Below are 56405 nucleotides of genomic sequence, written 5' to 3' on the forward strand. Positions count from 1 at the left end.
AACGGAACGCCCATCTCCTGACAGGTTTTTTCTAATAGTTTTAACTCCGCTTCTTGATAACGTTTATCCATGTAAGGAATGCCAATTTCTGGGCAAGTCATCCCGCAACGAATTAAAAATCGGGCTAAGGAAACCTCTAATAAATTATCCCCCATGAAAAACACCGATTTCCCGCGAATAATTTGCAGATAATCTTCCATACTCGCCCAAATTTGTGCTTCCCGTTCCTCTAAACCCTTGGGTTCAATATTAAAAACAGAGCAGATTTTTTCAATCCAAGCCCGGGTTCCATCGGGGCCAATAGGGAACGGTGCACCAATTAATTTACACTTACGACGACGCATTAATGTTGTAGCGGTTCGAGATAAAAACGGATTAACTCCAGCCACATAATACCCTTCTTCTAATACAGGTAATTCTGTATAGCGTTTTGCGGGTAACCAACCCGAAACTTTAATTCCCTGTTTCTTCAATTCTAAGGTTAAATTAGTAACAACCGGATCAGGTAAAGACCCAAATAAAACTAACGGCGGATGATTAGCATATTCCGATTCTTCTTGAGCAACATCTTCTTTTTGTTTGCCGAAATTCAGTAATTTTTGAATCGCATTTCGTTCATTTTTGTCCGTTTCGGCTACGGGTGCTTTATCAGGACAACGGACTGCCATTGCTGCTAATACGGTATCTTCCCCTTGAGTAAAAGCATAATCTAACCCGTTAGCTCGTGCAACCACAATCGGAATTCCCAGTTCTGCTTCTAATTTTGGCGCTAATCCTTCCAAATCGGTTTTAATAATTTCAGTGGTACAAGTGCCGATCCAAATAATCACGCTGGGGTTGCGATCGCGTTTAATTTGTAAACACAACCGCTTTAATTCATCATAATCATTGAGTTTAGCGGAAATATCCCCTTCTTCTAATTCTGCCATAGCATAACGGGGTTCAGCAAAAATCATCACCCCCATAGCATTTTGCAGAAAATAGCCGCAGGTTTTTGTACCAATTACTAAAAAGAAACTATCTTCAATTTTTTGGTATAACCAAGCGACACAACTAATCGGACAAAAGGTGTGATAATTTCCAGTTTCACACTCAAAAGTTAAACCTTCCGGTTGTGGTTGAGCAACGGTCATAATTTTCTCCTCTTAATCGGATGTTAGTTAATCAAAATTTGACAAGACTATCCATGACTTAAAATCTTGCGGATTCAAAGTCTAACCTCGATTAAGGATTAGGGAAACTAAGCCGGGAAATTATTTAAAATCCGACAGGGAAATTTCATCATCATCATCTGAAGAACCGGTTAACCCTTCGATATCAATATCGTCCATGTCTCCAGTGGTTAAATCACCCATATCGTCGAGATTAAAATCCCCTAAATCATCGGATGAAAAATCATCATCCCCTAATCCTAAATCGTCTAAATTATCTCCGGTATCGAGATCCAGGCCATCGGAAGAGCTATCTCCCAACCCGAAATCACCGAGATCATCACCCAGACCGGAATCTGTATCTCCTAATCCAAACTCATCTAGGTCATCGGAACCCAGGTCGTCAGCTTCTAAGCTGATTTCCCCATCCAGGTCATCCGCCGCCAGAACTTCCGACTCTAAACCCAGATCGTCCATACCATCAGAACCGAGATCATCGGAAGATTCCAAACCGAAATCGATATCCTCGCTGACGTCTGTATCGCCGCCCAGTTCAGTGTGAATGTTGTCGTCCCAAACATCAGACTCGGTATCGATGTCTAATTCAGCCGATCCCGTTTCCGACTCTAAACCCATATCCAAATCATCAGATTCAAGTTCATCGGACTCTAAACCCATATCCAAATCATCAGATTCAAGTTCATCGGACTCCAAACTCATATCCAGGTCATCAGATCCAAGTTCATCGGACTCCAAACTCATATCCAAATCATCAGATTCAAGTTCATCGGACTCTAAGCCCATATCCAGGTCATCAGATTCAAGTTCATCGGACTCTAAGCCCATATCCAGGTCATCAGATCCAAGTTCATCGGACTCTAAGCCCATATCCAGGTCATCTGCACTAAAAGCTTCTGATTCATCATCTAACTCTAGATCAAAGCCCTCATCGGCTACGTCAGCGGCCTCTGTGTCGATATCTAAACCTAGATCTTCATCGACATCAGGATCAAAATCCTCCATGCCGATCTCATCGATGGTGACTTCATCCTCATCCTCGGCTTCGAGCGTAAATTCATCGGAGTCATCCTGGGAGTCGGCAATCACCGCAGCCCCTCCGACAACAGCCGCAGCACTGGCAACCGCTACAGCAGCACCCGCAACATTGAGTTGTTGTACCGGAGTCACTTCCTCCTCTAAATCCAAGGCTGATGGAGGTGCCGGAGGATGGTAACCAGGGACAGATTGAACTGGAGACTTAGAGTAACCAGGGGCAGTTTGAACGGGAGTCTGGGGTTGATAAGCTGGAACTGCTGCCGTTGCAGGTTGTTCCGGTGTAGACCTAATACCCAACGCTAAATCCGGGTCAAAATTCAGTCCCAAAACATCAATCAGTTTTTCGGGGTCTGGATTTAGCTTTGAGAAGGGTAACATCAGTTGGGCCGCCTCTGGGTCAAGGGCATTGATCGTTCCCAAAATGAGGGATGAGGCAGGTCTTCGACCCCCATCAGGGGTCGGTATTGAATTCAAATCCATTTGCAGTACCAGCCATTCCCGATTGGCTTGGTAATATTGCAACCACTTATCTTTAAGTGCAGTGGAAAAGTCTTTGAAGAAAGCCATAACCTCTATATCCTCATCCTGAGATAGCTAGACATATTAAACCATCATCAGGTCTAGCTCATCTTCGTGACTTTGAGCAAGGGGTTTGTTCGGATTTAGGTAAAAATCTGATAACAGGGAGAATAATTCCCGATCTGGTGTGTCTTGGGGGACGACTCCTTCGGGTTGGGACAGGAGTTGATCAGCAATATTCAGATAATAATCACAAACGTAGTGGAGGGATGGATCGGTTTCGGCCATCTCAAACAGGGTTTTCCCTTTAACACGGGACACCCGAATATCCTCGATTAAGGGTAACACTTCTAAAACGGGCATGGGAACGGCTTCAATATATTTTTCAATCAGATCCCGTTTGGATGTCCGGTTACCAATTAACCCGGCTAACCGTAGGGGGTGAGTCCGGGCTTTTTCGCGTACCGAGGCGGCGATGCGGTTAGCGGCAAATAGGGCATCAAAGCCGTTATCAGTGACAATGACGCAATAGTCGGCATAGTTGAGAGGGGCAGCAAAACCACCACAAACCACGTCCCCTAAGACGTCAAACAGGATGATATCGTATTCGTCAAAGGCGTTGAGTTCTTTCAGGAGTTTAACGGTTTCCCCTACCACATAACCGCCACATCCTGCACCTGCTGGAGGGCCACCTGCTTCGACGCAATCGACACCCGCATAGCCTTTGTAAATCACGTCTTCCGGCCAAATATCTTCGTAATGAAAGTCTTTTTCCTGCAAGGTATCAATAATTGTGGGAATTAAAAATCCCGTGAGGGTAAAGGTGCTGTCGTGTTTGGGGTCGCAGCCAATTTGCAGGACTTTTTTACCCCGTTTGGCTAAAGCGGCAGAGATATTACAGCTTGTGGTTGATTTACCGATTCCGCCTTTACCGTAGACTGCTAATTTCACGCTTGTTTCTCCTTAATCGGTTTTTATTAAAAACTGTTGATTGTTGACTGTTGACGGGCGGGTTTACCCAGGTTTTGCTTTATTAGCAAAGATCCGGTGGAACCCGCCCCTACTGCTAGAACAGTGCTTTTCTGGGTTTGATACAGCCATTATTGCCATAACTGCTTCAGAAAATAAAGGGGTGAGTTTAATAAATTAGGCTATAAATTCGAGCTTTATTGTGGATTAAGGATTAATTTTAATTTAATCATCTCAGAATCATTTTCAAGCTTTTATTTATTATTATACTATTTTTTATATAAACTTTTTTATAAAAATAGTTACAATAAGCAAAAAAATGAAAAGAGGAGTGGATGCAAATGTCCAAAAGTGACCCGGATGATCACCCCTGAGCCTAGATAGTTAGGAGTGTTGACCCAGGGTTTCCCTGGGTAAAATTTTGATGAATATTAAATCTTTAGGGTGTAATTGAGGAATTTTTTCAAAAAATTACTAAGCAATTTTACTGATTATTCTCAGGAAAAATTATCAAAAACCCCAGGCTCAAAATAAACGCAGTTAAATGTTAATTTTTGTAAAATTCTCAGAGCCACAGTGGATTAAAAACCCGGTTTCTCCAAGAAACCGGGTTTTTGGGGTCTATCCCTATTAAAATCAAGACTTATATTGCTTATAACTATGAAGATTTTACAAGACTATACGATTGTTACCCGTCCTGATGATAATGGAACATTTGTGGCTTATGTTCCAGCAATTTCGGGTTGTCATGCTTGGGGAAAAAGTTCAGAAGCAGCTTTATCTGAATTAGTTTATGCTTTTGAAATGATTCAGGAAGAATATCAAGACAGAGGAGAAACATTACCAACTGATAACTGTTTACTGATAACTGTTTACTGATAACTGATTAAGGGGTATAAATAACACTAAAATAAATTCCATCATCTTGAATATTATTGCCCCGATCATCAATACCAATCAGGGGAAGACCATAATCCAGACGCAGATTTAATCCTGAAACAGGTTGCCAAATTACGCCTAATCCTGCACCTGCTAAAAAGGTTTTACCAATAATCCGGTTAGGGTTGCGGTCATGATTCCAAACCCCACCAAAATCAATAAAGGGAGCTAGTTGAAATACAGGTTCAGAGTCTTGATTACGATCGAGAGTAATTCGATCTTCAAGGGAAATCCGAAAACCATTATCTCCAGCCCGCACGTTTTGACGATATCCTCTGAGGGATAGTGCGCCTCCAATGACAAATTGTTGAGCCGGAAATAACGGATCAGCCGATAATTGAATATCCCCTTGTGCAATCAGCAGGTTATCTTCGCCAAGACGTTGTACCCGTTGGACTTGACCTAACCAACTGAAAAAAGCAGCGTTGGGTGTACCAACATCTGTAGCGCCGAGGATATCTAAACCCAGGTTAAATTGCGATCGCAAAGCCCAAGCCCCTTCTGTATCCCGAATTACATAATCCTGTCCAAATTTTAAAACACTGGTGCGAGTATACCCTTTACTATCTGGCCCGGATGCAAAGGGTTCTCCGTTATCATCTAAAAGGGTTTGACTGTCTTGAAACGCAAAACCAAAAGACAACGCTAATTCAGCGATAGGGTTACGGATAATCGGTTGACGATAGCTAATTTCATAGCGTTGAGATTTCCCCTCAATATTCAACGCATCAAAGGGATCTTGAGTAATGCGATTTCGGTAAGGTTGGAGTCGCAGTTGTATTGTTCCGTTCATGGGGTTGATGGGAATACTATACAACGCATCAATAATATCCGACTCCCCATTAGCAATTAAGCGAGTGGTATTGTAGGACAGTCCTAGAAAGTCTCCTCGACCCGTGAGGTTAAGATGACGGACACTAATCCCCATGCGTTCTGAACCGATACTGGGGGGGGAATAGTTATCAATATTCAGACTTACCCCAAAAGGCGGCGCTTCCACTACGCGCACAATTAAAATACTTTGGCCTTCTTGGGTTCCAGCCCTTAAACTGGCTTCTACACTTTCAAATAAGGGGTTAATTCTTAAGAGTCGCAATTGATCTTCTAAAGCGGCGGTACTGAGGGGTTTTTCAGCGCCTAAACGAATGCGACTGGTGATATAAGACGGATGGAGGCGTTTTATCCCTTCAACTTCAATATTTTCTAAGGTTCCTTCTATGACCTGAATCTCGACAATGCCATTATTGATCGTTTGTTCAGGAACAATTGCCCTAGAGGTAATATAACCCCTTTCTAAATAAATGGCTGTAATTTGATCGGCGAGTTCCCGCAGTTGGGTCAGGGTGACGGAACGATTTTCCAGAGGGGTCACTAAGGTTTGAATTTCCTCTGATGTCAGAATTGTACTCCCTGTGACGTTAATCGTTTGAACGGGAATAGGGGTTTCATCCGTTGGCGGAGTTGGGGGTTCCGGGGTTGGAGTGGGTGTTAATTCAGGGGTTGGCGGAGGTTCGGGTTTCGGGGGGATCGGGGGTCGAGGTAAAAATCGATCTCTGTTAGGATCAGGTTGGGGAACTTGCGGGGGGATATTAATTTGGGCTAAATTAGGACAATTTTGAAGATCACAAAACTCCCCAGAAGCGGGAGAGAAAAGAGAATTATCGTTCTGTATTGAGATATCCCCAAAGGTCAAGGTTTGTAGCGGCGCAATTGGAGGAATATAGGCGAGTTCAGAGGGAGTAATTGTTGAATGGGGAAGAAATACTGTTGAGGGGACAACGTTAGTCTCGTGTTCAGTTGTTAGAGGTTCGGGGGTTTCCTCAGAAAAGGAGGTTAACCTTGAAGATTCTTGAGAAAGACCTTGACGAGGAAATAAAGATAAAACCAGTAATAGGGTACTGGTCACAATCATTCCACACTGATGAAATTTTCTAAGATTTTTACTCCTACCCATAGAATGCCTATTTTTTTTCAGTTATCAGTAAACAGTTATCAGTAAATAGTTATCAGTAAATAGTAATCGATAAACTGTCTCTTGAGGTGATTACTGATAACTGGTAAGGGCGGGGTGACCCCGCCCCTACGACGGATTACTGATTGGTTTGAATTTTCAGGATGGGAGCCTCAAGAATAGCTTGAGCTTTGTTTTTTTGATTCTGAGTTATTGTTTGATTCGGATCAAACCCAATAGATTTTAAGAGTTCATTCCACTGATTTTTGATAGTGGAATCTGTGGATTTTTCCAATCGTAAAGCCGCTAAAGTTGCCATTGTTTCATACCAAAGTCCCTCTTGGGCGTATACTTTTAGTTTTTCTAATGGATCTTGAGTTTGTTCTAATTGACGTTTTTGATCTGCACTTAAAGCAATGGGATTAATCCATCCACTAACGAGAATATCATTAGAAGAATCACCGTTACTGCATTTAATTGTTAGATACCAGCGATAATTTTTATTTTCTTCTAAGGTAATAAATTTAGAGTTCGGAGACCATTGAATTCCCACAATTCCAGGGCGATCAATACTCAAAGGAAATGTGGTTTTGTAGAGGGTTTTATCGGTTTCATCTGTAATTTCAAATTCTAATATCTTTTGATCGAGTGTCCCTGGAATATAAAGAAAAAATGCGGGTTGACCTGATGCTGTGCGCCCCATTGTAGACTCTGGAATTAACGCGGTAATCGGACTGGGACAATTTGTCCCGCGAGTTCCACCCCCTTCCCGACGCCCCGGTATACCCCGTTGAGGAGGGGTAAAGGCATTCCAGTCTGTAAAGGGTGAATTACCCGTTGGAGAGGGTTGTTCAGGTTGCTGAACCCTGTCTCCAGACCCAGGAGTGACCGCTCCTTGTCCCTCTCTTCCATCGGGAGGTGAGGACACTGAATGGGCTGCGGGTACAATCAAACTATTAGTAACAACGATTTGCAACAATAACGTTAGTCCAAGCGTTGCACGGTGGAGGAAAAACATTGGCCTAGCCATAATTAATGACGCTCACCGATCAGCAGAGTAGCATTTCTTGACAGAACTATTGTATCCAATGTTCCTGCGAAATTTGTCAAAATCTGTGCTTAATCTTAAATGTTTGAGTCGAAATCGGATTTTAGGAAAATTTCGGCTTTGTCAGCGCTCCTAAATCTGAAGTTTGATATCATTCACTGACTGAATATCCTGATTTCATCCCAATGGCAATTTCTATGAATCTTAACTCACCGACTTTGGGAAAAAATACCAAGTTTAAACCCCGAACAATTCGACCGATGGGAGTTTCTGCTTTACATGGCTTAACTGGGGTAGGAGACTCCCTATTTGCTATTGATACCTTACGCGGATTTTTACTTCAAATTGACCCGAAAACGGATAATGCAACGGTTGTTAATCCTGATTTAACTTTAGCGTTTAGAGATGTTACAGGTTTAGCTCTTTGGGGGGATACACTCTGGTTTACTCGCGGGAATGAAGTTTATTATTGTCCCCATGTAATTCAAGGGAATTCTATTGTTAATCTTGAGCCTCAATTGTTTATTCAATTACCCTATCATGCCACCGGAATTGCGGTTTGGGAATCCACACTTTATTTCGCTTGCGATCGCATCGGATCTATTCTCGTTTATAGTCAAAATACAAAACAGGAAATTACCCGGTTTTATGCTCCCGGAATTGGGGTAGAAAACCTGACGATTAGAAATGAAGAATTATGGGTTTGCGATCGCGAAGAACAAACGGTTTATTGTTTAGAAAGAGGAACAGGGGAAACAAGATTTAGTGTTTTAACACCGTTTGAATCTCCCAGTGGGTTAGCGTTTTATACCGATTCTGAAACAGGGGAAGAAGTTCTCTATGTGGCTTATGCTGGAGATGAACTGTATATCCGAGATAATCCCAGTTCCCCTGATCAATTTGAATTAGCTAGACGCGATCGCACGTTTATTCATCCCCTCTATTTTCATTATAATCAACAGGAAAACTACGCCACATCTAATGGCTATTTGATCGAGATGTCCTATGTGGAGGAGTTGGAACCTTTAGAAGCGGTTCATATCGAAAATTTAGAATGGCGAATTGCTTTACCTTCTAATACCAAACGCCAAAAAGTTTTAGAAGTTTCTCATATTGGAATTCCGTTTCGGGAAGAAATAGAAGAGGGGGAAAAAGTTGCGGTTTTTAACTTTAATCCTTTGACTTCGACGGAACGTTTAATTTTTGGTTGGAAAGCCTTGGTGGAAGTTCGGAGTATTAAATATCAAATTAATACCCGTCAGGTGGAAAATTTACCGAAATTGTCGTCCGATGTACTCCAAAAATATTTAGTTGATGATGATCATTTAGCGATGAATACTACGATTGTTCAGGAAGCAGCAAAAGCCGCTATTCGCAATGAAACGAATTTTCTCCGCCAACTTTTAAGTATTCGCAATTATGTTTATGATCAGTTATCCTATAGTCTAACCTCTAAGATTGAAAATCCTGATGTAGTTTTGAAGCGAGGAATTGGTTCCTGTGGGGAATATGTCGGGGTTTTATTAGCATTAGCACGATTAAATGGGATTGCTTGTCGTACTATTGGACGTTATAAATGTCCTCAATTTGCTGACCGTCGAGGAGTACCTTTAGAACCCGAATATAATCACGTTTGGTTAGAATTTTATATCCCCGGTTTCGGTTGGGTTCCAATGGAATCTAACCCCGATGATATTCAAGAAGGAGGGCCCTATCCCCTGCGATTTTTTATGGGATTAGCTTGGTATCATATTGAAATTGGTAAAGGTATCCGCTTTCAACGCTTAACAAATCAAGGTGTTGATGTTGACCGCGAAAAAGTCTCTTTGGGAACCTTAGCGATTAATCATGTTCGGTTTACCATTTTAGATGAGTTACCTGCGGTTTAAACGGTAGAAATCCAGGTTCTGGGTTGTTGGATGGGTGACAATCGATGAATTGATGTCATCTATCCTCCATTTTCAATTAAAATAGATAAAAACAGTTTTTTGAATTGACATGATGGAAGTTTTACAAGAGTTGACAATCGTTGATATTTTGGTATTGGTTGCTTTCTCAATGCTGCTAATTTTTACCGGGGGTGTAATTTATTTAACCGTCGCAGAATGGCGCGATCGCAGACGTAGAGAAGACGAAAAACGTCTACGGTAATAATGGGTAATGGGTAAAATTTGTAGGGGCGGGTTCACCGATCAATTATGTCACCTACCGATAATCTGAATAAACCCGCCCCCACCGATCAATTATGTCACCCACCGATCATCTGAATAAACCCGCCCCCACCCAAAGAATAATCCCAAATAACTATCACTGAATAACCATTAAATTGAATTAATTGTTAATTTTTCGGTGGGGTTGGGGCGGGTTTTTATAATTTGTTGATAGGTGTCAAATATTCAGGCGAACCCGCCCCTACAGGCCAGGTACAATAGATAGGGTAAAATGATGTTCAATCGGGCGTGATCGCTCTTTTCCGTGAAAGTTGTAATCAATCTAAAATGCTACCGAGAGATATAATCATGACACCAACTATCAAAGAACCAATGGGAAAAATTACCACAACGTTGACAATCACAAATCGGCTAGACCAAGGTAAGGCGGAAGATAATCTAATTCCTGCCGATCGAGTCCGTTCTATTACAATAAAAGATGTGCTGGTAGATACGGAAGCAACTACTTTATGCTTGCCGCAGGATGCGATCGCTCAACTCGGTTTAAAACTTCTGAAAACCGTACCTGTAGCAACGGCAACTGGTATCGGTACGGCACGCATTTTTGAAGATGCAAAAATTTCATTAATGGGAAGAGACGCGACTTTTGAGTGCATAGAATTGCCCGCAGGAGCAGATCCGTTATTGGGCGTTATCCCCTTAGAAGCTTTGGGTATTGAATTAGATTTGCAGAAACAAACTCTCGTGCTTTTGCCGCTGAGTCCTACAGCCAGTTATTTAAGAATTTGAATTTTATTTTAATGTCTGATCGACTTTTATTATTCAGAGATAGTATTTGGATCGATCGGCACAATTCCTTCGTTGGCATAGCGAGTAAAATCCTTAACATTTAGCGTCAAAATGTGTGCTGCACCGTTTGCTTTCATAATAGCCACAAGACGGGCATCATGTACTTGAACTCCCGAAACTCTGTATGTGACAACTAACCTACGCCATTCGGAGTAAGTTAGATTTGTGTCGGGAAACAATGGAAAAAGACGCTCGATCCGCCGTAAAAGAAGATCTGCATCAGCAGGAGTCAATCCAATGCCATTTTTCTCGATCGGGCGAGTAACAACATTCCAAAACTCAACGCAGTTTTGTGATGCTAGTTGCAGTTTATATCCATCTTGTCGCAATTGTTTTACGGCAGTTCGGATTACAGGATATAAAGGATGAGAGCGATCTGCAAACCGCAGCAAAATATTCGTATCCACAAGGCATAACATTGCTTTGACACACCTCGCCCTATAAGTGCGAGGATTCTTTAGAAGGAGATAACCCGATGGTCATTGCTCGAACCACAACTCCCAAAACCATTCTTAGGCGTGTTCTAGTGTTGTGCGACAGGCGATGCCAATTGCCTCTACTCTCTCGCCCCGAAGGGTCTGAGCCTACTTTTAAGTCGTTTTTCACTCACTCGCTTAATCGTTTCTGCTTGTGGGGGCTAGAACTAGAGTGTCAACACCGGTTCAACCATTTCGGTTAAACGCCCTTTAACTAGAGCGTCCCACCACTGGGAATCTCACCCGTCAATTAAGGTCATCGTGGCTTTAATTATTCTAATCCCAGTTCAAATTAATGTAAAGCCTAACTAGAAGTTAGGGGTTTCTACCCAAATTTTTCGATGAATGATCCTCATAGATACCAGCACGACTGACCGCAAAATCCGATAGCGTAGGGACATTTACTCCCCTGTTTTTAATGAACTCATCAGCCAATTCATCTAAAAGTATTTCAAACTCGCGATCGCCGATCTCTGCATCAGAATCACTTACTGTTGATAACAGGCTCGGCGCTGACTGCCAGTTTAGGAAATCAACAAAGGTAAGAACAACTTCTAGTTGCGGTTTACCTAAATAACGCAGCTTACTTACAATGCTTTCAATTACAGCTTCCATACATTTATAGCTGAACTTTAATAGTGATTAATTTCATACAATTATAGCATAAATATTAAATATGGCTATATAGTTGGTGCTAACCCAGCCCCTGTCAGTGGGTGTTAAATATCTGGGCAAACCCAACCTGCAAGGTATGGGCAACTTTAGATTGACCCTCTTTTCCCCTGCATTGTGTCATCAAATTAATGAAATAAATCAATCTTAAAATACAGAATTGCTAAATAAGAAATTAACCAAATTAATAAACTCCATTTAATCGTAGGATCTTGGATTAAAATGCGAGTGGGTTCTTCTCCTTCTGCTAAAACTGTGACTAACCATTTATAGTGCATTACTGCATAATAAACAATCGGAACTGTAATCACTAAAGAGGGATTTTTACCGGATGTAATTGTAAATAAAGCATAGCACATAATCGTTATTGTTGCTGTGCTATTGAGCAGAGAATCTAAATAGGGTAAGGTATATTGAGAGAGAACGGGACGTTGTTGGTTTTTTCTGCCTCGTTGATAAAATAAGTGCAAATAAGAGCGTTCTAAATCGGGTAATTTTGAACCCTCTTGTGTTGATAGTTCAGACTCAAAGTTTTCTTGATAATTTTGAAGATGTAAGAGCGATAAGAGTTCAGAACGTCGTTTAGAAAAACCTAAAAATAGAGTCAGAAAAAAGGTACATAAAACAATCCAAGCTGTCGGTATATCTCCTAACGCATAAATTCCCGCTAACAGCCTTAAAACAAAGCCAAAGGCGATACAACTCACATCAAATAAGGGTAAATTTTTGAGCTTGAGAGAATAAGCAATATTGTTAATCGTGTAGAGTAAAACGCAAATTAATGTAGATATTCCTAACGAATAAGCCCCTAAAAATGAAACCGTTGCTAAACAGAATGCGATCGCTAATCCTATTTTAATCGAAACTTGACCACTGGCAATAGGACGATATTTTTTTTTCGGATGGAGGCGATCGCATTCTCGATCTTGAATATCATTAAAAATATAAATTGCTGATGCGATCGCTGAGAAAAAGATTACTGTTAATGCTGATAACAAAATCGCCTGGGGTTGTAATAGTCTTCCCCCAAATAAAAGTCCGGCTAGACAGAATAAGTTTTTTGTCCATTGGTGGGGACGTAGGAGTTTAATAATCACGGTTAACGGCTTTGCACTGAGCTTGCTTTGCACTGAGCTTGTCGAAGTGTCGAAGTGTCGAAGTGTTGACTGTTGATGGTATTCTTCCCTTTCCTCCGGCTACAAATTTAACGAGACATAATCATAATTCCAGCCACAATCAAGCTTAATCCTATCATTTGATTTAACCCAAAACGTTCTCCTAAAAATAGGTTTCCCATCAATGCAACCAAGCTAAAACCAATCGCTGCAAAGATGGGATAAGCTATTGATACAGGTAAGTGATCTAGGGCTTTAGCAAAGACAATCAGATTAATTCCATAGACTAAAATTGCGGCAATAAACCAAGGAGATAAGAGTAGAGTTAATAAACTGGGATCGGGGGCTTCTAAGCGGGATTTTTTGAGTAATAAATTGCCGATTCCGGTGTTAATGGCGGCGATTAAAACTAAACTCCATGACATCCAGTTAACTGAGTTGATATTGTTCACGGTTTGTTATTAGAATAGGAGATTGAATTATTTTTAATCATCCTTAAAATGTTAGATGGTGCGTGCGCTGGGCTTACGCACCCTACAATTAAGTTAGGAGAGTTGTTTTAAGACCCAGAGTAGTTTTTCTTTGACGGGGCGACGATGGGCAGATCCCGCTTTTTCCGCTTGCAGTTGATTATAGTTCTTTTTAAACCAATCATAACTTTCTCGGAACATTTCATCATTAGAATATTTGGGTTTCCAGCCTAATTTTAGCAGAGGATCTACATCAAAATAAAATTCTTTGTGATAGGTTAAATAATGCCAAGGAGCTAAGGGACTTAACCCCATCCAGTCTAACAGTTGTAAGGTTCCAATAGTTAATCCAGTGGGTAAACTTTTAACCTGAGAATCTGTTCCTGCATATTCGATTAAATGTTCTAATCCTTCTCGTAATGTTCCAAAGCGATCGCTTCCTACATGATAGATTCCCGGTTGACCTAAATCCAATGCTAAAAGATAGGCATCCATCAAATCATGAGCATGAACAAACTGAAATTTAACGTCACCACTTCCAATGACATAAACGTTTTTTCCTTCTTGAATCCATTCAAATAATATCTGAAAAATTCCTAATCTTCCTTCTCCTAAAATCGTCCGAGGACGAATAACAATTAAGGGTAAACCCGCTTGATCACAGATGTCTCTAACTGCTAATTCTCCGGCTAATTTTGCCCGTCCATAAATTTCAACGGCTTTAGTGGGGGTATCGTTAGTAATCGGACATTCAGCATCACCAAATAAGGCGCTAGAACTCATGTGAATAAAGCTTTTAACCCCGGCTTTAACCGCTTCTTCGGCGGCGATTTTACTCCCTTCTACGTTGACTTCCCAGAATTGATTACCGGATTTTGTTAGGGGAACTAAAGCTACATTATGATGGACAATATCAATTCCTTTCATAGCGTTTGCTACGCCATTGCGATCGCAAATATCACAATTAATAAATTCAATCTCTGGGGGACGGGTCGGATCTTCCCAAATATCTAAAATTTTAACATCTTCCCCTCGTTCAGATAATCGACGGGCAATTAAATTGCCTAAAAAACCTGATCCTCCTGTGATTAAATGTTTCATAATGAAGTTATTGTTGATTTTTAAAAGAATTTTTACTGCAATTAAATCTGATTAAATTATAAACTAAAGCTCCCCATTCGTAAAGTAGATGAGCAGGTAAATAATGATAATATACAAGACGGAGTGGCATTGTTCGATTTGCTAGTTCAGGATGAGAAGTAATCACCTGTTGAACGTTATAGCCACAGAGTTTAAACATTAACTGACTCCGCAGTGCATGGGGTTGATTACAATATAAAATCACTTCTCCTAACGGCCATTGTCCCTGTTGTTCTAGCCATTTTCTTAATAATCTAGCATTATCAAAAGTATCGAGATAGGGACGATCTTTAACGTTTTCAGGAACAAAAACCTGGAGTTCAGGACGATAATGTAGGAGATATTTTGCAGCATACTGTTCTTCTGATTTAGGACAATCAAAGGAATTACCTGGAGAAATATACACTTTTTCAGTTTCAGCAACCTGCTTTAAAACTTGTTTTAAAACTTCTTCAAAATAATTAGATAAAAAATAATCTTGAGCGAAGTCTTCTCGAAAAACTAATCCTTCTGTTACGACAATATGACTGACCATTCTTAATCTAATCCTCCATAATTCTTAAAGATCCATTTTAAACTTCTTCGCATTCCTTCTTCTAAAGAAATCGTGGGATGATAGCCTAATTCCCGTTGAGCTTTAACAACAGAACAAGCTATAGTTTTATTCATTTCTGAGAGAACATGAATCTTTTGGTGATAAAATCCTAATGTTTGTAAACTTCCATCAATAACTAAAGCAACTTCACTCGCTAACCCTGGTAATTTTAAGCGTTTATGAACACAAGATTGTTGAAATTCTTGTTCTAATAACTGTTCAATTGTATCAATAATTTCATTCATCGAGTAGGGACGTTCATCGGCTATCCAATAGGTTTCTCCGTTGGCTTTTTCTGTCATTGCTGCTAATAGTAATCCTTGACAAAGATTATCGACATAAGCCATAGATCTTAAATTAGTTCCATCGCCAACAATTGGCCCCTTTCCATCTCGAATCATTTTAAAAAATAGGGTTTGACGTTGGGGTTGATGGGGGCCATAAAACCAAGGAGGACGAATAATAACGGTTTCAATTTTTCCCTGTTGCTGATAGTTTTTTACAGCTAATTCCATGAACATTTTTGAGCGTCCATAGTTCATATAGGGATGATAGGGAGAGGTTTCATCAAATAAATGATCGGGATGGGGGTTACAACCACAGGGAGAATTAGAGGATACAATAATAGCTCGTTTTATTTTACTAGAAATCGCAGCATTTAATAGATTTTTAGTTCCTTCTACATTAATTTGATAAAATTCTTGAACTCGTTGAGGATGAATAATTCCTGCGGTATGAAATAAAATAGCATTTTCGGCATTTTCACAAAAGCGATCGCAATCTTGAGGATTTCGCAGATCTCCCACCATTACCTCAATATTGTTCGACAAATCTTTAAGACTGGAGAAGTCTTGACCGGGTAAAACTAGACAACGAATATTGAGGTTTTTACTCGGTTTAGATAAGAATTCCACTTCTGGAAATCCCTCAATTAATGCTTTCACCAATCGAATTCCCAACCAGCCCAGGGAACCTGTAACCAAAACCTGTTCGAGAGTGCTCATGTACTCCTCAGTTAACCTTATCCCAATAACTTTAAAACATTACGGATTAGCAAAAGTATTAATTTCTCCTCCCCCAATATAACGACCCGGAACACGATTAGGAACAGAAAAATTGGGTTGGTTTTGACCGATTTGACTCGGTTGTAGATTGGGATTGAAATTACTGGGGGTCATGTAGGTATTGGGTTGAAGGGGTTGAACCGTGCCGTAATTGCCTGTGTTAGGAGTGACCGAATAGGAGGGAATAGTATTATTTATCAAAGGAGGATTTAGGTTAGAATATCCGGGGTTAGAAACAGTTCCGGGTGTTACCGTTGGCACAGTCGGAACCACAGGAGGCAGGGTAACGTTGGTCTGATAGGGATTCTGAACGGGAAGGGGAACTGTACCGCCAGCAGGATTAGGATTGCTTCTGGGAACACTCCAACTGGGCTGGGTTGTTTGTCCTGTAATGGTGGAAGTTCCTGTAAACGGTGTTAGACCTACTGTTCCTGAGTTGGGATTTGTGAGTGTATTAGGAGAAAGGTTTGAGAGAGTTAAACCTTGGATTTCTGAGTTTGTAGTGGTTTGAGTTGCAGTCGTTGCGGATACTGCGCGATCGCTATTTCCTGCCTCTTGTCGTTGCAGAGAGTTCTGCATGGCTTGTTGTAAGGCAGTGGTCGCTGTTGGAGAATTTGCAGTTTCCGCCGAGGGTGACTCTAAGCCATTTAAACCTAAGTTGGGGTTAGAATTGGTAGGGGTTGGAGTATTACCAGAAACAGAATTAAGACGATTAGAAGAGGTGGAAGACTTTTCTTGTACAGGCGGTTGAGTTTCTAATCGTGTTCCTGAAAGTAAACTCTCTAATATTGGATTTGACCCAGAGGCGGGTTCAGAATTTTTAGCGGCATTTTGAGCTTGTTTGAGTAAATCGGTTTCAACAGTAATGGTTGTATTTAAAGGCGCAATGAATGAATTATTACTATTTAACTCGTCTAGTAATATTTTAGAACTATCAATATCCGCAGCAATCGATTTTTCTTCGGGGGTAAGTTGAGTCCCGGAACTATTATTATTAATCGTTGACTCTTGATCCAAGCTAAACCATTCGGGGTGCTCGGAAAACTGCCAAAAGAAAATTCCTACCACCGTCAGAACGCTAATGGAACCCCAAATTCGAGGTTGAAGGAGAAACTGCAATTCTTCACCTACAGCACGAATAGATTCAGGAAGTCGCTTATGAATAGACATCGCTTACAGGCAGCTTGTGACTGCGTTGAAAGGAACAGGAGCAAGAAAGAGCAGGGGGAGCAGGGACACGGTTGTTTTAAAGTCGGGTCAGAAAGAGTAAAGTTATGGTGATGGCAGCCTGATCAGGTTAAGAGCGATAGCGTAGCTGCTGCCTTACGGCATCGCAAATTTTCTATAAAACCCTATTAAATAGTTTAATAAAATATCTCCAAAAAGTCAAGGATTTTAGAGCCTGTCTGGGAAATTTGAATTTCAAATCATCTGACTCCCCCGTTTAATTTGTTCCCGTTCTATGGCTTCAAATAAAGCTCTAAAATTGCCTTCTCCAAAACCTTGAGCTTGTCGAAGTTGACCTTGAATAGCGCAAGTTTTTCGTTCAATAAATTCAAAGAAAAAGGTGGGTTTTTCAAAAATGGGTTGGGTAAAAATTTGTAAGAGCATGGCTTCTGGGGTTAAAGCTTCCCAATCTACTAAGATTTGGTGGGTTTTTAATTGTTCCCAATCGATGAATAAGGATTGATGATGCCAACGGTTTTGTAATTCCAGATAATATTCATCGGGAACGCTTAAAAAAGATAATCCTCTTTGTCTTAATTCTTTAACCTGTTGCACTAAATTTGAGGTTTTCAGGGCTAAATGTTGAATTCCTGAGCCTTGATTTAGATCTAAAAATTCTTGAATTTGGGAATTAGCCGATGTGGGTTCATTAATCGGAAACTGAACTTGACCTTGGGGATGAATCAGAACTTGACTTTGTAATCCAGAGCGTTCAGTTTGAATATCAAAACTTTGTTTAGGTTGAAATCCAAATTGATTTTGATACCCAGAAATTGCTGTTTTTAAATCCCCGGATTTTACATTTAAAACAACGTGATCAATGGCAAGTAACGTTGGGGAAGATAGGGGAAGAAGATCAGGAAAACCGGGAAGCAGTTTTCCGGTGAGAGATCCCGTTTGTTCAACTAAGGTATGACGTAACCCTTGCCATCCTTCCAGGGTTAACCATTTTAAAGTTTCTCCGTGATCGTGATAGAATTGTAAGGGAGAAATTACCCGAACCCCTTGTTTAAGAAGCTGTTCAACCCTTAATTCTAAATCTTGAACTTGAAAAGCGACATCCACCACACCGGGCGGATGAAGCTGCAAAAATTGAGTAACAGGACTCTCAACCGTTAGAGGCGAAGAGAATAGGAAATAAACTGAACCTTGATAGACGATTTCCGTTTGGGTGTGAGTAAGATTCTGACTCCCAATTCCTTGAAATCCTAGACTATGAATAAACCAATCCCGTGTTCGTTTGGCATCTTGAACATAGAAATGGATATGATCAAACTCCATAATTCATCGTTCAATAAGCAACAATATCATTAAGTTTAGAAGAATAAATGGCTTTCCGGTTGAATATTAATTTCCATTTTGTTCCACTGTTTTAAAATCCCTGCACCCGCAGCATTGATTAAAATATCAATTTGACCCAAATAATCGCTGGTTTTTTGGATTAAACTGTCCACTTGTTGGGGGTCAGTGATGTCTGTAGAAACGGGTAACACCTCCGTTGTTTCTAACTCCTTCGCCAAAGTTTGTAATTGGGTACTATTTCTGGCGACTAAGACCAGTTTAGTTCCGGTTTGGGCCAATTTTCGAGCAACGGCTGCTCCAATTCCCCACGTTGCACCCACAACAACAGCTACTTTGTTATTCATTTCCTTTACATTTCTTAATAATCATCTCCCTAGTATAACAAATATCCTGACTTCTGTAGAGATGCGCTGGGACAAGTCTCTACGGGGAATTTAATTTAACTATCCAATCTTTCTCAGATTTTTCTAAATTAAAAGCGGTGCTTAAATTTAACAGCTTTTGAAAATTGCCCCCTAATCTTAATTTTTTAATAATTTGAGTAATAGAAACGCCATATTTACGATTAAATTGGCTGCCTAAAATTGACATAGGAATAGGTTTATCTGATGAAGTTAAAGTGAGTTCTTGCATAATTTCAATTAAAGCGGTTTCCAGCGCCTCTAAAGAGTTAATTAGAGGAAATTGAGATAATTCAGTTTCTAGTAAAGCGCTGGGTTGTAGAGCCGGAGACTGAAGCTCAAATAAGGTGACATAACTAGAAGATTTTTCGGAAGGTTTATGAATCACAAAAATATCGGGATTTTTTAAAAAGATATCTTTGGCTTGATAATCAGAAAAATGGGAAGCGACTACTTGGCTAATCGTTAAATTGTAGGCTTCTTTATATAAAAATGCAACTCGATTCAGTTTAACCCATTGGCAGTGAGACTGCTTTTGTTCTAATTCAATCAGGTTTTTTAATTGCACAATAAATTGATCTAAAGTTGGAATTTTAGGAACGGGATTTAAAGAATAGGTGTTAATTTGACCTGTGCGGGTATTCAGCACTGTAACTTTTGCTTTATTTTTACTAACTTGATAAACCGTTAAACCATGAGTCTGTAGGGTATTACACAAATGGGTTAAGCCTTGATCAGAGGAACAAACTAAAACTTCTTTTGCTGTTGGATAATGAACAAAAATCGATGATCCCACCGTTGACATTTTTAAATCAGCACTATCTTTTCCAGGGGGAACATGAATCAATTGATAGCCACGTTGATGATATTCAAAATCTTTTTTTCCCATGCTGCGCCAATTGGCAAAGGCGACTTTAATTTGCATAGGATACAGACAAATTGTTTCTAAAAATTGCTCTGTTTCTACATCTAAAGGCAGATTTTCGACATCTAACAATAAAATACTAATTCCAATTTCTCTAGAACTTCTCCCATTAAATAATAAGTGAGAAGGTGAATGCTCAATCAGAGGATAGTTGGCAAACAATAAAGCAATATTGGGGTCTGTGAGTTGTTCTAGTTTAACAATTAAGGCTTTATACTCAGGAGAACGTAAGAATTCAGCACTCAATAAACGGTTTAGATAGGCTTTGAGTTTAACAAATAGTGCCTCTCGATTTCGTGCTTGACTTAACCCTTGATTAAGTTGACGAATGAGTGAGGATTGATATTCAGCCTGTTGCCAAGAAAGATGGGAATAACGGGGGTTAATCCAGTGAGGATATTGATGGTGAAAATTCACTAATGTTCGACAAACATAGTGACTGATGGCAGGAACAACAAGGGTTCCATTTTCTTGAATTGTGCTGGTTTGCTCGAACATAACCCTGACTAGGCTACGGGTTGTCTTGTGTTATTAAGGTTAGCACGTTTGGGAGACACCGAAACCGATAAACTTCCACGCATTTAAACTTACTGTTGAGAGTGGGTAGAGAAGATCAGAGGTCTGGGATGTGGAGGAAGCAGACAGGAGTTAGGCGTTGATGATTTCTCCCTCCGTTGGTTTGGGGTTAAATCTGGGGGGTTTTCAGGGTTTATAAATTCCGAATCCTCTGCTATACAGAAGAGTGAAGAAAGCTGGCGTTTTGAGTTAACAACTTATTACTTATGATAGAGGAATATTTGTTTTAATCTCGTTATTGTAGATTTGGATTTACAAAATCGAAAGTCCTTAAAAACAGGAATGAAATCATCATGAAATCTGGTATTTTTAGACTGGTTTCTAATATCGGTTCTTTTGTTACTCTTACTCAACTTCAAGTCAAACGCTTTTTCGCTGTTTTTTTAATTGGTTTTATCTTGCTCAACACAACGATTGATCTTCAAAACCATGACAGAAGTAACCCAGTTTCTCAGGAAAGAATAGATAAAATTGCTCATCAAAAAGATTCCGATAGACCCAAAACAACCGGAGAGTTTTTAAACGAAGCGGAAGGAGATGTTCCGCTTAATGAACGACTGGGAAATATTACCAGAGATTCAGCAGAAGCCTTTAAAGATTTGGGTTCAGAATATTCAGGACGATCTCAAAAAACAGGCGATCGCTTAAAAGATAATACCGCAGAAGCTGGAAAAAGCTTTATAGACAAAATCCTACCCTAATTGAATCATTATTCGGGGTGAATATCGGGCGGGTTTTTCCTTCTTAGGGGCGAGAAAGCACTAGAAAAACAGAACCCGCCCTATGTAACATTAAAATTAGGGGGAAGGTTGAGCGGGATGATAATTAACAGGAATAAAAACTAAGCCATCTCGATTACTATTGAAATTTAAAGGATATAAACCCAATAGTTTACTATCATTTTGCCTTATGAGTCGTGGTGATAACCGTCCGCTTTGAATTTGCCAATATTTTTCGTTGATATTCATAATCATTTAGGGGTTTTGTCGGTTGTTTAACGCACTGTTCCACAATATTTGCTGCTCGTTTAACACCTCCAGCCTTGCGAATAGAATCCCTAATTTTTAAGGCATTTTCTGAATAAGAATTATGGGTTAAAACCTGTTGAATAGCTTGTTGTAATCGAGAAACTTTTAAGTAGCTAATAGGGATAACTTCTCCGGTTTTTGTCCAACGAATTCGCGCTCCGGTTCCCGGTTGTTCAAAAGTAATCGGAATAGCCACTAAAGGAACGCCATAACTTAAAGAATCCATCACCGTATTCATACCCCCATGAGTAATCGTTAAACTCGCTTTTGCTAATACTTCAATCTGAGGTGCATACTCAACGACTAAAGGAGAACCCGGTAACGTTTTAACTTCATCTTTACTCATTCCGCCACCGTGCGTAATTAATAATTGAGCATCTAATTGTTGACAAGCTTCTGCAATTGATCGAAATAGATTAACTTTTGTATTTTGTACACTTCCTAAAGAGGCATAAATTAAAGGTTGTCCGGTTAAACGGTCATAGGGAAAGGGAATATTTTGGGGTGATTGATTGCGAAAAGGGCCTGTATAGTAGAAATTTTTCGGTAAATTAGGAATCGGAAAATCAAAGGCTTCTGGTTGTTGACTAATATGGGCGAGTCGAGTTGAAGTTGCACCATAAAAATGAGGATAATGGGGTAATTTCCACTGTTGTCGATATTGATTAATTGTGTTTAAAATCGGTTGACAACTATAATCTAAAATAAAATAAGCAATTTGATTCCGAAGTTTTGCCCAGGCTTGATTTTGATATAACCAAGGGGTAAAAAAAGGAGGAACATCCCCCCGGCGATGAATAGCTTGACCACAGGACACCACAATTAAGGGTAAATTAAGGTATTCTGCAATCGTTTCTCCCACAGGTTCCAGTTGATCCACTAAAAGGGCATTAATTCCTAATTTAGCGATCGCTTTGGGCGCATCTTGACACAGAATTTCTGTGAACAGTTGACAGAAATCGACGGAATATTGCAGAGCTTTAATTCCACTTAATTGACCCAGTTGCTGAAACGTTTCTGCTAACAGTCCCGGTTGATAAATAGACAAGCCAACGGGATAAAATTCTAAGCCTTCTGATTGAACTTTTTTCTCAAGATCAATCAGTTGTAAAACGGTAACTTGATGTCCTCGTTTTTGTAATTCTCGTCCTAAAGCAGACTGAGGATTCAAGTGACCGGGATAGGGGGGACAAATAATACCAAAATGCGTCATAAATCATTAAGGATCAGGACTTATAGATAGCAGAGATATAGTTAATTTTGCCCCAAAATATTATCACTGACATCATCCTTAATGTTGACTATTAGTGGTTAACTGTTAACCGTTGATGTTTACTTATGATCTAAGTTTATAGAGCTACGCAGTACAGTTGTAGAGACGCACCAGCACGTCTCTACTAAATCCAGCAAACTCATTCCCTATTCGTAATTCGTAATTCGTAATTCGTAATTCGTAATTCCCTAGCGCTATATCAATTTTAACTGGATGGAAATTTATTAATATGAGCATTGGCTTTGAGATGTAACCAACCTGATGTAATTTGAAATTGATCGAGGGTCAGCGTTGTCCCTGATTTTTCCAAATTTTTGAGATCAAGAATTTCGCTAAAGGTAGTAAAGAGATGGGTAATTTGTTCAGGGGGAAGGGAAGACGGGGTAGTTAAGGGAAATAGTTCCAGTAATAAGGTTTTGCGATCACTATTAATTTTAGGAATAGCAATTAAAGTTAGTTCTGGGGATTCTTTCATTCCATCCATTGAATTAATTTTAAAGAAAATTCTACCATTTTCTAGTAACTTTAATTGAACTTTTTGTTGCAATTTACGATGTAGAGCTTCATGGAGATTGTCTTCATTAACCTCTAACTCTAGTTTACCTTCTGAAGGATGAACTAATTTAATTTTTCCCCGAATTGCACTCATCGGTTGAACCGTAACTTGACCAATATCTAATTTAAACATCTCGATTTGGAGCGGATTCTGCATTTTGAGATGATTAATTTTAATGGCAATATGATCAATATCTCCATGAGTAATTTTTTGCAGATTTGTTTCGATATCAACTTCTAACTTTTGTGCCTTAATTTGGGTAGAAAGGGCAACTTCTGCAATTTTATTCAGGGTTTGTTTAGCAAATCCAGTTTTTTCTGATAGCATTTTTCGATGGGGGGTAAAGGATTAACAGTTGAGTTAAGGGTTGCGAACGTTGGGAAGTTGCCACCAAGGAACATTAGGATATTGATGGTGTTCTTGATGATAACCAAAGTGATAACAAGTCATAAACGACCAAAAGACGGGGAAGGAATTACTTTGAGCACAGTGTTCATTTTGATATCCTCCTTCAGGTTCTCGATGGGTGAGAAAAGTTCCAAAATAAAACAATTGAAAGGAACTACAGATAAAAGGAATAAGCCAAAATAAAGCCAAATTAAGGATAGGGATATGAAATAAAAATTGAATGCTATGGAATACAAAAGCTAATTTAATTAATCGTCGCCAACTCCAGTATCGGATCATAAAATACAGATACCAAGAAATGAGACTTTGATGCTCACCATCATGGAAGTCAGGATCATTGTCACTGGCGGGGTAGCGATGATGCAGCCAATGTTTTTTGATCAATTCTTCATAGGAAAGTAATCCATAAAGCGTGACCGCAATTGTCCCGATTAAATGATTCAGCTTCAGATTATTAGGATAAAGAGAACCGTGCATGGCATCATGAGCCGTAATAAACAAACCTGTATATAAAAAGGTTTGTAGCAGCAGGGCTAACCCAATTATAACCCCATTAGTTTGAGGCAAATCCAAAGATAGAAATTTGATAAATCCAACGGCCCAGATAGCTATAATAGTAAGGGCAATCAATAACCCAGCTTGGGTTTTCGTTGTTAAGTTAATCCTAGTCTCAATAGAATTTTTATTATTTTTTAATTCAGGAGGAATAGAATCTTGGATATCAAGATATTGGTAATCTAAGACGGACGGATTAGACATAAAAAAATCTATAGCTTTATACGCTAGGAATAGTCGCTTTATTTTTTTCAGCCACACAAAATATTGAGTGACCCTGTTCTGAGTGTAAGGAATTCCTATCAAAAAGCTGTCTGTCAAAAGAAATAAAAAATATGCTGTTAAGTGCTGATGTAATTGCCTGAACAATATTCAAGAGGAATACCGAATAAGAAATAGATAATCAATAAAGCTTGAGATTAAATTATTACTTTAGACCGAAGAATAAATGATTTATTTTGATTAGGATCAAACAATTCAAGAAATTAATTGTAAATCTAACTCAGGCTTGATTTTATGATATTCCCATTAATTATTTTCTATCCTCCTGCTCTTACACCGCCTGTCATCGCTCAAATTAATCCCATTCCTGACCCAACGATTCCAAATCCACTTCCGAACCCGAATCCTCTTCCTGACCCCATTCCTGACCCCATTCCCAACCCCGAACCCCTTCCTGACCCGGTTCCTCCCATTCCTCAGCCTGTACCGGGGCCAATTCCTCAACCCGTCCCTGGCCCGATTCCTCAACCGTTATGATCATATAATTGTCATTCTGAGTCCGCGAAGAATCTGACAATTTTAAAGGCTTTTGACAATATAATTGTCATTCTGAGCCCGCGAAGAATCTGACAATTTTAAAGACTTTTGATAATATGATTGTCATTCTGAGCCTGCGAAGAATCTCACTGTGTCTGGCTAAATTCTCAGAGATCCTTCATTGCGCTTCGCTGCATTCAGGATGACAATTTTATAGCCCTTATTCCTACTATCAAATCAAATTGCTTTGAGCAAAAGTTTTAAAGCTTAATACCCAAGACTTGGGTGTAAGCACCTCTGGCTTGGGTGACGCCGATAGTGCGTTGGGAAGCTTCCATCATCGGACGGCGTAAACTAACAACAATAAATTGCGCTTGTTCGGTTTGACTTTTAATCATTCTAGCCAATCTTTCCACGTTTGAACCATCTAAAAACATATCAACTTCATCGAAAGCATAAAAGGGTGAAGGACGATATTTTTGGAGGGCAAAAATAAAGCTTAAAGCCGTTAAGGATTTTTCACCCCCCGACATCGAGGTTAACCGTTGCACGGGTTTTCCTTTGGGGTGAGCAATTAAATTTAAACCACTTGTAAAGGGATCTTCTGGGTTATCAATTTCTAAATAACCATCTCCTTCAGACAGTTGAGCAAAAATAGTTTGGAAATTCTCATTAACCGCATCAAAGGCTTCTTGAAAAGCGCGACGGCGTAAGGTGGTAAAGTTCTCAATTCTCAATAATAATTCGGTTCTTTCCCCTTCTAAGGTAGTTAATTTTTGGGTTAATTCTTCTAACCGAGTTTGGGTGCGTTCAAATTCTTCTAACGCTAACATATTCACAGGTTCTAAGGCTTCCATGCGTTTTTGGAGCGATCGCAAATCCCGTTGTAACGCTGCTAAATCTAAATTATGAGGAATATTAGGTAACGGTTCAGGCAGTTCAGTCCGAATAGCTGCAATTTGTTCTAATTTAATCGCTAATTGTTCCCGTCTTCCGAGTTGAGTTTCTTGTAATTTCTCAATTTGCCAGTCTAATTGTTGTTTGGCTAACCGCAATTCTCCTAACTGAGTTTCAACTTGATCCCGTTGTTTTTTCTCCTCTCCTAATTTAGCTTCTACTTGGGAAACTTTTACACGGGTTTGTTGAATTTTTTGATGAATTTCTGCTGATTGTGTCTTGACAGTTTCTAACTTTTGTGTTAAAGATTTCTGTTCTTGACGAATGGCTTCTAATTTCTGATTTCCCTCTTGAATTTTATCCTGTAAACGAGTTTGTTGATTCTCAATTTCAATTAACCGTTGTTGTACAGTTCTCAGGGCATTTTCCTTTTGTTGTAACTCGGTTTCTTGGGTTCTTAATACCCCTTGGAGTTGTTGCCATTCACTATGACTATGGGTGGCTTCTAATTGCGCTAATACTTCCCGATCTTGTTGTAACTTTGTTTCTAAATTAGGAATTTCTGCCTCTAAATTCTTTAAGCGAATTTGGGCGGTATTGAATTCTTGGGTATTTTTTTCTAATTGCGATCGCAATTGTTCCTGCTGATGATTTAACGTTCTCATTTCCGACTCTAACAGGGAAACTTGTTGTTGATGATCTCGCAAGGTTTGTCTGACTTCATTCAGTTGTTGCGATCGCAATTTCACCGTTTGACTCGCTTCTTCAATACTACGGTTACAGCGTTCTAAAATTCGTTCAATTTCCTCTAACCGTTCCTTCAATGCCGCAATATTTCTCGCTTCGGCTGACCCTTGATCCGTGCCAAAATGTAAACTAGATCGAGAGGAAACACTTCCCCCCGTCATGGCTCCCGTTGTTTCTAATAATTCTCCTTCTAAAGTAACAATTCGATATTGTCCTAATACTTTTCGAGCATTACTGAGATTATTAAAAACCAAAGTATTGCCAAAAACATAAGCAAAAATATCTTTATATCTAGGTTCATATTCGATTAAATTTACGGCTAAATCAATTAACCCTGGCAAATTTCTCATCGTCGCTAAATTAGGAAGATTTGAACGATTTCCCTGAATTTTATTTAACGGTAAAAACGTCGCTCGTCCTGCTTGTTGACGCTTCAAAAATTCAATAGCCGCCGCTGCCACACTATCATCCTCGACCACAATATGACCCAACCGCGCACCCGCCGCCGTTTCCAACGCTAACTGATATTGGGGTTCAACCTGTCCCAACTGACACACTAACCCACAGAGCCCCGAAATTCCCGACTGAGCGATAATTTTAGTGGCATAACTTCCCGTTGCTTCCTGTTGGGCTTGGTGTTGCGCCTCTAATTTATCCAATTTGCGCTGACGTTCCCGTTGTTCCTGTAACAGACGAGTTTGGGTTTCCTGCTGAACTTGTAAGTTAGTTTCCGCCTCCGTCACCTGCTGAGTTAAGGTTGTCACCTGTTGAGACGTCGCATCTCGTTGAGTGGTAGCACTTTGTAACCCTATGGTTTTTTGCGATAACTCCTCAGCCAAGGTGGTAATAGACTGTTGCTGCTCGGAAAGTTGGCGCTGCAACTGTTCAACCCGTTCCCGCAGTCGTGCTTGTTCGGTACGGTGGGGGTCAAGGGTTTTTTGCAACGTCTCAATTTGTCGGTGGAGTTCCGTTTGTTGCAGCATCCAGCTTTCCGCCTGTTGTGCGACCTCAGAAGTCGCCTCCCGACCCCGTTCTACCGTTGTTTGTAGGGTATCCCGTTCCCGTTGCCGTTGGCCCAAATTCAGGGTTTCCTGGTCTTTTTCAATAGCCAGACCATCCAAAGTTTGATATTGTTGACGCAGTTCCTGTTCTGTTTGGTGAATTTGAGTTACGGTTTGTTGCAGGGCGGTTTCTAGTTCCGCAGACCGGGTTTGCAGTTGACGCTGTTGTGCTTCTTCGGTGGCTAAACTCGACTGAAGGGCGATCAGTTCTTCCTCCCCCATCGCCTTAACATGAGCGTTGAGTGCTTCCAGTTGTACCGATGTGGTGTGAATTTTTTGATCTTGGTGTTGACGCTGTTCATTGAGTTCGGTTAACGTGCGATCATCCGCTTCAATTTGTTCTCGCAGTCGTCCTTGTTGTTGTTGTAAAGTTTGATAATTAAGAACGGTTTCCCATTGACTTTTTTGTTGAAATTCTTCTCGCAGTTGTTGATATTTTTCGGCTTTTGCGCGATCCTTATCTAAGCGATCGCGTTGGGCAATTAATTCTTGTTCTACAATACGACTGCGTTCTTCCCTATCCTTAACCGCATCTAATTTTTCCTTGGCTAAGGTAATTTTTCGATCAAAAGAAGCAACTCCCGCCAACTCATCAATAATTTCTCGACGTTCACGGGGTTTCATCGTAATAATACCCGTAACATCCCCTTGTAAAACGACGTTATATCCTTCAGGATAAATTCGCAATTTATTCAACTGTTCATGGAGTTGTGTTTGGGTACAAGCTTCACCATTAATATAATAAGTCGAGGTATAAGTTCCCTGTTTAGTCACCCTTAATTTCCGCGCAACCGTCCATTCTAAGGGGGGTTCATAATTCGGTATCTGTTGGAACGTTTCATCCCCTTGTAGAGACGTTGCATGCAACGTCTCTACAGATGTTTCGGTTTCAGTTTCTGGGGATAAACTATTATCAGTTTCTTCGCTATCACTCTCCAAGGGTTCACCCTCATAGTCAGAGAGGTCAAAGGTAACGGTAACAAGGGTTTCAACCGTTCCCTTGCGGCTTTGGGCATTATTCACCAGATCGGGTAAACGTTCCGCCCGCATTCCTTTAGAAGAGGATAACCCTAATGCAAATAATAACGCATCGAGAATATTGGATTTGCCGGAACCGTTGGGGCCGGAAACGACTGTAAACCCAGGTAGTAATGGCACTGCGGTTGTACCACCAAAAGATTTAAAGTTAGTGAGTTCGACACGCTTGATATGAACCATTGGGACGAATTTAGGACGGGTAATGTGAGTGGGGAGACTCACACTGCATAGTTGTCTGAAGAATCAACAATATTAACAGTTTAGCGTTGATCAAGCAAGGATTGGGGGTTTTTCAACTACAGTAGCACAGGATCAGAGCTTTGTCGGGAGGGGTTTGTCTGAGAAATGACTATTTGTAAGTTTAATATTAATCGTTAATCTTCTTATTTAATGATGAATTTTTTAGGATGCGCTCTCAACAAAACTTTCCAGAAACCGGGTTTCTGAAGTTATCTTGATTTCTAGCAATTAATCTCAAAGAGAAACCCGGTTTCTAAGATTTAGCAGTAAGAGTGTTATTGATTTCTAGTAATTAATCTCAAAAGGTGTTAATAATGAATAAAACTGTAGGGGCGGGTTCTGTAAAAGTCTTGACATCCCACCTCCCACTTATCATCTGTTTCATCCTACCGCCCAACTATGCCACTATATGAACGAGTTCTGCTACTGATTATTTATACTTGCCTGACTTCCTTGATTGTGGTATTTACCCTCTGTTTAGGTTACGCTATGATACACTTTACCTTGTTTGGTTCCGTTCGGTGAAGAATTTTAGGGATGTGAGCGATCGCAATGTTTTTAGGATAGGCTCTCAGTACAACTTCCCAGAAACCCGGTTTCTGAAGTTATCTGGATTTGTAGCAATTAATCTCAAGGAGAAACCCGGTTTCTAAGATTTAGAAACTCCCAGAAACCGGGGCTAGTCAGAATAAAATTTTGCCCAGTCTCTTAGCTCTTTGACAAGTAAATGAACTTTTGTACTGGGATTAGCTTGTATTGGTGCAACTCCCTTTTGGGCCTGTAAAAGAATTTCAGCCCGTTCAATTGCGTTTAATTCGTTACCAAATTGGTTGATTTTTTCGACTATTTCTATATTACCATGATCGTATACGAAATTAGACTCATTGGGATTTTGCCTTATAAGTTCTCCTAGACGAGTGTAAATATCCGATCTAGGAATAGGAGGATGAGAAGGAACTTCCTCTAGGTGTAGTAAAAACCAAAGCTCAAAAGCTTCATTGCTATATGCAATTTCAAATTTATTTTGTTTTGCTATTTTAAATGCTTCATTAAAATTCCGTCTTTTAGTATCATTTAGATCAGCATCATCTTTATCAAAAACAACCCAAACAGCATCATCTCTGCCAAATTCTCTCTTAGATTCTTTTTGTAATTTAGCTTTTTCAATAATTGCTCGTTCGACAACACCTAACGGTGATAAACCTGTGCCTACTGGTCTTACATACAATGTGCGATCAGGAAACAGATCGACAAATTGTTTAAAATATTCTGGCTCAGTTTTTCCATCTTCACAAACAATTAAAAAAAAGTATTCATAACGCTTGACGTTTTTTGGACGTTCAATTATTTCTTTAGTTGCCTTTTGTCCTAACTTACCTTTTCTTGCCATTGCTTTTTAATGAAACTGAATTAGAATTGCATGAATCTTGATCAGGCTTGGGTAAAACTGGTATTGCGCCATATCTACCTTCAAAATATCTTTTTTCTTTATCTCTATCCGGTCTTTCTTTTTCTGATATTGTATTATTTTTACCCCTATAGATAAAATCCGATAAAGAATAAAATTCTGTTGATTCCCAATGATTTTTTTCAGTAAAATATATCTGATCTCTTCTAAATTTGGCATAGGATAATAAATTAGTATCATGGGTAGCAAAAATTAATTGAGCCTGATTAGGGTTAGTCTTCTTATTTAAAAACATACTGATAGTATGAAGTGTCATGATCGGATGCAATTTCCCTTCAATTTCATCAATGATTAATAAGCCCCCATTCATCAAAGTCCATAGTATAGGGCCGCTTAAATTAAATATTTTTTGAGTTCCTGGGGATTCATGTTTATTCAATTCCCAAGCTATTGATTTTTGAGTTTCTTGGTATTGACTGTCATAAATACGATGTGTTGAATAGACAGTATATTTTTTCGCTCCGGTGAGTTCGTTAATCAAAAAGTTCTTAAATTCATCTGGTATTTTTTCTGACAATTCTAATGGATCAAAATCTTGGCCTTGAACCTCTAAATCAATAATTCCCAAATTTAGGCTAGTAAAATATTCCTTAATTTTTTGACGATATTCTTGATTTTCCCAGAGACTAATAGTTTTGATTGCCTCATGATCTGTATTTAATCCATCTATGATTGTATATTTATCGAACCAATGAATAATATTTTTTGCTTCTTCAATATTTAACATATCGCAAGTTGATAAAAATAATCCGTTGTCTTTTGTTGCTTCTATTGCGGCATCAATAATCGTTGAAGAAGCTTTTAAATCCGAAGAAACATCAATGATATCTTGGCTTCTTTGAAATAAGTTAACTTCTCTTCCTATAGATTTTCTAAATAACCATTCTGAGACTATTTGATTTTGGTTAAACTCCACCCCATATCTGTATCTATCTTCTGCAATTAAAAAAACAATTTCAAAAAATGTAGGTTTATTAATCCAATCTTCTCTCAGTAAAAAAGGGTCGTAGGGTAACTTTGTTGTCGAAGAGAAACGTGCAGAAAAATTAATTAATTTTCCCAGTATACCCATTGCTTTCAACAGGTTGGATTTTCCACTAGCGTTAGCACCATATATAGCCACAGCGTTTAAAGCCTGATGCTTTCCCCTTTGAATGATATTTTCAGAATGCTCCTTTTGCTTTGGGGCAGGAACCAAGCTTAACACTTGTTCTTCTCCAATTGATATGTAGTTAGCGACTCTAAATTCTATCAACATTGCATTTTTGAGCTTATTTTTGCAAAATCATCACAGTTCGCCAACTCTAAGATAGCTAACTAGGATAATTTTGTCAATGTACTATAACTGTGCCACCGACACCATCAGTAAGGCATTATTTTGCTTCCACTGGCAGCCCCAGAACCCCCTTTAAATATATTCCCGTGTAAGATTTATTGTTTTTAGCAATATCTTCCGGTGTTCCTTCCGCAATTAATTCTCCGCCTTTATCTCCTCCCTCTGGCCCTAAATCAATTACCCAATCTGCACAACGAATCACATCTAAATTATGTTCAATTACTAAAATAGAATTCCCTTTATCTACTAACCGTTGTAACACATTTAACAGTTGATGCACATCATAAAAGGATAAACCCGTTGTCGGTTCATCAATTAAATATAACGTTTTTCCCGTTGCGCGTTTGGATAATTCTGACGCTAATTTTACCCGTTGTGCTTCTCCTCCCGATAACGTTGGCGCAGGTTGTCCTAACTGAATATAACCTAAACCCACATCCACTAAAGTTTGTAATCGACTCGCCGCCCTGGGAATATTTTCAAACACTTCTAAAGCGGTTTCTACAGGCATATTTAACACATCTGCAATGGAATATCCTTTATATTTCGCCTGTAACGTTTCCCGATTATATCTCGCTCCTTTACAGACTTCGCATTGTACATAAACATCCGGTAAAAAATTCATTTCAATAATATTAACCCCCTGTCCGCCACAAGCTTCACAGCGTCCGCCTTTAACATTAAAAGAAAATTGTCCGGCTTTATAACCTCTGGCTTTAGCTTCAATAGTTGCTGTAAAAACCTCTCGAATAATATCAAAAACTCCGGTATAAGTTGCAGGGTTAGATCTCGGAGTCCGACCAATAGGAGATTGATCAATCACAATTACTTTATCCAATGCGTCTAACCCTTCTACTGTTTTTAAATCCTTGGGAAAGGGAACTTTTCGGGTAAAATGATGTTGTAAAGCGGGATAAAGTAATTCATTCATTAAGGTTGATTTTCCTGAACCGGAAACTCCCGTAATACTCACGAGTTTTCCTAATGGAATTTCAACGGTAATATGATTTAAGTTATTGCGAGTGGCGTTACTTAATTTAATGCTTTTTCCATTACCTGTTCTTCGGTTTGCGGGGGTAGCAATTTTTAGGCGTCCTGATAAATAAGCACCCGTTAATGAAGTTTCTGATTTTAACAAAACGTCGATATTTCCTTGAGCAACAATTTCACCCCCATGCACTCCCGCCCCCGGCCCAATATCAACTAAATGATCCGCCGCCCGAATGGTTTCTTCATCATGTTCAACCACAATTAAGGTATTACCTAAATCTCGTAATTTAATTAAGGTATTTAAGAGTTTATGATTATCCCGTTGATGTAACCCAATACTCGGTTCATCTAACACATACAAAACCCCCGTTAACCCGGCTCCAATTTGAGTGGCTAACCGAATGCGTTGAGCTTCTCCTCCTGATAATGTTGATGCAGTTCTGGCTAAGGTTAAATAATCTAATCCCACATCCAGTAAAAATTGTAATCGAGCTTTAATTTCGCGCAAGACTAATTCAGCAATTTTTGCTTGGCGTTCGGTCAGGTTTAACTGATTAATTCGATCTAAACAATCCCGAATGGAAACTTCTGTTAATTGATTAATTTGATATTGTCCGACGCGCACCGCTAAAGCTTCTGATTTTAACCGTTTTCCCTGACAATCTTCGCAAGGTTGATCAATTAAATATTGTTCTAATTTCTGCTTTTGTAATTCTGAAGCAGTCTCCTCATATTGACGTTGTAATAAGGGAATAACTCCTATGTAGGGTCGATAATATCCTTTGTTTTCTCGATAGCGAGAATCCGTTTCAATTAAAATCGGTTCTTCTGAACCATAGAGGAGGATTTTTTGTTGTTCTGGAGTCAGATGATTCCAAGGAGTAGTAATCTCAAATCCAAAGGCTTGACTGACACTATGGAGCAAAGAAAGATAATAAGTATTATCTTTTTCTGACCAAGGAGTAATGGCGGTATAAACGGGTTGAGTTAAATCAGGAATGACTAATTCAGGGGAAAAGGTTTTCAGATGTCCTAAACCATGACAACGGGAACAAGCACCAAAGGGAGAATTAAAAGAAAATAACCGAGGTGAAAGTTCTTCCATCACCGCCCCATGTTCAGGACAGGCGAAATTCTCAGAAAAAACCAGTTGTGATGAAATAGATGAAGCTTCTAAATTTTCGGTTTCTACTTCGTAAGAAGTATCGCTATTTTCTGCAACATTTTTATCTCCAGATCTTGCAATTTTTGGGTCAGTTGATATATACTTATTATTAGACCGCGACGCGGATACCTTATCAGATGTATCATCTAATACCTCTATTACCGCAATTCCACTAGATTGCTTTAAACAAGTCCCCAAAGAATCGGCTAGACGTTCCTCCATCCCTGGCTTTTTAATTAAGCGGTCAATCACGATTTCAATCGTATGAGTATAATTTTTATCTAACTCGATATTTTCTGACAGTTCAAAAACCTCGGAATTGACCCTGACGCGAACAAATCCTTGGGAGGCTAAACTGGACAATAATTTGCGGTGAGTCCCCTTTTTCCCTCGGACAACAGGAGCAAGAATCATAAATTTGGTGCGGTCTGGGAGTTCCATGATCCGATCGCACATTTCATCAATCGTTTGGGGCGCAATATTGCGATCGCAAATCGGACAATGGGGTTGACCCGCACGACCAAACAGCAACCGCAAATAATCATAAATCTCCGTAACCGTCCCCACCGTAGACCGGGGGTTATGGGAGGTTGATTTCTGGTCAATGGAAATAGCAGGACTCAACCCTTCAATCGCATCGACATCGGGTTTATCCAGTTGTCCGAGAAATTGTCGCGCATAAGCACTCAGTGATTCTACATAGCGGCGCTGACCTTCGGCGAAAATGGTATCAAAGGCTAAGGAAGATTTACCCGAACCGGAAACCCCTGTAAATACAATTAAGCGATCGCGCGGTAATTCTAAATCAATATTTTTCAAATTATGTTGTTTCGCACCCCGAATACGAATACTGTTGGGGGTGTTGTTGGGATAGGGTAGGGGGTCAGAAAGTGATGTTGAGTTCACTGCATTTCCAGTGGTACAGTCCTTAATTATCTTAGCGTTATCGTAGATTTACTGAGGATGAGAATGTTGGGTTGTGTTCAATAATTGAAGATTTGGTGAAATTGTGTTATCATAAAATATGACAAATTTGGAATAAATGAGGACTAATGCTAAGGCGTGACAGAAGAATGGCAAATCGAGTTTTACATTGAGTCTGATGGAACTGCACCTGTTCAGGAGTTTATCAAAGATCCGTCATTGACACCAGGGGAACTGAAGCAATTACAACTTCGCCTAAAATTGTTGAGGAGTTATGGATTAAGATTATTAAGAGAAAGATCTGATATTTTAGATAAAATTGTAACGGAAACAAATTTGTATGAATTACGATTAGATAATACACCAAATAATCCGCGAATTTTTCTTTGTGCTTTTGTTGGAAGGCGTTTTGTGCTATTACATGGGTTTAAAAAGAAAAGTCGCAAAACACCTAAAGCGGAAATTGGTATTGCGGTTAGACGACGCGATCGCATAATTCAACAACAGGAGGAAAATTAATGACAGAAACAAATATTCAAGATGTTCTCGCTTTCCTTGAGCAAATTATTCCTGATACCCCAGAAATGCAACTCATAGAAAGACAGGAATTATTTAGATTAACGTTAACTCAAGTCATGCGAAATTTACGGAAAAACTTAGGGTTAACTCAAGGGGAATTAGCAGAAAAAATGGGAGTTACTCAAAGTTGGGTTTCTAAATTAGAAAGTGCCAATAATGATCATGCTTTTGAGTCTGTGTTAGCTTATTTAGATGCGTTGGGTGCAGATTTCGAGGTCACGATTTTACTCAAGGGTAAAAAAGTAGCAGTTATTCCAGCGTTGTTGAGAATGACACCAGAAGAATTTGAAGCATCACTATCAACAGTATTAGATGTTTCTGAAGAATTAGAAAACAATCATCAAGATATAAATAAAATGCCCCTAAACAGAATAAAATTACCTGTAGGTTGAGTTGAATTAAATCAGCCTAATTATTTAGGTGAAAAAATCTTATTATGGATGAATGAAGGGAAAAGAAAGTGTTTAGAAGCTAAAGGTTAGAAGATGGAAAAATGATCAATTATTATTATTTAATCAGGAGATTTTGGTTATGTTCGTTAAAGGGATTAAAAGAGGCAAAATTATTGAGTTGTTAGAGGAAGTTGATTTTCCAGATAATCAAGAAATTTTAATAGAAATTACAGAGGTTAATGATTTTTGGTCAGCGTTACAAGATTTTAGACAAAGGGTAGATTTAGAAAGTATTGATGATAATATTTTTGAGAATTTACGCGACAAATCACCTGGGAGAGAGGTTGATTTATGACTCTTAAGTATTTACTAGACACTAATATTTTATCAGAGGCTCCGCCTCTTATTTCAGGTGGCAGAGCCACCCTAATATCATTTCTAGGTAAAACCTAGAAACGAGGGGAGGAGGGAAGTTTTAGGAGGCGATCGCTGTTATCTTAGCGTTACTATTAGCATCTGGGAGTTGTGGATTTAAAAAGGGACTGTTACTATAGTATGAGATAGTAAAAATTAAAGTCATAAAATACAGGTTAAAAACATGGAAATCAATATTGATAGTACAATCTTATCTGTAAAGTCTGAAAAGCCTTTTCTAACAAGTTCTGAACTTCAGCAGTTTATGGAATGGTTACAATCAAATGAAACTGTCTTGGAAGCCGCTAAGTATTTAGGAGATTATGAAAAACTAATCATTCAAAATACAATTCAATCTTTGAAGCAAAGCCATCCCGATCTATTTTTAACTTCCCAGAGGGAGGAAAAAATAACGGGTGATATCAGTTTTTATTTACATTTAATTAGAGACTCGTTAGTCCTCAGTGATAAAACAGCATTAGATGAAGCCTTAAAACCCAATATCCTTGATACGTTATCTTTATCTCCTAACTGCTTAATTGAGTCTCTCAATGTAATTAAAAATAATATTTTTCTTAAAGAAAATGCAAAACAAGAGATTTTAGAGTATATAGACTATGCTATACAAAAGATTATTGAAAAAGACAAAAGCAAGAATTTAGAAGATGAGAATGATCAGGTTCCTTTCTGGAAAAAAATTATAGAAATTGGTACAACTGTTTCTCAAGCAGAATGGGAAAAATTACCCAAAGATTTTTCTAAAAACTTTGAACATTATTTGTATGGGGTTGCTAAAGATTCATGAAGTTTATTTTCTTGGATACTTCATATTTACAAGCTTTAGCTAACCCAGGTGATGATTTACATCAACGTGCTATAGAAGTAACAGAAAGGCTGGGTGTGTTTGTTCCTGTTACCAGCGAATTGTTTAAAAGCGCTGTTAAATTTTATAGTCAAAGATTGGATAAAGGTTACAGCTTAACAGACTGTGCTTCAATGTTGATTATGCGTCAAAAAGGAATTCAAGATATTTTGACTTATGATAAACATTTCCTGCAAGAAGGGTTTAATGCTTTGCTTAGAGAATAAGATAACCTTTAGAGGGTATTATAGAAAGAAAATTGTAAAAAGAGGTTAAGTCAATATGACCGAGATTAGTCCTAATCATCCAGTGGATGAAGAAAAAAAGAAACGGTTAGAAGCTAAAGGCTGGAAAGTGGGAACTGTGGCTGAGTTTTTACAACTAACGCCCGAAGAAGCAATGTTAGTTGAAATTAAGTTAGCCTTAAGTCGGAATAATCAAGAATTTTTAGTAGAAATTAGAGAGGCTAATGATTTTTGGTCAGCGTTACAAGATTTTAGACAAAGAGTAGATTTAGAAAGTATTGACGATGATACTTTTGAGAATTTACGGGATAAATCACCTGGAAGTAAGGTTGATTTATGACGGTTAAGGTAATCAATAACCAACCTCATTTCTGTTTAATATAGCTTTTAAAAATGGGATTTAGAGTCAATAGCGATCGCTCTCCAATTTCTACTTTTTCAATCAAGCTACGCCGAATTAAGGATTTTATAACCTGCAAAAATTCAGATTTTGATAGTTCAATGTCAAGAAGGGTTTCAGAAAAATTAACAGGTTGATCTTGATTAGCCAACCCATGAATTACCTGTTTTTCTGATAGCGATAAACGTTCTAAATGCAATTCCAGAAGATGTTCTAAATCTCCTAAATAGATATTTTGTTGATCGGCTAAAAATAGGGAAACACTGCCATTATAGATCTCTTTAATGGTTGCAGCGATAATCTTTAACCAGGAAGGATGACCTTGATATAGGGTAATTAATTCTAACCAGTTTTCCTCATCTTTTAATCCTTTCTGTCTTAAAATTTCTGTTGCTGCTTCTCCTAAACCTCTCAAATTTAAGCTTTTTAGAGGTTGATTCTCTGCTTCTAAGGTAACAATTTCTCTCGGTGTTGTCCAACTCAGGAGAATCAAACAACTTTGATGACTAGATGTGGTAACTTTTCTAAAAAATTTACTATAATCTTGATATTCAGGTAAATATTGACCTGCTAACTCACCAATTTGAAAAATTTCCTGCACATCATCCAGAATCACTAAACAGCGAGACTGACGAAAACAGTCAATAATTGTAGATAAGGGGGTTTGTTGAGATTGATAAAAAAATTCTTTGAGTTCGGTTTCGAGTCTTGACAGGGTAAGGCGGTTACTTAAGTTTTTCCAGATAATATAATCAAATTCGGTATTAATTTCTTCGATAAGTTGAAGCGTTAACGCACTTTTCCCAATTCCACTTAATCCATAGATTGTAATCAGGCGAGTGTGTTTTTCTAATATCCATTGTTTGAGGGTGGAGAGTTCGGAAGTGCGAGCGTAAAAGTCTGTTAATGTCGGTGCATCTATTAAGTTGATAATTGGAGACTCATTTGGGGTTTGGGCAGTTTCTGGGGGAGATTGCGATCGCTGTCTAGTATCTTCTGGATATTTACTATTTTCTTGGCAAATATTAATATGAGTATTAATTTTACTACTAACAATCTCTGAAGAAGAGTTTACATAATTGTAAATATTATATCCCGCTTTTCTTTCTAAACTAGAACAAACATTAGACTGTTTAATATCTTCCCCTAACACATCCGATAACGTCTTCCATAATTCCGCAGCTATATTTTTAACATGGGAATTACTACGATTACAAGTTTTAGCAATTTCTTCATATTTTAATCCTTGCCAAGTTCCTTCTAAGATAGCCATTTCCACAGAATCCAGGTGTTTCTCCGTTTTGGCAAATACAAGATCATCTGTCCATTGCAACAGTTCCTCTGTAGTCATAGATGAAGTTAGGGTTAAAATTTGGCTCAATGCAATCTTACTTTATCGTACTTTTCCATACTTTGACAAGTCTATCCTCGATAAATTGATAAAAAACTTTATAAAACTACTGACTTTATCGGACTTATTAGGATTGTCATCTTTAGATATTACAAACTATACTGATAGACAATTGTTGAGTTTCATAACCTGAGTAGTCTACCCTCTTAATTATTATGTTGTCTGCTACTTTAACAGCATCTTTTCTTCCTCGTAGCGGGTTCTATGGAAGTTTTACCCTAGATATTGCCATCGCTTATTACGAAAATGGACAATGGATTTCTCAAGGTTGGAGTCACTTACGAGTACGAGTAGAACCTAATCGTCAGAAATTTGATGATCTTAAAAGTCTGAAGAAATTGTCTCTTGTTACTTATTTTGATAAAGTAGTGCTTTTAAACCAGCCCCTTAGACAGAGAGAATATTATTTTTATATAGAACGACATGAGAATTTTCTGGATATTTGTCAACTCCATAACGTAAGGACGTTTTATCCGTTAAGCCATAAATACGCAATTGGTTCATATCGCCCTTGTTTTTGGTTGGAATATGGGGATTTTAAAAAGTACAATGCCAGGTACTCTGGGAATGGACTAGATCGTTTTTGTGACAATGTGTTTTCTGGAAAAAAATGGGTTAATGGTTGGTATTATATTGATGTCGGAAATGCCTCTGACTATACAATAGAATTTGAATTAAGTCAACATTCTCACACTCATTATCATCTTCCTCATCCTCCTCATCCTCACTAATTAGGCTTTCCTCGTTCCCAGGTAGAACCTGTGAATATTGTATCAGTTGGCAGAGCCACCCTAATATCATTTCTAGGTAGAACCCAGAAACGAGGGGAGGAGGGGAGTTTTAGGAGGCGATCGCTCTAATTTATTAAGATAATAGTTAATAAGGAATCCAGTCTAATTTGTCTAACCACTCCTCAACTTCAGTAATCTCCCAAATTAACACTAAAGATTCTGACCAAGTTCTAATTGTACCACCTGGACGTAACCAAACTAATCCCCAAATATGTCCACCTTTTCCCCAATGATCCTGCAAATGTCCTCCCATACTATTGCGGTTGTCTGTTACTAATAATCGTTGGGAGATTTCCAAATAATTCAGCAGTTCTGGATCAAGGGTTCCTAATGGGGGTGCTTCTGGTTCTCCAACTCTGATAATATCAATATCTGAATTAAAACGTTGTACCGCTAACTTCAATTTTGGGGGTAAATTTTCATCAAGGAGAAACCGAACTTTCATATTTTAATTTCTCCTGTTCTCGTTGCTGTTTAACCGCTTGCAAACGTTGTCTTAACGGTGAAGGATGAGTGATAAACTCTTGATAATGTTGTTCTCGTTGTTTCCATAACCGCAATAGATAAGCATCCATCGCAGAACGATTTTGTAAATAATAGGTTATCACCGCATAAATTTTTTCTAGGTTTAGAGTGGGTAACTCTTGTAAAATTTGTTCCGGGGTATATCCATCCAGATAATATTTGATCACATCCTCAATGCCAATGCGATGACCTTTGAGGTGAATTTCATCAGGATTAATAAATTCTAAGTAATCTTGTAACTGCATTGTTAAAACGATATGCTATCTCTTTAATAATCATACTTTTATTCGGGTAAAAATTCAAGGGATAAAATCTCTGTTAAGGTATAGGGACAAGTTTCAGGAAATAAAGATAACCCCGTTTCTCTTTCCGCGCTGATAGTAGCCAAAGGATAAACATCTTCTATCGCTTCGGTCAAATTAGGTTGAAGACTAGGGTTTTTTTGTAGAAGTTTTGCTAACCGGAGGCGTTGCTCTTTAATTGTTAATTGCCAACTTCGAGAACGTAAGTTTGGCTGGAATTGCCATTTTAATAAGTGCATAATTAAGAGTTCTAATCGACTTTCTAATTGTCGTTTTTCAGAGCGTCCCATGTCTTCTATTTCTTCAGCAATATTTTGCCAATCGATTTGATGAAGTTGTCCTGTTTTTAATAGCTGTACTTGTTCCTGTGTCCAAGCATAAAAGTCTGTTTCATGAGTCGTTGAGTTCATGGTTTTCCTATAATTAAAGGTAATAGGGGGACTGTGAATATTGCTGAATTTATTTCATTTATGATTCTAACAGAGTTGATTCAGAGGGTAAAAAATGCTCATCTAAAACCTGTTCAATGCTAAAAGGAGGAAGTTCGGGAAACATTTCTAAGGGTAATCCTGTTTCATCAGCCGCATTCGCTCTGGCTAAAGTGTAACATTCTAAAAAAACATCTTGCGGATAGGATTTTAAGCTTGGACTTTCTTGAATGCGTTTGTGAATTCCCCACCGACTATTGCGAATTGAACCTCTCCAACTACCACTTCGATGTCCTGGCTGGTATTTCCGTTTTAATAGATGCAATAATAGTACATTGAGATAAGATTCTATGGCTCGTTTTTGGCTTTTTCCCATTGATTCGATTTCTTCGACTAAGTTCGGAATATCCAGGTCAGAAAAACGACCTTCTGCTAGGAGGTAAGCCGTTTTGTTTAACCATTGGTAATAGTCTTTTTCGTACAAATTTGTATTCATTGTTTAACTCACGAGTCTTTCAACAGATATTTGAACATCAGGAAACGCTAGAGGGGTAATAATCCCTTGGCTAAAAATTTGTTGAATCAAATAATTGTTATTTTCAGGTTCTCGAAATACGATTAATTGTTTTTGTGATAAATCTAAAACCCAATATTCAGGGATGAGAGCTTTAGCATAAATTGATAATTTTAATTCTAAATCTTTTTTTAAACTACTTTTGGCTACTTCAATTAACCAATAGATATCCTCAGCATAAGGATGATGATTTTTATAAGTTGACTTGGGTAGTCTAACAATAGCAATATCCGGTTCAGGTTCAGAGTTTGACAGGGTAATAGGGCCATTAAAACGAACATGAGCTTTACTTGCTAACAAGGTTTGTAAGTATTGTGTACCTTCCTCAGCCGTATAATAATGAATAGGAGTTTCTGGACTCATTTCAACGATTTCACCTGCTAATAGTTCGACATTGCGATCGCACAAAATCCCAGCATCAATCATCTGGTGATAATCCTCTATAGACCATTTTGCTAACGTTTTCATTACCCAATTACCTGTTCTTATTATAGAAAGGATATTATAGCAAAATTTTAGAGCGATCGCATGATTCTCTAGCCGTTTTCCTGGGAAGAAATTGCTACACTAGAGTTGCATCGTTTATCAAGGGATTTAACTTTATGTATCCGCTTTTAACGGGAAAATTAAAGATTGAACAGTTAACCGTTGCGATCGCTAACCTCCCCCCTAAATTGAGTGGAATAAAATTAGTACAGCTTACAGATTTTCATTATGATGGGTTGCGATTATCTAAACAATTGTTAAAAGAAGCGATCGCTGTTACCAATCAAGCTAAACCCGATTTAATTGTATTAACGGGGGATTATGTTACCCATGATCCGACACCAATTCATCAACTCACAGTTTACCTTAAACAATTATATAGCAAAGCCGGAGTTTATGGCGTTTTAGGCAATCATGATCATTATTATTCCTATTCTAAAAAAACCGTTACTGATGCTTTAAATGAAATCGGAATTCAGGTGCTATGTAATCAAATTGCTTATCCTATGGGAGTAGAACTTGCTTTAATTGGATTAGGAGATTTAAAATCAAAACAATTTCAGCCACACAAGGTAATGAATACCTTAGATGAAAAAATCCCAAGAATTATTTTATCTCATAACCCGGATACTGCCGAAATCTTACAGCAATGGCGAGTCGATTTACAGCTTTCTGGCCATACTCATGGCGGTCAAATCGTGTTACCCAAGTTAGGGGTATTACCTTCTTTATTACCTTCTATTCGTCGCCATATCCCCCAACCTTTTCATCGTTGGATTCCATTTTTTTCAAATTGCAATTTAATTTATAAACATTGGAATTGGGCATCAGGATTGCATCAAGTTGGGAATAATTATTTATATGTAAATCGCGGTTTAGGAACCTATTTACCGGGGCGTTGGAATTGTCCGCCAGAAGTTACAATTATTACTTTAAAATCTAAAGTTTAACTCTATTTCTATTCAGAGGTAATATCGTGACCCAGGGTAAAAACAACAACAAATCCCTATTTTCTCAACATTACTTACAGCATCAGATTCAGGACTGTCCAGAATGGCTAGTTGATGTAACTGCGGGGTTTAAGCAGTTAAAAAGTCTCTATCAGTCTCAACAAAATTTATTATCAACATTCAATCAAGTTCAAACTCAAAATTTTTTGATTCAACCCGCATTAGAAATTTTAGGATTTAGTTATATTTATCAAGTTAATTATTATGATAAAAGTCAAATAAAATGTCCTAATTATGCTTTATTTAACCATAAAATAGAACAGAATCAAGCCTATTGTTTACAAACTCATGAAACCGCGTTTTATTCTAGGGTAATTGCGATCGCACAATCCCAATATTGGCAACGTCCCTTAAGTAAAGTTTTGACTAATGATCAACGAGATATTGATCAAAATACTAACCCATCTTTTCAAATTATTAACGATTTGATCAGGACGGGAGTAAATTGGGGAATTTTAACGAATGGTCGAGAATGGCGACTCTATTATCGTTTAGCATCTTCTAAAGCAACAGAGTTTTATCCCATCGATTTACTAGAGCTTTTGGAAACAGAAAATTTAGAACAGTTTAAATATTTTTGGCTATTTTTTCGCCAAGAAGCCTTTGTTAAAAATTCCCAAGGACGCAATTTTTTAGAAGGGATACGGGAGGAAAGTACCAGATACTCAAGGCGAGTGGAAAATGAGTTAAAAGCATTAGTTTTTGAGCGGATATTTCCTAATTTAGCGGGGGGTTTTGTCGCAAATGCAACTCGACAGGGACAACCTGTGACATCTAAACAAGTTTATAAAGCGACTCTATCTTTTGTTTATAAGCTGTTATTTTTGCTCTATGCTGAAGCGAGAAATTTGTTACCTATGGGGGGGAATTATCGAGATTATAGCTTAATGCAGTTAACTCAAGAAGTAGCTCAAGATATTAAAATTCAGAAGAGATTAAGCCCAACTTCAACGGAAATATATGATCGGCTTTTGAATTTATTTCAACTTGTGGGTCAGGGAGAAAAAAAATTAGGTATTTCTCCTTATAATGGCAGTTTATTTGACTTTAATTTTAGTAAACTACAGGATCAATTAGATGATTCCGCTAATTATTTTTTATCTCAATTTAAACTACCAGATGTGATATTAGCTCCTCTATTAGATCAATTAGCACAATTTGAAGGAAAACCCATTGATTATCATTTTTTAGACGTGCGACAATTGGGGTCAATTTATGAAGAATTGTTAGAATATCAAATTATTATTGAAGATGCTACGACGGGAAAGGTTTATTTAGAAAATGATCAAAGCGATCGCAGGTTAACAGGCTCTTATTATACTCCTGATTATATTATAAAATACATGGTTAGTCAAACCCTAAAGCCGATTTTAGAACAGCGATCGCAACAATTTTCTGAACTCATGGAGCAAATTTATCAACTATATGATCAGATCAAAAATCAAGCATTAGAAAAGCAAAGTTTGAACAACTTACGAAAGGAGTTACAGCAATTACAGCAAGACGCAACAACTACATTACTCGATATAAAAGTTTGTGACCCCGCGATGGGAAGCGGTCACTTTTTATTAGAAACAGTAGATTATTTGACCGATGAATTAATCTATATTTTAACACAATATCCTGAACATAATCCAGTCTTGGAAATGTTGGATCAGACTCGTCAAAGTATTGTAGATAATTTAGAACAACAGGACATTTTGATTGATTCTGATCAATTAGATCCCACTCAATTATTGCAGCGATTGGTGATAAAACGCTGTATTTATGGGGTAGATTTAAACCCAATGGCGGTAGAATTAGCAAAAGTGAGTTTATGGCTACATTCCTTTACAATTGGCGCACATTTGAGTTTTTTAGATCATCATTTACGGTGTGGAAATTCATTAATTGGGACAACAATTAGAGAAGTAGGAGCAAAAATTTTAGCAGATGAAACTGGACAGTCAATTTTATTAACAGGGTCATTTGTGGAATTATTAAAAGCGGGGGAAATTATGCAAAATATAAGTATTTTGAATGATGTAACTTTTGTAGAAGTTGAACAAAGTAAAAAATTATTTCGTTATTTTAATAAAACAATAAAACCTTATAAACAGTTATTAAATAGGGATATTTCTCATTTTTTTGAATTAAAGCCAACAAAAAAAACAAGTTATGAAAAACAGTTTTTTCATTGGGATTTAGAGTTTCCAGAGGTATTTATTGATTTAAAAAATGCTACTTGGAAAGAAAATGCTGGGTTTGATGCTGTGATTGGAAATCCACCTTACGATATTTTAGCAGAGAAAGAGAGAAAAGAAAACCTAGGCTGTTTAATTAACTACCTGAAATCTAATCCAGTTTTTGCTCATAGTCTCGGCGGAAAACTAGATTTATATAGATTATTTATTTGTCGATCAGATTATTTAATCTCTCGATTTGGATTTGTGGGTTTGATTATCCCCCTGTCTGTTTTAGCTGACCAACAAGCTATTTCTCTCAGAAAGTTTTTGTTACATAAAAATAAGATTCGTCAGGTTAATGCTTTTCCTCAAAAAGACGATCCAAATCGAAGGATTTTTAGGAAAGCCAAACTCCCAACTTGTATTATTATTTTCAGTAACTCTCTTAATAATCAACCCATTAAAATTACCGTACATCCCGGTAATCTTCTGGAAGAAATTTCAGGAGAATTTTATTGTAGTTTAACTGAAATTGAAGCATTAGATGATAATAATTTACCAATTCCTCTGCTTTCATCCACTGAAGAAGTTCAAGTTTTAAGGCGGTTTAATATTCAAAATCAAATCCAAAAAGTAAAAAATATTTGCTCAACTTATCAAGGTGAAATTAATGAAACGACGATGAATAATTTAATTAGTAAAAATCCGAATAGCGGTTGTCGAATATTACGAGGAGGAAATATTCAGCGCTATGAATTTATTCCTCAACCTAAACAAGGGATGACAAAATATCTCAATGTCACTGCTTATTATCAGCAAATGGGAGGAAATCGAATCATTCATACCCTTCAACCCCGAATTGGCTACCAGAGAAATGCGGCTCTTGATAGTTGGAAACGCCTAATTTTTACACCTTTACCCACTCCTTGCTATTGTTTTGATAGCGTTTCCTATTTCTTGATTGAAAACAATCATTCTGCTTTTACATTACTCGCACTACTCAATTCTAATCTTTTAGAATGGAGATTCAGATTAACTAGCACGAATAACCATATTAGTATATCAGAAATTGCTGCTTTACCGATTCCTATTTTTACTTTTAATACTCCCTTAGAACATCGTCAAAAATCCCTGGAAAATGCGATCGCCTTTTATCATCAATATCAAAGCAATGGTAATCTTAATCCCCTATTAACCCAAGTCAACTATCACCTTAATCAACAACCCCCAGAAACAGACATTATTCACGATCTGTTAGCCTATTTAGCTGAACAAATGATTGAACTCAATAAACAAAAGCAAACTGAAATTCAAAGCTTTTTGCAAGGGTTAGAAGGCTTTATGGGTTGTTCTATTGATACTCTAAATCATAAATCTAAAATTCGGAATTACTTAGGAGACTATTACAAAACAGAACTCCATCTTGGTTTTGATGAGTTCATATCCGTTTTAAATAAAAATAAGCTCAAAATTGCTCCCCTTTGCCAAAAAAAACAACAAATGTTAGAACAGGAATATCAAAACAGTTTAAATATCCTATTACCCCTCAAAACCCAGTTAATGAGATGTGATAAACTGATAGATGCAATTGTATATCGGTTGTATGGATTAACGGAAGCAGAAATTGCTATTGTAGAGAGGAGTAAATTTAGGAGAGTTTGAACCCCAAAGACAGGGAGACACAAAAATTTTCTTTATGTCTTGGTATCTGGGTGGTTTACCCCGGAAGAAATTTAATCACTTCAAATTAGGATAATTTAACGATGTCTCATACCTATACGGTCTGGAAAACTGCTAAACTTTCTAAAGCCTTTTTAGAGGGGGTACGAGGGGCAATTCCCTTAGCAGTAGAACAAATTGATATTCTGTTAAGAATTATTAGAAAAGCTCAACCTAATCTGGATAATTTTTTAGATTTAGGTTGTGGAGATGGAATTTTAGGACGTTCTATTTTAAGTCAATATCCTGATGCTAGGGGGGTGTTTTTAGATATTTCAGAAACAATGGTTAAAGTAGCACAGGAGAGCGTTGATCAATCTTCTGGAAAGATTTCTTTTATTTTACAAGATTTTAGTCTAAAAGATTGGATTCAAACCTTAAAAAATGACGCTCCTTTTAATGTAATTGTATCAGGGTTTTCGATTCATCATCAACCCGATGAACGAAAAAAAGAGTTATATCAGGAAATTTTTGATTTATTGAAACCGGGAGGACTTTTTCTGAATTTAGAGCATATTTCCTCAACATCTCCTTGGGGTGAACAGTTATTTGATGAGTTATTTGTTGATTCTCTTTATGTTTATCATAAAAAGTTAGGAAATAATTTATCACGGGAAGAAGTCGATCAAAAATATTATAATCGGCCAGATAAAATCGCCAATATTTTAGCTCCCGTTGAGTTACAGTGTGATTGGTTACGCGAGATTGGTTATCAAAATGTTGATTGTTTTATGAAATTGTTTGAAATCGCCTTATTTGGAGGAATTAAACCTTAAATATTCGTTGGCTGTTGACGGTTACGGGCGGGAGTACCCCGCCCCTACGACTGTAGAAAACGCGCTTCTCCTGCTCCCCTTTTAACTATTCTCCGAAACGATATCCTTTGCCGTAAACCGTATGAATTAAGGGGGTTTCTCCGGTTATTTCAATTTTTCTTCTTAAAAGGCGAATTTGTGCGGCTAATACATTGCTGCTGGGTTGTTCGCCATCTCCCCAAAGATGTTGATGAATTTGATGATGGGTTAATAGTTGCCCTGGATAACGCATTAAATAAGCTAAAAGTTGGCTTTCTTTTTCCGATAAATCAATCATTCGTGTTCCCCGATAAGCGAGTTGATTTTCGAGGTCTAATTCTAAGTCTGCGACTTGCAAACGATTAGAATGGGTAAGGGGGGATTCTATGGCTTGGTAACGACGCAATAAGGCGCGAACTCTTGCTAATAATTCGCGTAATTCAAAGGGTTTCATTAAATAGTCATCAGCCCCGGCATCTAACCCTTGAACTCGATCATCTAGGGTGTCTTTTGCTGTTAAAAATAAAATCGGGGTTGGGTCAGATTGCGATCGCAATTCCTGACAAATTTCTAAACCCGATTTTTGTGGTAACATCCAATCTAAAATTAATAAATCATAATGATTTTGACGGGCTAAATCACAGCCAAAACGCCCATCTGTGGCAATATCAACAAGATACCCTTCACGGGTTAATACCCGACTCAAAGGTTCTGTTAATTCGATTTCATCATCAACTAATAAAATTCGCATCAGGTAAGAGGGAACAGGGAACAGGGAACAGGGAACAGGGAATAGGGAACAGGCAATAGGCAATAGGCAATAGGCAATAGGCAATAGGCAATAGTTTTATTAAAAACTAACAAAGCTAACAGTTAACAGTCAACCGTCAACCGTCAACCCATTAAAAGTACATCATTTCGGGTTCTAGGTGAGCCGCATCAATCCATTGCTGCATTGCCGGAAGTGACCAAATAGCTTTAACATAGTCTTGTTCAATTAATCCTAACTTGACATCATAGCTAATAAATCGAGAAACAACCGGAGCAAACATAGCATCGGCAATGGTAAAATTTCCGAATAAAAATTCACCACCCGACCCATATTGTTGACGACATTCTCGCCAAATTGACGTAATGCGATCAATATCAGCTTGTACACCGGGTTTCATGCCTTCTCTGGGGTAACGAGTGCGACAATTCATCGGCATTTGTTGCCGTAAATTCATAAATCCGGCGTGCATTTCCTGACTCACACAACGAGCATAAGCTCTGGCTTCTCGGTCTTGAGGCCATAAATCTCTAATAAAATTTTCGGCAATATATTCACAAATGGCTAAGGATTCCCAAACCGTTAAATCTCCATCTAATAACACCGGAACTTTCCCCGATGGAGAATAACGTCTGATTTCTTTGTGGGTGTTGGGAGTACCCAAATCAATCAAAATTTCCTGAAAATTAAGTCCTACTTGTTTCAGAACTAACCAAGGACGCAGCGACCAAGACGAATAATTTTTATTGCCGATCACCAGAGTTAACTGTCCCATAATCTGGTAAATAAAAGTTAGGGTAATAATTGCAGTTTCATCAGATCCCGAATTCTCGGCGAACTGTGTTGATAAATCCTAAATTGTCTCATTTCTCATCTTTATGATTACCGTAGCACTGCCTAAAGGCGCTTTATTAATAGACAGCATTCGACTTCTACAAGCCGTTGGACTTGATTTTAGTGCTTTTTTAGATCCAGCCAATCGACAACTTCAAATTCATGATCCCACCCAAACGGCCAAGGGGTTGCTAGTCCGGGCGCAAGATGTCCCTGTTTATGTCGAATATGGTCAAGCGCAGTTGGGGATTGTGGGTTATGATGTCCTGCGGGAGAAAAAGCCTCAAGTGGCTTCTCTAGTAGATCTCAAATTTGGCAAGTGCCGGATGTCGGTAGCTGTTAAACAATCAAGTCCCTATCAGCGCCCCGTAGAATTGCCGCCCCATAGTCGGGTAGCGTCTAAATTTGTCCACTGTGCTAACGAGTATTTTGAGAGTTTGGATTTACCTGTTGAAATTATACCGCTATATGGTTCCGTCGAATTAGGGCCAATTACAGGAATGTCTGAAGCGATTGTGGATTTAGTCTCTACGGGTAAAACATTACAACAAAATGGATTAACAGAAATTCAGGTTTTGTTTGAAAGTACAGCCCACTTAATTGCTCATCCCTTAAGTTATCGTTTAAATACAGACGGACTGAAGGATTTAATGACTCAAATTCGAGCAGAATTAACCGTTAAAGTGTAAATTTTTTAGATTTAACATTCTAAAGTGGATAGGGGTTTAGTCGTTATTTCCGAAGTATTTTCCTTGAGCAGTTGCTCGAAAATCCGGGGTTCTACAGGACGACTAAACCAATATCCTTGTAAACAATCGCACTCATGATCTCGCAGAAATTGTTGTTCAGCTTCCGTTTCTACTCCTTCAGCAATGACTTTCATATTTAAACTATGAGCCATTACAATCGTCGCTTTAACAATGGCTGCATTTTTAACATGAAGGTTGACATCTTTGACAAAACAGCGATCTAATTTTAAGGTATCAAAGGGAAATTTTTGTAAATAGCTTAAGGAGGAATATCCCGTCCCAAAATCATCTAAGGAAAGTCCGATTCCTAAATTTTTTAATTCTTGTAAAATAGAAACAGCCCGTTCGGGATTTTTAACTAACACACTTTCAGTTAATTCTAATTCCAAACACCTAGGATCTAAATGGGTTTGTTTTAAAACTTGCATCACATACCGTCCTAAGTTGCGTTGATGAAATTTTACTCCCGAAACATTCACCGCAACGGAGAGTTCAAATCCCTGATTTTGCCATTGTTTGACTTGTTTACAAACTTGACGAATCATCCATTCATCAATTTCTACAATTAAATCATTTTCTTCGGCTATACTTAAACATTCAATTGGAGGAACTAACCCTCGTTGCGGATGTTGCCATCGAAATAAAGCTTCAGCCCCCGTTATTTTTCCGGTTTTAAAGTCGAGTTGAGGTTGATAATGGATAATAAATTCTTCTTGATCTAAAGCATGATGCAGATCAATTTCTAAGAGAAAACGCTCTTGAATTTTTGTCCAAATTTCATTAGAATAGAGAAAATAAGAATGGGTTCCCTGTTGTTGGGCTTGACGCAGGGCAATATTAGCTTTGATCAGCAAATTATCAAAATTATCATCATGTTGGGGATATAAAGAAACACCTAAACAGCAGCCTAATAATAATTTATAATCGGAAATCTGGATCGGTTTAGATAAACAATTTAACAGTTTTTTAGCAATTTCTTCGATTTCTTCATCATCAGAAATAGGAGGTAAGATTAAGGCGATTTTTTCGCTTTTAAATTTAACCACAAATCCAGCCCTTTTCATTTCATCATGAATTCGATTAATTACAGCTTGAACTAAAATATCACCATAATTTGTTCCTAAATAATCTTGAAACCGTTCTAAGCGATCTAAACTTAAAATAAACACCGGAATAGATTGATCCGGTGACTTAATTAGCTTAATAATTTGTTTAAATTTACTCTCTAAACTGAATTGAGCCGCTAAGTTAATCCGAGATTCATCATTAACATTTCCCATTAATTGAATTAAGCTGGGAGACTCCGATAATGACAAGGGAAAATGAACTCTTTCCTGTTTATTAAACTGAGCTTGAATGGCGGCTAATAGTTCAGATTTACTATAAGGTTTGGTCAGATAGTCATCCGCTCCCAATTCCATCACCCGGCGTAAATTGCTACGTTCATGTTGGGCGGTTAAACAAATGAAAGGAATTGACAGGGTGTCCGGGTTACTTCTTAACTGTTCTAGGACTCCATAACCATCTAAATTAGGCATGATTAAATCACATAAAACTAAATCCGGTTGTTGGGTTTTAAGAAGTTGCAGACCCACTTGTCCATTGTCTGCTTCGAGGATTTGAAACCCTTCCGCATGAAGAATTTTCAGCAAACTTCGACGCAACAGGACATCATCTTCAATAATTAGAATTGTTTTCATGGTTTCTAGTTGATCCTCAAATCGTCTTCAGAGTTCCTATAGACTATAAAGCCTGTGGTTATTGATTGTCTGTAATTCCAAGCCGAGGGTTTCTTTAAAAAAGATAAAGAACATTATATGACTTAAAATAGATCTTTTGTTCTGCAAGTGCAGTGATAGAAAAAAAATAATTCTGTGAGATTTTACACAAAAATTTGTGATCTACATCGCCCATCAGTGATCATGATCTTGACAATTTCCGTAATTATACGGACTTTAATCGCTTAAAAAATACTTTCCTCGGTAAAATTGAGGCTTTGGGGTAGCGCTTGAACTTTCTTGGACTTCCGGGATACAGAGGAGGCTGCTGTGGAGTATTGCCGTCGAACTTCTGGCTTCAAGCGTGTTAAACTCTGATCAAGTGACAATCACGCCCTAATTCGAGTTGGAATGACTACCCGATTTTCCCCTAATAATACACCTCAAAAACAGAATTCGCGTGAAACAGACTGGCTGTTACTAATGCGGGTTGCTGAGTATGCGAAACGACATCAGCGTTTATTAATTCTAAGCTTGATTTTATTAATTCCTCTATCGCTCTCTGGTGCCGTTCAACCGATTTTAATTGGACAAGCGATTTCTTTAATTCGTCAAGAACCCACAACCTATCCGTTTCTGCAAAAAATGTCTTTATCGGATGGGTTAAATGTTCTGGCTATTATCCTCTTACTCACAATTTTAGTCCGATTTTTTCTCCAAGCAATTCAAGGGTATTGGGTGCAGAAAGTCGGTCAACAAATAACCACTGATATTCGCAATGATTTATTTGATCATGTCACCTCTCTGGCGGTTAGATTTTTTGATCGCACTCCCGTTGGTCGATTAATTACTCGTTTAACCAGTGATGTTGATGCCTTGGGAGATGTATTTTCTACGGGTGCAATTGGAATTATCAGTGATTTATTTTCGATTTTAGTGATTGCTGTTCTGATGTTTACCATGCAATGGCAATTGGCTTTGATTTTAGTGCTGATGATGGTTCCGGTAACAGCCCTGATTGTTTATTTTCAACAACAATACCGCCAAGCTAATTATCAATCCAGAGAGGAACTTTCCAATCTCAATTCCCAACTTCAAGAAAATATGGTGGGGATTGGTGTTGTGCAATTATTCCGTAGAGAACGGTTTAATTCTGAATTATTTCGGGCCACCAATCTTCACTATATTAAAGCCGTTGATCAAACCATTTTTTATGATTCGGCGGTATCAGCAACCTTAGAATGGATTGCTTTAATTGCGATCGCCGTTGTTCTCTGGTTTGGGGGTAAGCAAGTAATTCAAAATCAATTGAGTTTTGGAACCTTATCGGCTTTTATTTTATACGCCCAACGGTTGTTTGATCCCCTGCGACAATTTGCCGAAAAATTTACCGCTATTCAAGCCGGATTTACTGCCATTGAACGAATTAATAATATTCTCAATGAACCGATAGAAATTCAAGATCTAGATCAAATTACAGCCAACCTTTCTGCTTTTGATCCTGATGATCAAAACCGCATACAAACGGGAGAAATTCGCTTTGAAAATGTTTGGTTTGCCTATAAAGATGATGAATATGTAATCAAAAATCTAAATTTAACCATTCGTCCAGGGGAAAAAGTTGCCTTAGTCGGGCCAACGGGAGCCGGAAAAAGTTCAATTATTCGGTTATTGTGTCGATTATATGAACCTAGCAAAGGACGAATATTAGTTGATGGGATTGATATTCGAGAGTTACGTCAAGCGGAACTTCGACGCCATATTGGGGTGATTTTACAAGATGGATTTTTGTTCGCTGGAGATGTGAAAAGTAATATTACTTTGGGAGAATCCTATAGTTTTGAACAAATTCAACAAGCGGCAGAAAAAACCAATGTTGCTCAATTTATTGAACAGTTACCCCAAGGTTATGATACAGAATTACGAGAACGCGGAACGAATTTATCCAGTGGTCAAAAACAACTCTTAGCCTTTGCCAGAGCCGCCATTCGTAACCCCCATATTTTAGTTTTAGATGAAGCTACAGCTAATTTAGATGTGGTGACAGAAGCGTTAATTCAAGACGCCTTAGAACATCTTCTACAAGGACGTACCGCGATTATTATTGCTCACCGTCTTTCAACGATTAGAAATGTGGATCGAATTTTAGTATTAAAACGGGGTCAACTGATTGAGTCGGGTAGTCATGAAGAATTAATCGAGCAAAATGGCGTATATGCCAGTTTATACAACTTACAAATGTTAAAAGTACAGGACAATAATTAAGAATAAAGTTCGTTTGGTGGGCTATGCCCACCCTACTTTTCTAGGAGCGAATTTTTCGTTGAATTCGATGGGGTGAAATAACGTAAAGGGTATAGAATGGATAGGTAGAAGGGGGATTCACTGAACGCGCTTTTAAACGCCAGTAGGGAAAAGGAATCGTGTCATTTTTTTTGAAGGTATAATTAGGGCGATCTAAATCATAACTCCCCTGAGAATTTAGATTTTTACTGCTTTTCTTAGATTGACGTTCTAAATGAGTAAGGGGAAGAATAATTGGCCAAAAAGCAACAGAAAATCCGATCACAACCCACGAACCAATATGAGTATTGGGAGTGGTTTTATCTTGTAAAAAACTTCGTAGAAACACGATGAAAACTAGAAAAGCTACAATGAGATGGCATTGGAAGACAAGGGTTAAAAATAACATAGTGATCAAATTGAGGAAAATATAAAATCAGTGAGTCATCTGTTTGAAGTTCTACCAGAAAGAAGTAGAAACTCAGGAATTCAACTCTTAAATCTATCTCAGGGAATACATTGACTTTTTCTGATAGATTAAAGAGTGTAAAATCATCTGTTATTCGGATCTTTAGGAATAAAAATCCGATCCAGTTTCAGGAGGAATACAGAGGAGTCGTAACAAGGAAAGTGTGACCGCCTCGGAGATCAGATCTTTTAATAATTTATGAGTGGAATAGGGATGTCCCTGGTTTTCCTTTCCCACCCAACGATGCAAGGGGGTTAAAACATTGAGAACATAAGCACTTGCTTTTGTTTTATTGATGGAAACAACAATTTGATCAGGTAAACTCTCTAATTGTTGTTCTATTTCTGCGAGAGTTAATTTCTCTAAGGTCTGATGCTCTAGTGCAAAAGATTCCGTGAAAAGGACATTCATAGGGTAAACTTCAGCATTCAATATAGGTTTGAAATTCAACCAAATTCTGCAAGAGTTTCCCAACAATCCAACCCAAAACCTGACAAGAATGAATGATATAGCACCCTAATGATCTAATTCTAAACCCCTAAAAAACTAGAAAATTTATTCCCCATCGAGTTAACTATTTTCTGACAAAAATTTCAAGTCTTGCCCTATTAATTGTTGAGAGACTTTTAAGGGAATCGAAAATACTTTACCCTGTCGTTGAGAGACTTTGATGCTTAATTTTATCATCCGATAAATAAACCCTTTCATTGATTTTCTGGCTTGTTGCTGTTGCCATTGATATCCCTCTTCTGTAGAAGCGTATAGAGGTGGTAGACGATTCAGCGCATAGGTTATGACATCTATCTGATTAATTGATTGAACCAGTTCTGGGGGTAAATTTTGGAGTTGTCGTTCAAGTTCTTCAAGGGCTAATTCTTCCATGGCGTTACGGAAACCATATACTGGCTCATTTTGTTGAATATTTTTCATGGAATGGAAATCCTCCTTTAGGAATAATTAGAGTAGGGATTAACAGGTGGTTGTACAGTTTGATGCCAGAAACATATTAGACATTTCACCCAGAAAACACGTTCTCAATTCCGATTCCACTTTCTCTTTCTAAACGATAGATTCCGTATTATTGTTCCCCATTTCAAGTCTAAATTTTTTCTTAGATTCGTTGCACCCTTAAAAATTTACTCGCCAAATTAGCATCGAATAAAATACTCAATGACTCTGACTTGTCATATAACTAATGCAGTTTAAATCATAATAGTGAAGTTTTCGGGAAGATCAAGAATTAAGGTTAACTTGGATGTAATTTTTCCCTTTAATCCGCCGATTAACCCCTGTTTCTATTTCAGAAAGCAATAGCAGCGATCGCTGATTTTCTAGATATTTGTATTTGGGGTTGTAATCGGTTTATTTAACTCAATAGGAGGTTCCTCCGGTACTTCTGGGGGGGGTGCGACTGGCTCTGGGGGA

Annotated in this window: 53 protein-coding genes (1 of these 53 running past the window's edge); 18 read left to right on the forward strand and 35 right to left on the reverse strand. The window is 38.2% G+C overall.

The genetic code is table 11. From position 1 onward, the window contains the following. From PL8927_RS23750 to bchL, 3 genes are all read right to left on the reverse strand, one after another. Nucleotides 1-1133: the 5' portion of a ferredoxin:protochlorophyllide reductase (ATP-dependent) subunit N gene (locus PL8927_RS23750; protein ID WP_083625930.1), read on the reverse strand. Its footprint begins 274 nt before the window's first position; 1133 of the gene's 1407 nt are visible here — the first part of the coding sequence; its start codon is at nt 1131-1133; its stop codon lies beyond the left edge, outside the window. Between the two features lie 120 nt (nt 1134-1253). Then, complete coding sequence (locus PL8927_RS23755) at nt 1254-2774, reverse strand: DUF5331 domain-containing protein (RefSeq protein WP_083625931.1); 1521 nt, start codon at nt 2772-2774, stop codon at nt 1254-1256. A 36-nt stretch (nt 2775-2810) separates the two neighbouring features. Continuing rightward, nucleotides 2811-3677, reverse strand: a complete 867-nt coding sequence (gene bchL, locus PL8927_RS23760; protein WP_083625932.1) for a ferredoxin:protochlorophyllide reductase (ATP-dependent) iron-sulfur ATP-binding protein — start codon at nt 3675-3677, stop codon at nt 2811-2813. 678 nt (nt 3678-4355) lie between these two features. Between bchL and PL8927_RS23765 the strand changes: the two genes are divergently transcribed. After that, nucleotides 4356-4574 carry a type II toxin-antitoxin system HicB family antitoxin gene (locus PL8927_RS23765; protein WP_083625933.1) on the forward strand — a complete coding sequence of 73 codons (219 nt, stop codon included), beginning with the start codon at nt 4356-4358 and terminating at the stop codon, nt 4572-4574. Nucleotides 4575-4581: 7 nt separating this feature from the next. Here the strand turns inward: PL8927_RS23765 and PL8927_RS23770 are convergent, their stop codons facing one another. Together PL8927_RS23770 and PL8927_RS23775 are read right to left on the reverse strand one after the other, a co-directional pair. Next, nucleotides 4582-6540 carry a ShlB/FhaC/HecB family hemolysin secretion/activation protein gene (locus tag PL8927_RS23770; RefSeq protein WP_231506127.1) on the reverse strand — a complete coding sequence of 653 codons (1959 nt, stop codon included), beginning with the start codon at nt 6538-6540 and terminating at the stop codon, nt 4582-4584. A gap of 184 nt (nt 6541-6724) precedes the next feature. Then, the gene (locus PL8927_RS23775) at nt 6725-7615 is read right to left on the reverse strand and encodes a DUF928 domain-containing protein (protein WP_083625935.1); all 891 of its coding nucleotides are present in this window, start codon (nt 7613-7615) and stop codon (nt 6725-6727) included. Between the two features lie 215 nt (nt 7616-7830). Here PL8927_RS23775 and PL8927_RS23780 point away from each other — a divergent pair, with 215 nt between their 5' ends. The 3 genes from PL8927_RS23780 to PL8927_RS23790 all read left to right on the forward strand — a co-directional run bounded on the left by PL8927_RS23780 (nt 7831) and on the right by PL8927_RS23790 (nt 10593). Next, nucleotides 7831-9522 carry a transglutaminase domain-containing protein gene (locus PL8927_RS23780; protein ID WP_083625987.1) on the forward strand — a complete coding sequence of 564 codons (1692 nt, stop codon included), beginning with the start codon at nt 7831-7833 and terminating at the stop codon, nt 9520-9522. A 109-nt stretch (nt 9523-9631) separates the two neighbouring features. Further along, nucleotides 9632-9784, forward strand: a complete 153-nt coding sequence (locus tag PL8927_RS23785; protein WP_156093309.1) for a hypothetical protein — start codon at nt 9632-9634, stop codon at nt 9782-9784. A gap of 368 nt (nt 9785-10152) precedes the next feature. Next, nucleotides 10153-10593 (forward strand): pepsin/retropepsin-like aspartic protease family protein, encoded by a 441-nt coding sequence (locus tag PL8927_RS23790; RefSeq protein WP_083625936.1) that lies wholly within the window; start codon nt 10153-10155, stop codon nt 10591-10593. A 29-nt stretch (nt 10594-10622) separates the two neighbouring features. On the opposite strand, the gene PL8927_RS23795 is transcribed toward PL8927_RS23790, so the two are convergent. The 11 genes from PL8927_RS23795 to PL8927_RS23845 all read right to left on the reverse strand — a co-directional run bounded on the left by PL8927_RS23795 (nt 10623) and on the right by PL8927_RS23845 (nt 20538). Further along, a complete protein-coding gene (locus tag PL8927_RS23795) occupies nt 10623-11060 on the reverse strand; it encodes a type II toxin-antitoxin system VapC family toxin (protein ID WP_231506129.1) in 438 nt (145 codons plus the stop codon). Between the two features lie 384 nt (nt 11061-11444). Further along, on the reverse strand, nt 11445-11744 hold the full coding sequence (locus PL8927_RS23800) for a hypothetical protein (protein ID WP_083625938.1): 300 nt from the start codon (nt 11742-11744) through the stop codon (nt 11445-11447). A gap of 185 nt (nt 11745-11929) precedes the next feature. Beyond that, a complete protein-coding gene (locus PL8927_RS23805) occupies nt 11930-12931 on the reverse strand; it encodes a UbiA prenyltransferase family protein (RefSeq protein ID WP_083625939.1) in 1002 nt (333 codons plus the stop codon). Nucleotides 12932-13005: 74 nt separating this feature from the next. Beyond that, nucleotides 13006-13368: a DMT family transporter gene (locus tag PL8927_RS23810; RefSeq protein ID WP_269322033.1), complete on the reverse strand. Its 363-nt coding sequence runs from the start codon at nt 13366-13368 to the stop codon at nt 13006-13008. 93 nt (nt 13369-13461) lie between these two features. After that, entirely contained in the window at nt 13462-14487 is a 1026-nt protein-coding gene (locus PL8927_RS23815) for an NAD-dependent epimerase/dehydratase family protein (protein WP_083625941.1), read from the reverse strand. Nucleotides 14488-14494: 7 nt separating this feature from the next. Next, a complete protein-coding gene (locus PL8927_RS23820) occupies nt 14495-15061 on the reverse strand; it encodes a YdcF family protein (protein WP_083625942.1) in 567 nt (188 codons plus the stop codon). A 2-nt stretch (nt 15062-15063) separates the two neighbouring features. Further along, on the reverse strand, nt 15064-16125 hold the full coding sequence (locus PL8927_RS23825) for an NAD-dependent epimerase/dehydratase family protein (protein WP_083625943.1): 1062 nt from the start codon (nt 16123-16125) through the stop codon (nt 15064-15066). Nucleotides 16126-16164: 39 nt separating this feature from the next. After that, nucleotides 16165-17355 (reverse strand): hypothetical protein, encoded by a 1191-nt coding sequence (locus tag PL8927_RS23830; RefSeq protein WP_083625944.1) that lies wholly within the window; start codon nt 17353-17355, stop codon nt 16165-16167. Between the two features lie 252 nt (nt 17356-17607). Further along, the gene (hppD, locus tag PL8927_RS23835) at nt 17608-18693 is read right to left on the reverse strand and encodes a 4-hydroxyphenylpyruvate dioxygenase (RefSeq protein WP_083625945.1); all 1086 of its coding nucleotides are present in this window, start codon (nt 18691-18693) and stop codon (nt 17608-17610) included. Between the two features lie 35 nt (nt 18694-18728). After that, a complete protein-coding gene (locus PL8927_RS23840; RefSeq protein WP_083625946.1) occupies nt 18729-19058 on the reverse strand; it encodes an SDR family oxidoreductase in 330 nt (109 codons plus the stop codon). Between the two features lie 79 nt (nt 19059-19137). Further along, complete coding sequence (locus PL8927_RS23845) at nt 19138-20538, reverse strand: NYN domain-containing protein (RefSeq protein WP_083625947.1); 1401 nt, start codon at nt 20536-20538, stop codon at nt 19138-19140. 371 nt (nt 20539-20909) lie between these two features. Between PL8927_RS23845 and PL8927_RS23850 the strand changes: the two genes are divergently transcribed. Then, nucleotides 20910-21317 (forward strand): hypothetical protein, encoded by a 408-nt coding sequence (locus PL8927_RS23850; protein WP_083625948.1) that lies wholly within the window; start codon nt 20910-20912, stop codon nt 21315-21317. Between the two features lie 196 nt (nt 21318-21513). Here the strand turns inward: PL8927_RS23850 and PL8927_RS23860 are convergent, their stop codons facing one another. The 3 genes from PL8927_RS23860 to crtW form a co-directional block, all read right to left on the reverse strand. Further along, complete coding sequence (locus PL8927_RS23860; RefSeq protein ID WP_083625949.1) at nt 21514-22857, reverse strand: glycosyltransferase; 1344 nt, start codon at nt 22855-22857, stop codon at nt 21514-21516. A 265-nt stretch (nt 22858-23122) separates the two neighbouring features. Next, the gene (locus PL8927_RS23865) at nt 23123-23800 is read right to left on the reverse strand and encodes an LmeA family phospholipid-binding protein (protein ID WP_083625950.1); all 678 of its coding nucleotides are present in this window, start codon (nt 23798-23800) and stop codon (nt 23123-23125) included. Between the two features lie 33 nt (nt 23801-23833). Continuing rightward, nucleotides 23834-24640 (reverse strand): beta-carotene ketolase CrtW, encoded by an 807-nt coding sequence (gene crtW / locus PL8927_RS23870; protein ID WP_083625951.1) that lies wholly within the window; start codon nt 24638-24640, stop codon nt 23834-23836. 312 nt (nt 24641-24952) lie between these two features. Between crtW and PL8927_RS23875 the strand changes: the two genes are divergently transcribed. Beyond that, a complete protein-coding gene (locus PL8927_RS23875) occupies nt 24953-25195 on the forward strand; it encodes a hypothetical protein (RefSeq protein ID WP_197047541.1) in 243 nt (80 codons plus the stop codon). A gap of 260 nt (nt 25196-25455) precedes the next feature. Here the strand turns inward: PL8927_RS23875 and smc are convergent, their stop codons facing one another. From smc to uvrA, 4 genes are all read right to left on the reverse strand, one after another. Further along, nucleotides 25456-29118, reverse strand: a complete 3663-nt coding sequence (gene smc, locus PL8927_RS23880; protein ID WP_083625952.1) for a chromosome segregation protein SMC — start codon at nt 29116-29118, stop codon at nt 25456-25458. A gap of 739 nt (nt 29119-29857) precedes the next feature. Further along, a complete protein-coding gene (locus tag PL8927_RS23885; RefSeq protein WP_083625953.1) occupies nt 29858-30568 on the reverse strand; it encodes an RloB family protein in 711 nt (236 codons plus the stop codon). Beyond that, nucleotides 30552-31904, reverse strand: a complete 1353-nt coding sequence (locus PL8927_RS23890; RefSeq protein ID WP_231506130.1) for an AAA family ATPase — start codon at nt 31902-31904, stop codon at nt 30552-30554. Before PL8927_RS23890 ends, PL8927_RS23885 begins: the two co-directional genes overlap by 17 nt. 115 nt (nt 31905-32019) lie before the next feature. Continuing rightward, entirely contained in the window at nt 32020-35043 is a 3024-nt protein-coding gene (uvrA, locus tag PL8927_RS23895; RefSeq protein ID WP_156093311.1) for an excinuclease ABC subunit UvrA, read from the reverse strand. A gap of 156 nt (nt 35044-35199) precedes the next feature. Here uvrA and PL8927_RS23900 point away from each other — a divergent pair, with 156 nt between their 5' ends. From PL8927_RS23900 to PL8927_RS23925, 6 genes are all read left to right on the forward strand, one after another. Then, nucleotides 35200-35580, forward strand: a complete 381-nt coding sequence (locus PL8927_RS23900; protein ID WP_083625955.1) for a type II toxin-antitoxin system RelE/ParE family toxin — start codon at nt 35200-35202, stop codon at nt 35578-35580. Beyond that, nucleotides 35580-36032 (forward strand): helix-turn-helix domain-containing protein, encoded by a 453-nt coding sequence (locus tag PL8927_RS23905; protein WP_083625956.1) that lies wholly within the window; start codon nt 35580-35582, stop codon nt 36030-36032. Before PL8927_RS23900 ends, PL8927_RS23905 begins: the two co-directional genes overlap by 1 nt. A 139-nt stretch (nt 36033-36171) precedes the next feature. Beyond that, on the forward strand, nt 36172-36387 hold the full coding sequence (locus PL8927_RS23910) for a hypothetical protein (RefSeq protein ID WP_083625957.1): 216 nt from the start codon (nt 36172-36174) through the stop codon (nt 36385-36387). Between the two features lie 243 nt (nt 36388-36630). Further along, on the forward strand, nt 36631-37251 hold the full coding sequence (locus PL8927_RS23915) for a globin family protein (protein ID WP_083625958.1): 621 nt from the start codon (nt 36631-36633) through the stop codon (nt 37249-37251). A gap of 11 nt (nt 37252-37262) precedes the next feature. Beyond that, a complete protein-coding gene (locus PL8927_RS23920; protein WP_231506131.1) occupies nt 37263-37535 on the forward strand; it encodes a type II toxin-antitoxin system VapC family toxin in 273 nt (90 codons plus the stop codon). Nucleotides 37536-37590: 55 nt separating this feature from the next. Next, nucleotides 37591-37893, forward strand: a complete 303-nt coding sequence (locus PL8927_RS23925; protein ID WP_197047542.1) for a hypothetical protein — start codon at nt 37591-37593, stop codon at nt 37891-37893. 25 nt (nt 37894-37918) lie between these two features. On the opposite strand, the gene PL8927_RS23930 is transcribed toward PL8927_RS23925, so the two are convergent. Then, complete coding sequence (locus tag PL8927_RS23930) at nt 37919-39304, reverse strand: NB-ARC domain-containing protein (RefSeq protein WP_083625960.1); 1386 nt, start codon at nt 39302-39304, stop codon at nt 37919-37921. A 215-nt stretch (nt 39305-39519) separates the two neighbouring features. Here PL8927_RS23930 and PL8927_RS23935 point away from each other — a divergent pair, with 215 nt between their 5' ends. After that, nucleotides 39520-40095 carry a hypothetical protein gene (locus PL8927_RS23935; protein WP_083625961.1) on the forward strand — a complete coding sequence of 192 codons (576 nt, stop codon included), beginning with the start codon at nt 39520-39522 and terminating at the stop codon, nt 40093-40095. A 145-nt stretch (nt 40096-40240) separates the two neighbouring features. On the opposite strand, the gene PL8927_RS23940 is transcribed toward PL8927_RS23935, so the two are convergent. From PL8927_RS23940 to PL8927_RS23960, 5 genes are read right to left on the reverse strand one after another with little or no spacing between them, the layout of a single operon-like run. Then, on the reverse strand, nt 40241-40600 hold the full coding sequence (locus PL8927_RS23940; protein ID WP_083625962.1) for a DUF5615 family PIN-like protein: 360 nt from the start codon (nt 40598-40600) through the stop codon (nt 40241-40243). Further along, a complete protein-coding gene (locus PL8927_RS23945) occupies nt 40578-40925 on the reverse strand; it encodes a DUF433 domain-containing protein (RefSeq protein ID WP_083625963.1) in 348 nt (115 codons plus the stop codon). Before PL8927_RS23945 ends, PL8927_RS23940 begins: the two co-directional genes overlap by 23 nt. A 38-nt stretch (nt 40926-40963) precedes the next feature. After that, nucleotides 40964-41392: a DUF29 domain-containing protein gene (locus PL8927_RS23950; RefSeq protein WP_083625964.1), complete on the reverse strand. Its 429-nt coding sequence runs from the start codon at nt 41390-41392 to the stop codon at nt 40964-40966. A gap of 58 nt (nt 41393-41450) precedes the next feature. Continuing rightward, a complete protein-coding gene (locus PL8927_RS23955; protein WP_083625965.1) occupies nt 41451-41906 on the reverse strand; it encodes a DUF29 domain-containing protein in 456 nt (151 codons plus the stop codon). A 3-nt stretch (nt 41907-41909) separates the two neighbouring features. Then, nucleotides 41910-42452 carry a Uma2 family endonuclease gene (locus PL8927_RS23960; protein WP_083625966.1) on the reverse strand — a complete coding sequence of 181 codons (543 nt, stop codon included), beginning with the start codon at nt 42450-42452 and terminating at the stop codon, nt 41910-41912. A 134-nt stretch (nt 42453-42586) separates the two neighbouring features. Here PL8927_RS23960 and PL8927_RS23965 point away from each other — a divergent pair, with 134 nt between their 5' ends. The 3 genes from PL8927_RS23965 (at nt 42587) to PL8927_RS23975 (ending at nt 48140) form a co-directional block, all read left to right on the forward strand. Then, nucleotides 42587-43420, forward strand: a complete 834-nt coding sequence (locus tag PL8927_RS23965; RefSeq protein ID WP_083625967.1) for a metallophosphoesterase — start codon at nt 42587-42589, stop codon at nt 43418-43420. A gap of 26 nt (nt 43421-43446) precedes the next feature. Beyond that, nucleotides 43447-47307, forward strand: coding sequence for an Eco57I restriction-modification methylase domain-containing protein (locus PL8927_RS23970; RefSeq protein ID WP_083625968.1), 3861 nt, complete (start codon nt 43447-43449; stop codon nt 47305-47307). 101 nt (nt 47308-47408) lie between these two features. Further along, on the forward strand, nt 47409-48140 hold the full coding sequence (locus PL8927_RS23975; protein ID WP_083625969.1) for a class I SAM-dependent methyltransferase: 732 nt from the start codon (nt 47409-47411) through the stop codon (nt 48138-48140). 85 nt (nt 48141-48225) lie between these two features. On the opposite strand, the gene rppA is transcribed toward PL8927_RS23975, so the two are convergent. Beyond that, entirely contained in the window at nt 48226-48909 is a 684-nt protein-coding gene (rppA, locus tag PL8927_RS23980) for a two-component system response regulator RppA (RefSeq protein WP_083625970.1), read from the reverse strand. A gap of 151 nt (nt 48910-49060) precedes the next feature. Next, a complete protein-coding gene (locus tag PL8927_RS23985; RefSeq protein WP_083625971.1) occupies nt 49061-49702 on the reverse strand; it encodes a glutathione S-transferase family protein in 642 nt (213 codons plus the stop codon). 103 nt (nt 49703-49805) lie between these two features. Here PL8927_RS23985 and hisG point away from each other — a divergent pair, with 103 nt between their 5' ends. Beyond that, on the forward strand, nt 49806-50450 hold the full coding sequence (hisG, locus tag PL8927_RS23990; protein WP_083625972.1) for an ATP phosphoribosyltransferase: 645 nt from the start codon (nt 49806-49808) through the stop codon (nt 50448-50450). An 11-nt stretch (nt 50451-50461) separates the two neighbouring features. Here hisG and PL8927_RS23995 read toward each other — a convergent pair whose 3' ends face one another. Continuing rightward, on the reverse strand, nt 50462-52210 hold the full coding sequence (locus PL8927_RS23995) for a two-component system response regulator (protein WP_083625973.1): 1749 nt from the start codon (nt 52208-52210) through the stop codon (nt 50462-50464). A 429-nt stretch (nt 52211-52639) separates the two neighbouring features. Between PL8927_RS23995 and PL8927_RS24000 the strand changes: the two genes are divergently transcribed. Further along, complete coding sequence (locus tag PL8927_RS24000) at nt 52640-54493, forward strand: ABC transporter ATP-binding protein (RefSeq protein WP_083625974.1); 1854 nt, start codon at nt 52640-52642, stop codon at nt 54491-54493. Between the two features lie 40 nt (nt 54494-54533). On the opposite strand, the gene PL8927_RS24005 is transcribed toward PL8927_RS24000, so the two are convergent. The 3 genes from PL8927_RS24005 to PL8927_RS24015 all read right to left on the reverse strand — a co-directional run bounded on the left by PL8927_RS24005 (nt 54534) and on the right by PL8927_RS24015 (nt 55910). Then, nucleotides 54534-54860, reverse strand: coding sequence for a hypothetical protein (locus PL8927_RS24005; RefSeq protein WP_156093312.1), 327 nt, complete (start codon nt 54858-54860; stop codon nt 54534-54536). Between the two features lie 222 nt (nt 54861-55082). Beyond that, nucleotides 55083-55391 carry a hypothetical protein gene (locus PL8927_RS24010; protein ID WP_083625976.1) on the reverse strand — a complete coding sequence of 103 codons (309 nt, stop codon included), beginning with the start codon at nt 55389-55391 and terminating at the stop codon, nt 55083-55085. A gap of 159 nt (nt 55392-55550) precedes the next feature. Continuing rightward, complete coding sequence (locus PL8927_RS24015) at nt 55551-55910, reverse strand: late competence development ComFB family protein (RefSeq protein WP_083625977.1); 360 nt, start codon at nt 55908-55910, stop codon at nt 55551-55553. Nucleotides 55911-56405: the final 495 nt, after the last annotated feature.

This window comes from Planktothrix serta PCC 8927 (genome assembly GCF_900010725.2).
GTDB classification, from domain to species: domain Bacteria; phylum Cyanobacteriota; class Cyanobacteriia; order Cyanobacteriales; family Microcoleaceae; genus Planktothrix; species Planktothrix serta.

Coding starts and splice junctions, on each gene's coding strand:
- PL8927_RS23755 (WP_083625931.1), bottom strand. CDS start 2,774: ATGGCTTTCTTCAAAGACTTTTCCACTGCACTTAAAGATAAGTGGTTG.
- PL8927_RS23765 (WP_083625933.1), top strand. CDS start 4,356: ATGAAGATTTTACAAGACTATACGATTGTTACCCGTCCTGATGATAAT.
- PL8927_RS23775 (WP_083625935.1), bottom strand. CDS start 7,615: ATGGCTAGGCCAATGTTTTTCCTCCACCGTGCAACGCTTGGACTAACG.
- PL8927_RS23780 (WP_083625987.1), top strand. CDS start 7,831: ATGAATCTTAACTCACCGACTTTGGGAAAAAATACCAAGTTTAAACCC.
- PL8927_RS23785 (WP_156093309.1), top strand. CDS start 9,632: ATGATGGAAGTTTTACAAGAGTTGACAATCGTTGATATTTTGGTATTG.
- PL8927_RS23790 (WP_083625936.1), top strand. CDS start 10,153: ATGACACCAACTATCAAAGAACCAATGGGAAAAATTACCACAACGTTG.
- PL8927_RS23800 (WP_083625938.1), bottom strand. CDS start 11,744: ATGGAAGCTGTAATTGAAAGCATTGTAAGTAAGCTGCGTTATTTAGGT.
- PL8927_RS23815 (WP_083625941.1), bottom strand. CDS start 14,487: ATGAAACATTTAATCACAGGAGGATCAGGTTTTTTAGGCAATTTAATT.
- PL8927_RS23820 (WP_083625942.1), bottom strand. CDS start 15,061: ATGGTCAGTCATATTGTCGTAACAGAAGGATTAGTTTTTCGAGAAGAC.
- PL8927_RS23825 (WP_083625943.1), bottom strand. CDS start 16,125: ATGAGCACTCTCGAACAGGTTTTGGTTACAGGTTCCCTGGGCTGGTTG.
- PL8927_RS23830 (WP_083625944.1), bottom strand. CDS start 17,355: ATGTCTATTCATAAGCGACTTCCTGAATCTATTCGTGCTGTAGGTGAA.
- hppD (WP_083625945.1), bottom strand. CDS start 18,693: ATGGAGTTTGATCATATCCATTTCTATGTTCAAGATGCCAAACGAACA.
- PL8927_RS23840 (WP_083625946.1), bottom strand. CDS start 19,058: ATGAATAACAAAGTAGCTGTTGTTGTGGGTGCAACGTGGGGAATTGGA.
- PL8927_RS23845 (WP_083625947.1), bottom strand. CDS start 20,538: ATGTTCGAGCAAACCAGCACAATTCAAGAAAATGGAACCCTTGTTGTT.
- PL8927_RS23850 (WP_083625948.1), top strand. CDS start 20,910: ATGAAATCTGGTATTTTTAGACTGGTTTCTAATATCGGTTCTTTTGTT.
- PL8927_RS23860 (WP_083625949.1), bottom strand. CDS start 22,857: ATGACGCATTTTGGTATTATTTGTCCCCCCTATCCCGGTCACTTGAAT.
- PL8927_RS23865 (WP_083625950.1), bottom strand. CDS start 23,800: ATGCTATCAGAAAAAACTGGATTTGCTAAACAAACCCTGAATAAAATT.
- crtW (WP_083625951.1), bottom strand. CDS start 24,640: ATGTCTAATCCGTCCGTCTTAGATTACCAATATCTTGATATCCAAGAT.
- PL8927_RS23875 (WP_197047541.1), top strand. CDS start 24,953: ATGATATTCCCATTAATTATTTTCTATCCTCCTGCTCTTACACCGCCT.
- smc (WP_083625952.1), bottom strand. CDS start 29,118: ATGGTTCATATCAAGCGTGTCGAACTCACTAACTTTAAATCTTTTGGT.
- PL8927_RS23885 (WP_083625953.1), bottom strand. CDS start 30,568: ATGGCAAGAAAAGGTAAGTTAGGACAAAAGGCAACTAAAGAAATAATT.
- PL8927_RS23890 (WP_231506130.1), bottom strand. CDS start 31,904: ATGTTGATAGAATTTAGAGTCGCTAACTACATATCAATTGGAGAAGAA.
- PL8927_RS23905 (WP_083625956.1), top strand. CDS start 35,580: ATGACAGAAACAAATATTCAAGATGTTCTCGCTTTCCTTGAGCAAATT.
- PL8927_RS23910 (WP_083625957.1), top strand. CDS start 36,172: ATGTTCGTTAAAGGGATTAAAAGAGGCAAAATTATTGAGTTGTTAGAG.
- PL8927_RS23915 (WP_083625958.1), top strand. CDS start 36,631: ATGGAAATCAATATTGATAGTACAATCTTATCTGTAAAGTCTGAAAAG.
- PL8927_RS23925 (WP_197047542.1), top strand. CDS start 37,591: ATGACCGAGATTAGTCCTAATCATCCAGTGGATGAAGAAAAAAAGAAA.
- PL8927_RS23930 (WP_083625960.1), bottom strand. CDS start 39,304: ATGACTACAGAGGAACTGTTGCAATGGACAGATGATCTTGTATTTGCC.
- PL8927_RS23935 (WP_083625961.1), top strand. CDS start 39,520: ATGTTGTCTGCTACTTTAACAGCATCTTTTCTTCCTCGTAGCGGGTTC.
- PL8927_RS23940 (WP_083625962.1), bottom strand. CDS start 40,600: ATGAAAGTTCGGTTTCTCCTTGATGAAAATTTACCCCCAAAATTGAAG.
- PL8927_RS23945 (WP_083625963.1), bottom strand. CDS start 40,925: ATGCAGTTACAAGATTACTTAGAATTTATTAATCCTGATGAAATTCAC.
- PL8927_RS23950 (WP_083625964.1), bottom strand. CDS start 41,392: ATGAACTCAACGACTCATGAAACAGACTTTTATGCTTGGACACAGGAA.
- PL8927_RS23955 (WP_083625965.1), bottom strand. CDS start 41,906: ATGAATACAAATTTGTACGAAAAAGACTATTACCAATGGTTAAACAAA.
- PL8927_RS23960 (WP_083625966.1), bottom strand. CDS start 42,452: ATGAAAACGTTAGCAAAATGGTCTATAGAGGATTATCACCAGATGATT.
- PL8927_RS23965 (WP_083625967.1), top strand. CDS start 42,587: ATGTATCCGCTTTTAACGGGAAAATTAAAGATTGAACAGTTAACCGTT.
- PL8927_RS23975 (WP_083625969.1), top strand. CDS start 47,409: ATGTCTCATACCTATACGGTCTGGAAAACTGCTAAACTTTCTAAAGCC.
- rppA (WP_083625970.1), bottom strand. CDS start 48,909: ATGCGAATTTTATTAGTTGATGATGAAATCGAATTAACAGAACCTTTG.
- PL8927_RS23985 (WP_083625971.1), bottom strand. CDS start 49,702: ATGGGACAGTTAACTCTGGTGATCGGCAATAAAAATTATTCGTCTTGG.
- hisG (WP_083625972.1), top strand. CDS start 49,806: ATGATTACCGTAGCACTGCCTAAAGGCGCTTTATTAATAGACAGCATT.
- PL8927_RS23995 (WP_083625973.1), bottom strand. CDS start 52,210: ATGAAAACAATTCTAATTATTGAAGATGATGTCCTGTTGCGTCGAAGT.
- PL8927_RS24000 (WP_083625974.1), top strand. CDS start 52,640: ATGACTACCCGATTTTCCCCTAATAATACACCTCAAAAACAGAATTCG.
- PL8927_RS24010 (WP_083625976.1), bottom strand. CDS start 55,391: ATGAATGTCCTTTTCACGGAATCTTTTGCACTAGAGCATCAGACCTTA.
- PL8927_RS24015 (WP_083625977.1), bottom strand. CDS start 55,910: ATGAAAAATATTCAACAAAATGAGCCAGTATATGGTTTCCGTAACGCC.